Source organism: Spirosoma profusum (assembly GCF_014699005.1).
GTDB classification, from domain to species: Bacteria; Bacteroidota; Bacteroidia; order Cytophagales; family Spirosomataceae; genus Spirosoma; species Spirosoma profusum.
In genome coordinates this window covers 115,344-168,711 of sequence record NZ_JACWZY010000018.1, presented here as the reverse complement: position 1 = coordinate 168,711, position 53,368 = coordinate 115,344, and the positions used below count along the sequence as shown (strand labels likewise).

The window sequence follows — 53,368 nt, the reverse complement described above, 5'->3', positions numbered from 1 at the left end:
ATCTTAAAGTATCTCAATGAGCTAATCAGGGAACCTTAAGATGCTTCGTTCCCGCTCCGGCGGCCCGGTCAGCATGACAAAAACGCTCATTATGACACTAGTCTCAAAAGTTTGAACAGCTTCATTATCAACCGATTCTACAACCTTCATATTCATCAAGAAAACTCATGAATTTCAACCGTCGTAATTGGCTAAAAAGCAGCCTGATGATAAGCGCCGGAGCCGTAACAGCTCCATCACTTCTATCGCATAATGCATATTGTGAGCCCTGGCTCGACGCTCCCGAACTGGCCCCGGCAATGCCACCAAAAGGGGGGGTACTCAAAGCCCGGCTGTCGGCGAATGAGAACCCATACGGCCCATCACCCAAGGCGTTGAAAGCTATTTCAGAAGCGGCAACCGACGGGTATCTGTATCCATTCAACTATGCCGCTCAATTGCGGAAAATGATTTCTGAGCAGGAAGGCGTATCGGAAGAGCAAATTCTACTGGCGCCGGGTTCGGGTTCATTGCTGGTAGCGGCAGCGATGTACTACAGCTACAAAAAACCAGGCGGTAGCATCATCTCGGCCGACCCTACCTATGAACAATTAATGAAAGCTGCTGTACAACATGGTTCGAAATGGGAAAAAGTACCTTTGACGGCTGGCAACTACGATCATAATCTGGCTGAGATGGAAAAGCGTGTGGGCGACAACACCAGCCTGATGTACATCAACAACCCCAACAACCCAACCGGCGTTACCATCGACCCCGTCGCGTTACGTGCCTTTGTGGACCGCGTATCGGCTAAGAAACCGGTGTTTGTCGATGAAGCGTACATTCATTACACCAGCGATCCGAAGAAGTTTTCGGTTATTGAAAATGTAAAAAAAGGACAGGACGTACTGGTTGCGCGTACGTTCTCAAAAATCTACGGCATGGCCGGTCTGCGATTGGGTTATCTGGTTGGTCAGCCTGATACGTTGGCGGCCATCAGCAAATGGGGCGGTGGCCCCGGCGGTCTGACCATGACGACGCTACGTGCCGGTCTGGCCTGTTATACAGATGAAGATTTCATCAAATTCTCGTTGAGTAAAGGATTGGAAGCCAGAGAATTTTTATACAATACGTTAAAAACCAACGGCTATACGTATCTGCCATCGGGCACAAATTTCGTACTCTTCCCAATTCGGATGAAGGGTGAAGATTTCGTGAGCCGGATGATGAATCAGAGTGTAAGTATCCGCCAGTGGAAATTTGATGGCCAATACTGGTGCCGTGTGAGCCTCGGAACTATGCCACAGATGCAGGCATTTGCTGACGCATTGAAAGTGGTTTCGTAAGTAATGCGGCCGGACTGGCGTGCCACAAAACAAGGTAGCGGAAGATAGGCAACGGCTTATTTTCCGCTACCTTGTTTTTGCGTCGATACGTTAGCGACTATTCATTAACTTTCCGGCTAGTTATCGCCTAACACTTTCCTGTATGTTTCTAAAGTCTACGCTACGTTCCGGGCTGTTTATTATAGCCACTACGTTGTCGGTGTATGCGCAAACCGCAACCAAACAGAATCCTCCAATTTTATCCCAGGCTGCTCCCGAAACCGCCGGGTTCTCCGCCGAACGACTCAATAAACTCGACGGTCTTATTCAATCGTACATCGACAAAGGGGCGTTTCCGGGTGTTGGCGCCATTGTGGTACGTAACGGCAAAATTGTGTATTACAAATCCTTTGGTAAAGCCGATCTTGATTCGGATAAACCGCTCGCCAAAGATGGTATTTACCGAATTGCATCGATGACCAAAGCCATTACGTCGCTGGCCGTGATGATGCTGCATGAAGAAAGTAAAATCATGCTCGACGACCCCATCAGCAAATACATTCCTGAGTTCGCCAAACCCGTTGTGCTCGATAAATTCAATGAGAAAGACAGTACGTATACAACCGTTCCGGCCAAGCGTGAAATCACGGTACGTCACCTGCTCACGCACATGTCGGGCATCAACTACAACGTGATTGCCAGCGACCCAAGGATGCGGGGCATTTATACAAAGGCTGGTGGTATTATCGATGCGTTTACGACCGAGAACGTCAAAATTGGGGATATGGTGAAGAAACTGGCCAAACTGCCGCTTAACCACCAGCCGGGCGAAAAATGGACATATGGAATGAGTATCGACGTACTGGGTTATCTGGTTGAGGTAGTTTCGGGTATGCCGCTAGACCAGTTTTTCCAGACACGCATTTTCGAGCCGCTGGGCATGAAAGACACGTATTTTTATCTACCCGATTCCAAAAAAGACCGACTCATACCGCTGTATTCGGATAATAATGAGCAGAAAAAATTAGTTAAACTAGCCCCCAATCGTGGGTTGGCGGCTGATCCAGATTATCCTATTAACGGAGCGAAATCGTATTTTTCGGGCGGTGGCGGCTTATCAAGCACGGCTTATGACTACGCCATTTTCCTGCAAATGTTACTCAACAATGGCGTGTATAATGGCAAGCGACTTTTGAGTCGTAAAGGAGTCGAACTGTTTACCCAAAGTGATCAAAGCGGTACACTGTTTCCGGAAGCTGGCAACTATTTCAGTTTGGGTTTTCGCGTTATCGGCGAAAAGGGTCACGCCAATGACCTGAACAGTGTCGGTACGTTCGCGTGGGGTGGGGCTTTCAGTACGCACTACATCGCAGACCCGAAAGAGAAAATTGCCATAGTCCTGATGAAACAAATGTGGGGAACTACGTATGGCGGGGAACTCGACCGCAAATTCGACGTACTAGTGTATCAGGCGCTGGACGATTAGAACGTAACAACAGAACCGTACGGGTGGCCCGTACGGTTCTGTTGTTACGTAGCAAAACTCAACGTATTGTTACCGTGCGAGTAGGATCAATACGTAGCCAGAGCAGGGCGCTGACTAACAGGCAACCAGCAATCATAAAGAGCGGATAATTGAAGTTACCGGTGTTTTTGACAATCATTCCGAACAGGATGGTGATGAAAAAACCACCGAGTTGTCCAGCAAAGTTCATTGAACCCGCCACTGTTCCGGCGTTACGTTGCCCAATATCTACACAGACGGCAAACGCTACGGGCAAGGCCAAATCTTTCAGCAATACGCACACTGCCAGCAGATAACCCGCCATCTCATTATCTGGGGTTAGTCCAGCGAGTAGAAAAAACAGGCTCGACAGCCCCAGCCCGCCAACGCCAACCGCCCGACGACCAATTTTGAGGCCATAGCGCTTGGTCAATACGTCGCTGAGGAATCCGCCCGTCAGGCAGCCGATGGCACCAAGAAAATAGGAGAGCGAAATAAAATTCTTCGTCTGGTCTTCGGTCAGGCCGCGTCCTTCCTGGAAATATACCGACGACCAGTTTGTGAAAAAATAGGAGCCGTAGAAAAACAGGTGACACATCAGCATCAGTGCCCACAAATCAGGGTTGCGGATGATGGTCGTCCAGGGAATGCGGTGGTCGGTATGTTTTAGGCTACGTGTCGCTTCAATCGTCTGGACCTCTACCTCACTTATACCATTTTTTTCGGAGGGTTCATCCCGAAACCAGACGTACCAGCCAATAGCCCACAAAACACCCATTATTCCCAGTACGCCAAATGCCCATCGCCAGCCCGCCCAATGCACGAGCGGAATCACGAGCAGAGGTGTCAAAGCGCCACCCAGCCGTCCGGCGGCCCAAATCACCGACTGCGCCCGACCAACTTCAACCGCCGGAAACCAGCGGGCAATTACTATCGACGCGTTTGGGTAAGCCCCCGCTTCGCCTGCGCCAAACAGAAAACGTACTACCAGTAGGTACAGAAAATTAAAAGCCGTGCCTGTCAGCGCGGTAAATCCCGACCACCATAAGACAACACGTGTTAACACACGCCGGGGACCGATTTTATCGCCAAGTGAACCGGTTGGTATTTCGAAAAGTGCGTAAGCGAGCGAAAACGATCCCAGAATCCAGCCAAATTCCTCGTTATCAAGGTCAAGGTCGGCTTTTACGTATTTACTCACTACGTTCATACAGACGCGGTCGAGGTACGTAATGGTTGAGAGAAGAAATAAACCGGAGAGAACCTGGTAGCGGACTTTCATGTAACAGGGAGAACAAGTTTTTGGGGCAAAACAAAAATACTTACGCCGTTATCGTCTTCCCAACGGGTAGCAAACGTAATTTTACACCATGTCTACTGTAACCATCGCCCCACTTACCGAAAGCCTGCCCGCTTTTCTGGACGCTCACGACTTTTCTGACATCGCTGTTATTGTCGACAGCCATACCGCGCGGTTTTGTTATCCTGAGCTAAAACCTTTATTATCAAAGCATACGCTCATTCGTATTAAAGCTGGAGAAGAACAAAAGCACATCGCTACGTGCGAATTGATCTGGGATGGCCTCACACGCGCCAACTTCGACCGGCACGCACTCGTGCTGAATCTGGGCGGGGGAGTTATTGGCGATATGGGTGGTTTTTGTGCTGCTACGTATAAGCGTGGAATCGCCTTTGCGCAGTTGCCCACTACGTTGCTGGCGCAGGTAGACGCAAGTGTGGGTGGAAAGCTAGGCATTGATTTTCGGGGGTTAAAGAATCACATTGGCGTATTTCAACAGCCTACAACTGTTCTGATTGACCCACAATTTCTTACTACGTTGCCTGAGCGGGAGCTACGCTCGGGTTTTGCTGAAATTGTCAAACACTGCCTTATAGCCGATGCCCAGATGTGGGACGAAATTCGTCGACGCGATCTTGCCGAACAGGATTGGGCGGTACTGGTGGCCCATTCGGTTGAGGTCAAGAAAAAAGTAGTCGCACGAGACCCAACCGAAAAGGGATTGCGGAAAATCCTGAACTTCGGCCATACGCTGGGCCATGCGGTAGAAACGTACTTTCTGAATCAGCCAAGAAAGCGGTTGCTACATGGTGAAGCTATCGCCGTGGGTATGGTGGCTGAGGCTTATATTGCCTTCCAGAAAAAAATGATCGATCAATCGCTGTTGACGCAAATCGAAGAATACCTGTTTTCCGTATATGGAACGGTACGTCTGCTCGACACCGATATCGACCCGGTTCTGGCACTAACCTTGCAGGATAAAAAAAATCGGGGCAGTCAGGTTCGGATGTCGCTGCTCAGTGGTCCCGGCGAATGCGCCTTTGATATTACTGTTACGGCGAGTGAAATGCGTCGTGGTCTGGAGTTTTACCGGGGCCTAAATAAGGAGTAAAATATTTGGCCTATACCATTGTTTGCCAAACATTTACTTCTATATTTGGGTTGAGCGCTAAGTTACCTCTGATAACTAAACTAAGTTTCTTAATCATTGATCGAAAACTTTTACAATCGCGAGTATGAAAAAGTGCATTGGAATTCTGTTTACGCTGGCCGTTGTAGCGATGGCAGGCTGTTCGCCGACTCGCTTATTTGTGGAAAACGACTATAGCTACGAAGGCCATTTCAAAAACTACGAATCATTCAATTTCCTGGAGTGCGAATTTGTCGATTCGACCCTTCTATGCTCCGATATTCAGGATGCCATCCGCCACCAGATGGAGGCTCGTGGGTATCGGGTAAGCAACCGGAATCCCAATCTGCTGATCTCGTATAATATTTTCCGTTCAGACCTGCGTTTCCGGGGCTATCAGCAGCCGGTTATGAAAGACTGGGTTGTTCGTGAAGACGACGATGCTACGTATAAACGTATCGATTACAACCTTGACGAAGGCACGCTGATGATTTCGCTGATCGATGCCGAGTCGTATCAGGTTATCTGGAAAGGCTACGCATCGAAAATGATGCGCAATCAGAATTTCAAGAACAATTACTTTAAGGGTATCGTCCGGTCCATCTTCGATCAGTACCCGCTTATGGCATCGGCTAAGTAGCGTTTTTACTATAAAATGAATAATGGATAATGCAGAATGGGCCTCGCAAACCCGTTTTACATTATCCATTATTCATTTTACCTTTTTCATTAAATCCTACTTCGTCAATTCCTTAAAAATACCCTCCAGCGAATTTTCCTGCTGACGTAGTCCAACGAGCGTCAGTTGCTGATCGGCAGCGAGCCGAAAAATAGCGGCCCGCAAATCGGTGGTGGCACCGGCTGAAATTCGGTACTTTCCTCCGCCCAACGATTCAATACGTTCGACACCCGGCACCGATACCAGTACGTCAGGGTTTGTTAAATCGCTTTCAAATTCAGCCACTACGTTCACCTGATCGCCGGTAGATGCGCTACGTAGTTCGTTCAACGAACCATCGGCAACAATCTGCCCCCGATTGATTATCACCACCCGGTCGCAGATGGCCTCTACTTCCTGCATGATGTGTGTTGAAAACATGACAGTTTTATCGCGCCCAACATCCCGAATAACCTGTCGAATTTCGGTAAGCTGATTGGGGTCCAGGCCAGTTGTGGGTTCGTCCAGAATCAGGACGGGTGGATTATGAAGCAATGCCTGAGCAAGCCCCACCCGCTGCCGATACCCTTTCGATAATTGGCCGATACGTTTGTGCTGCTCACGAGTTAAGCCAACCAGTTCAATCATGTCAGCAATACGATTACGTAACGTAGTACCACTCAGGCCGTGGAGCGAGCCCGCAAATCGCAAATATTCCTTTACGTATAAATCCAGATAAAGTGGGTTGTGTTCGGGCAAGTAGCCGACACTTCGGCGAACGTCCATCGGATTCGTCCGCACGTCGAATCCATTAACTTCTACCGTGCCATCGGTTGGCGGTAGATAGCCCGTTGCAATCTTCATGGTGGTGGATTTACCGGCTCCATTTGGGCCTAGAAAACCAACTATTTCACCCGGATTTACGGTCAGCGAAATCTGATCGACGGCCCGTTGATTTTTATATTCTTTCGTAAGGTTCTTGACCTGTATCGACATAAGTTCGAGTACTTCTTAAACTAGGAACGATAACCAATTGCTAACTGGCATACAGCGAAAGTAAATAGCAGCGATTAAAATTTCCACGAGCAGTGTGCATCTGTAGATTATGCATAAAGTAATTCCTGAATATAAAACCGTAGCGTGCGAAACCAATTGAGAAAATTGAGTCTAATCGCGAATGGAGGTAATATCAGGAAATTATGCCCAAAATCGCCATTTATGAGTTCTTGACGTTCTACGCTTACATGTATGATATCATAGGAACTGAACCTTCACACCTGCACGTTTACAAAACAAAGACTAAAGGCAAGGTTGCTAAAATTTGGATTGATTCGCTTACGTTTGCCGAAGTAGGAGATTTAAAAGAGAAAGAGCAAAATCCTGTTGTGCGGTTGGTAGAAGCAAATCAGGAGGTCTTGCTAGCTCAGTATAATCGTGTTCGGCAAGGCGAAAAAGTAAAAGCCATAACCCTAAAACTGAAAAAAAACATGGAAGGATTTGGCCGCGTAACGCCACGAATCAAAAAGGTTAGTTTTCCCAAAGTGGGGAAATTTCAGGTTGACCTAGAGGACGGGCGTGAAATCATTTTACCTATCTCTCGTTTTCCTTCCCTAAAGAAAGTACCCACTTCTGATCGACGCCACCCGATTATATTGAATGGCGACAGTATTACATGGGAAAAATGTAACGAGGTTTATCACATTCAGGATATATTAGGTTTCCCTGAAAACTACATTTACAAGGGGTGATTGTAAATGCTCAGCCTATATCGAAGCCCGGTCAGCAATGACGGGCTTTTTTTAGGCTCAATAAACTGTACTCATAGTAAATTGAAGAACCGGAAAGAATGTCTATTTTTAGCGTTTAAGCCTAATAAACACCCTTTCTGCCCTTCGCTACATGTCCATTTTTCGTAAAAAATCCGTAACGCAAGCTATCGGCGATGCCAAAAAAGGAGATACGTCGCACTTAATGAAAGTATTGGGCGTCCGCGATTTGACCTCGCTCGGGATTGCCGCTATTATTGGAGCCGGTATTTTCAGCACTATTGGTCGGGCCAGTTTCAACGGTGGACCGGCGGTGTCGCTGCTGTTTGTATTTACGGCCATTGCCTGCGTTTTCACGGCTCTGAGTTACGCTCAGTTTGCCAGTACGGTTCCGGTGAGCGGCAGCGCCTATACGTACGCATACGTATCGTTCGGTGAAATTTTCGCGTGGGTGATTGGCTGGGCGCTGATTCTCGAATATGCCGTTTCGAACATGGTTGTTGCCATTTCGTGGTCGGAATATTTCACGTCGATGCTGTCGGGATTTGGTATAAAATTTCCCGGTTGGCTCGCTACTGATTATGGGTCGGCGCACCGAGCGTTCGAACAGGTACAGGCCGCTCGTCCAGCAGCTACGGCACTCCCTCAGAACGTATTGGCCCTCGCTACGGCCTACGAAAATGCGCCTAACCTGGGGGGCCTGAAAATTATCATGGATTTACCGGCGGGCTTGATTACTGTCCTGATAACAGCATTGGTGTATGTGGGTATCAAAGAATCACGTAACGCCAGCAACCTGCTGGTGGTACTGAAGCTGTGCGTGATTGTGCTCGTGATTGCTGTGGGCGTTTTCTACATAAAACCCGACAACTGGTCACCGTTTGCCCCGAATGGCGTGAGTGGCGTGTTGAGTGGTGTAGCGTCCGTGTTTTTTGCGTTTATCGGTTTCGACTCTATTTCGACTACAGCAGAAGAATGTCAAAATCCTCAACGCGATCTGCCCCGTGCCATGATTTACTGCCTCGTCATCTGCACGATTCTCTATGTATTGATTACACTGGTACTGACCGGCATGGTCAATTTTAAGGAGTTAGGTGTCGATGATCCGCTGGCTTACGTATTTCAGAAACTGAATCTGAATTTCATGGCGGGCATCATCTCGGTGAGCGCCGTGGTTGCCATTACCAGCGCCCTGCTGGCGTATCAGTTGGGGCAGCCACGTATCTGGATGACGATGAGCCGTGATGGGCTGCTTTGGCCCAAGTTCTCTGAAATTCACCCGAAATTCAAAACACCAGCATTCGCTACAATTATCACGGGTCTGGTAGTCGCCATTCCGTCGTTATTTCTCGACATGCAATTCTTTATCGATCTCACCAGCGTTGGTACGTTCTTCGCCTTTATTCTGGTGTGCGGTGGCATTCTGTACCTCGACGCCAAAGGTATATCTGAATACTCTAAATTTCGGGTGCCCTACGTAAATGGCAAATTCCTGGTTGGAATTGGGTTCATTCTGGCGTTTGGCTACATTCTGTACGCTGGCGACTGGCTGGCAACGATGGAAGAGAAACCATTGCTGTTTGTTTTCTGGGCTACGTGGGCCGTGTTATCTGTGCTGGCTTTCCAGAATAATTTCTCGCTGCTGCCAATTCTGGGCATTCTGACCAATCTTTATCTAATGACCGAATTGGGCATCACCAACTGGGCCATCTTCCTGATCTGGCTGGTGATCGGTCTGGTCATTTATTTCTCCTACGGCTTCCGGAAAAGCAAGCTGGCAGGTCAATAGTATGTCAACTCAGTCACTACGTTGTTAAAATGAATCCGGGCTGGGTAGCCTTTAGTTGTATACTCATACGTCGTGCCGGGTGATGACTGTATGTTTCGGCTAACGAAATAAGGAGAAACGTAGTGAATTGTGCCGATATACGGGTTTAGGGCTTTATCGTAAGTGTACTGATACGTTCGATCGGCAAGATCAGGCGTTGTGTTCGTGTTGATTTCCCGCATTTTGATAATGTTGCCCTCACCATCGTACGTAAATTCCTGCGTTGAAGCCAGTTTTCGGTCGGCGGAATAACGTAGCAATTTCGTGGGCCGTCCATTCTGATCATAAACGTGATTGGTTATGCTACGTAGTTCCCACTGGCCCGACTTGTTCAAAAACGTGCGGCTTTCCAGAATATGGTTGGCATTGTCTACGTCTACCTCGTCGTAACTACTCCATTTTACGGGAGCTGAACACAGATAAGTACTCGCATATACGCAGGGACTTTCAAAATGTTGAATAAAGCGTAATAGGCCGGTTGCGTCATAATAATACTGGTCAGCTGACATCAGTTCGCCCGAACGAAATCGCCGTCCTTCCAGCAAATTTCCCTGTTGGTTGTAGCGCCATTCGCCACTCAATTGCCCGATATGAATTTCACTTTTTAATCGACCGGTTATGGCGCTACCGTTTTGAATAGGTTTGTACTCGGTTGGTAAATCCGAAAGCGAGTATACAGGTGCAGGAACTACCAAATCGCCATCATCTTTTTTACAGCCAAATAGTACGACGATAACACCGATAAGAAGGTAGAATGAGCGCATATGAGTTGTCCGAACAATTTCCCTGAAGATTCCGATAAACTCAAAAAGGTTGTAATACTATTTTTTTAACCGCAGAGAATGAAAGCGTTGTAGGCTGGCCTGGCTGGCTACAACGCTGCCGCTATAGGTTCGAAATGCTACGTTCGTTTTTCACTTCCCAAAAAACATAATGTGTTGCTGCGGGAGCCGGTTGTCAGTTTTTAGCAGGCGAAGTCCGGCAGCTTTCATTTCTTTGGTAGCCTGCGCTACGCTCAGCTTATGAAGCGGTTTAATCGGTACAGAAGGATCTTCAGCGCGATATTCAACCAGTACGATACGTCCACCTGGTTTCAGGGCTGATGCGATATGCGCCGTCATTTCGCGGGGGTATGAAAATTCGTGGTAAGCGTCGATCATTATAGCTAAATCGATGCTGTTGGCAGGTAGTTTCGGATCAGATTCTGTACCGAGGATTGGTGTTACGTTGGTAATGTTACGTTTGGCTTTGCCTTCGTTCAGATACGTAATCATTTCGGGCTGGATATCTACAGCCAAAACTTTCCCTTTCGGTACTTCGGGCGCCATCTGAAACGAAAAGAACCCCGTACCAGCGCCAATGTCGGCCACTACGTCGGTAGGTTTCAGGTTGAGCGCTTTGAGTAGCAGATCAGTACGTTCCTCCTGCTCGCGCTCCGGCCGTTCGAGCCAGGCCGCGCCGAGGTGGCCCATCACCTGCGCAATTTCGCGTCCCCGGTAAATTTTGCCAATGCCATCGCGGCTGGCTTCACCAAATCGGTACACTTTTGAGGAATCGGTCGGAACAGACGCCGTCGATTGTTGTTGTGATGAACCCCGTTCGCAGGCCATCAGCAACACGAACAGCAAAACCCAGAGACGTATCATAGCCATTTTGTTTATCTATAATCCTAAACCATCCTGAGCCTAAAGCGGTTGTTCAGAAAAACAATTCTCCCCATTTTATGAATCTCATCCTACACTTACTGCTCGATGCGGCCGTTATTTTCGGTTTAGCGTACATCATGCCTCAGGTCGAGGTAAAAAGTTTCGGAACAGCCTTGCTGATTGCATTGATACTCGCTTTGCTCAATTTTCTGGTGGGCTGGCTCATTCGCTTTCCACTCAATTTAGTCACGCTCTTTCTGCTGACGGGTATAGTACGTATAATAGTTACGGCATTGCTGCTGAAACTCATTGACAATTTTATGGATAGTTTTACGATTGTCGGATTCTGGCCTGCGCTCGTTATTGCACTGGCCGTCGCTGTTGCAGGAATGTTAATTGACCGATCAGCACCGACACCTGAGATGAACCAAGCAACCGGACAGGAAGCGCTACTGTATATTAGCCAGCGACTTTTTGTCTGATAGAACCGAACGTAACAAAAGAACGGGAACGTAGCAAAGTAAAACGTTCACTACGTTCCCGTTTTTATTTTATAGCTCGTTTATAGCGCTACGTTAGTCGCTACGTCGACCACCCAGTAATAGGCTGGCGTAGTAAAGCAACGTAGCAAGCGAACCCAGGGCTGCCACTACATAGGTCATAGCTGCCCACCAAAGGGCGTCTTTTGCAAAACCATATTCGCGGGAATTGACTACGCCATTGTTCTGAATCCAGGCCAATGCCCGACGGCTCGCGTCGAACTCTACCGGCAACGTAACAAAGCTAAACAACGTAGTGAGGGCGAACAGCACTACGCCAATCGCCAGTGGAATAGGCGTCGTCTGCAACAGGAAAATACCTGCCAGCAGAATCCATTGCAAATACTGCGACGAAACCGTCAGTACAGGCACCATCGCCGAACGCAACTTCAACGGTCCATAAGCCACTTTATGCTGAACAGCGTGACCGCACTCGTGCGAGGCCACAGCAGCCGCTGCTACGCTTCGTCCGTAATAGACGTCGGCGCTTAGGTTCACGGTTTTATCCTGTGGGTTATAATGGTCCGTTAACATACCTTCCACCGATAACACACGGACGTCGGATATGCCATTTTCACGTAGCATTTTCTGAGCTATTTCGGCGCCACTCAGCCCGTTACTCAGACCAATTTGCGAGTATTCATTGAATTTACTTCGTAACCGCCAGCTCACAAGCGCGCTGAGGCCGAAGATAAGAATCATTATTATCCAGGGTGAAATCATTGTTTGTTAGTCAGGTTTTTGGTTTTCTCATAGACAGGCCATCAAATTGCCCGTCAATAGTAAAACAACTATTCTCACGAAAAAGTATCCCCAACAAATTCCATTTATCACGGCCAGCGTCCATTCAACCAGCCGAAAAACAAACGGGCGTCACCCAGTTATGCGTGACGCCCTTATCTATAAAAGAGAGGAAGATTCAAACTTTTGTGGGCCGGGTCAGCACAAATTCTTTATGAAGCCAGCGGTAACCTTTGTACACCGTTGCCGTCATCGTCTGTGCATCAACCATTTTCAGCTCGACGCCAAAATGATGACCGGTTTTTGGGTGAATCAGTTCACCACCTGTCCAGCCTTTTCCGTCGAAAACCAGATCGCGCATCAACAACTGGTCTTTTTCCAGACCAAACACCTGGCTTCCCGTAGTGCTTACATCAGCGATGCGCGCAAAATAGCGATCACCATTCCGATACACTTCAACACTCGACCCTTTTGCCGGAAACAACCAACGCCCCAGAATCTGATCGGCGGTATGATCGTTGGACGATTTGCTGGTTACGGGCAGCAGACTTAGCAACAAAAGGCTGAAAATGTACCAGTTGCGATAGTTAAAGTTACGGAAGAATGTCATGAAGTGTCTTGTCGGTTTACGAGCTGACTATTGCAAAAAAATCATCGGGTAATCCGGCTACGGCATTGGCATATTTTGCGTAACGGGAATATAAAATTAAGCATGAATTTTCTTATTCCACAAATATTATAGATTAAATATTTTTAAAGAATCCATTCTATATCAATTGGATACATAAACAGATTAAATTCGTATAAAGGCTTACATGATTTTGCACCTGTTTGCGTTACTAGTACGTAGCACCTCCGTTGCCCCAACTAAATCGGTTAAGAAACACCATGATACGTACTACTACGTTTAGCTGGCTGATTTGCAGTTGCCTCGCCCTGGCTTTTGCTGCCTGCGATACGCCTGATACGGCGTTTTCTGACCAATCTGGCAAGTTGCGGCTGGTTTTCGATAACGTAGTAGGAACATCAGATTTAAAACTGACGAACAACAATTACCAGAATGCTTCAGGCGAATCGTTTACTATTACTAAATTTAATTACTACGTTAGTAACATTCGGCTTCGGAAAAGCGATGGCACCGACTACGTAGTGCCGCAGGACAGTAGTTATTTTCTGGTCGAGGAAAGTCGGCCCGCTTCACAAACCGTTACGTTGAACAATCTGCCAGTTGGTAATTATACCGGCATAAGCTTTATGATTGGCGTAGATAGCCTACGTAGCCTGGCCGACATCAGCAAACGAACGGGCGTCCTCGATCCAGGAATTGCCACCCACGATCCTATGTATTGGGACTGGAATTCTGGGTATATTTTTGTGAAGCTGGAAGGAATTTCGAAAGCCGTACCCGATACCCAGAATAATCAGTTTTTCTACCACATTGGCGGTTTCGGCGGGGGCTATAACGGCAAGAAAACCATCAATAATTTACGTACTGTTACGTTGCCGTTCCGCTCGGATGTTATCAGCGTTGGGTCGGCTTCTACACCCACGGTACAGTTAACGACTGATGTGCTGAAGTTATTCGATGGCTCTACAAAGCTCAGTATTGCCAGGTATCCGTCAGTGATGTTCGAAACGTATTCGACGAGCATTGCTGATAATTATGCGCAAATGATACGTTACGAGCGAATGCAGGCTAACTAATGATGCGATTGGATATTCAACTGACGAAACGTATCGGAATGGCCGTCGGCCTGGGTCTGTTTGGGTTATCGATTGCCTGTCAGACGCAGAAAACGGTTGATCCGACACCAGACCCCGATCCGCCGACCGGTGGTGGTACTGTTTATCAGACAACGCCTGTTACGTTACGTCAACCTGCCAACTTCCCCAAACCCGTTTATGCGTTAAGCCAAAATCCGCTGACCGTCGAAGGTATAGCTCTGGGAAAGACGCTATTCTACGATCCTCAGCTCTCACGCGACAGCACCATCAGCTGCGGGTTCTGTCACCAGCAGTTTGCCGGTTTCGCCCACTCCGACCATCCGCTGAGCCACGGCATTGATAGTAAAACGGGAACACGGAACGTACCGGGACTGCAAAATCTGGCCTGGGATCAGGAGTTTTTCTGGGATGGTGGTGTTACCAATCTGGACGTATTGCCCATGTCGCCGATCCAAAATCCGGTGGAAATGGATTTGTTGTTTTCTACGGCGCTGAGTCGCGTTCAGAAAATTCCTAAATACAAGTCATTGTTTAAAACTGCTTTTGGTTCCGATACGATCACCAGCGCGCGTTTTCTGAAAGCGCTCTCGCAGTTCATGCTAACGCTGGTTTCAGCAGATAGCCGTTATGATAAGTACGTTCGCAACGAAGTGGGTGGCGAATTAACGCCCGATGAACTGGCAGGCTTAAATCTGTTTCAGCAGAAATGCTCTGGTTGCCACGCCACGGATTTGTTTACCGACAAAAGTTATCGGAACAACGGGCTACCGATGGGCCCAATCAAAGACCAGGGACGTTATACCATTACGTTGAACGAAGCCGACCGATTGAAATTTAAAGTCCCTAGCCTTCGAAACGTCGATCGAACGCTTCCGTATATGCACGACGGGCGTTTCATTAGGTTGGAAGATGTCGTTGAACACTACCGAACGGGCGTTACCGACAGCCCTACCCTCGACCCACTACTCAAAAAGGAAGCAAAGCCCGGCATCGCCATCACCGATACTGAAAAAAGGCAACTCGTCGCCTTCCTGAAAACGTTATCTGACGATACGTTTATTAGTAATCGGGCATTCGCGCCGAATTGACCTGAACCGGGATTTAGCAGATTTAGGGATTATCTGGATTTTGTTTCGCTTCAAAGAAGCGTTTGATCAATTAACAAAATCCAGATAATCCCTAAATCTGCTAAATCCTGGTTTAGACTAGTGCACGTGATTCAATCGGTGCTGACGAATATTCAGAAGATGTGTAACAACAAGGCCGGCTGAGGCAGCGTAGCCGAGATATTCGAAGATTTCGTTCACATCTTCCAGAACGATGGCGAAGGCAAACAAGATCAGAAAGCCCCAAAGTGCCCGTTTAATGCCCAACGGAGCGTAATGCCGGGTAGCGAAGTAAACGGCGATGATATTGACAATGATGAAGACGTAATCAAGGCTGAGGAAACCAATACGTAGCTGGTCATCCTGAAAAAAAGATGTCGTCATTAACAGCATGGGCGTAATGAGACAGTGGATAATGCACAGTACGGAACCGGTGATGCCAATGTAATCGGCTTTGCGCTCTAGGATATCTGCTTTCATAGATAAGGCAAAAATACGATGCTTTTCGCGAACGTACTTCCCTTCAACTCACTTTTTTGCAACAAAGTTGCGCAAAGAGAAAAAAAGTTAGGGTGTAGGATGTATAAAGTATGAAATGTGAGTTATGGCTGGAATGGTCAGATGCTATCTAATCATAGCTCATACATCATACTTCATATATTATTGGGCTTTCGTCAACAACGTATAGCCCATTAGTTTGCCGTTTTTGTTATATGTCTCAGCCTTTACGTCCAGAATCTGGTTTTCAGCTCGATACGAAACCGTCTTCATCGAATTACGGATGGGTATACCCATCACCCGGCTCTCAAAACTCGTGTCTGACGTGATTTTGTACGTACTGAACGTACCAGCAGGTGTAGTCAGCGACTCCTGGCCTTCAACCTGCCGATTGGTCATGACCATATTCATCGTCATCATGGTTGATCCGCTGCTTACCATTTCGACTTCCATCTGCCCATCGCTCAGTTTTTGCCCTACGCTGAATTTACCCGGGTAGACAAGTTTATTCGCCTTCATTTTCATTTCTGCATCCTTCATCGCCGTAGTCTGCATGGCCTGCATCATGCCCGACATATCGGCAATCAATTCGTTACCAGTACACGTGTAGCGAATGTTGAAAGGCGGTCGTTGATTCCCTTTATCATCCTGAAAGACAGCCATCATGTCGATGATGGTTGAAGGTCCTTCTTTCTTCACGTCTTTCACTTCATACTGGATTTTGCCCGTAGGTTTATCCTTGGCACTGAAGGTACTCATTTCAAAACTGGCTCCTTTTTTGAACGTAAAACCCAGACAATCCTGAGCCAGACCATTACGTAGTACGGCCACCGTCAGCAGTAGCGCAACAAAAAGCGTTCTCATAAATGATGCGAATTTAATTGATGTAGCAAAGCTAGCCTAAGTCGCTATTGATTACCGAAACGATTGAGTTAACGGCATTTAGGCCCATATCATACTCACTACGCCAAGCAGCATAATGAGTTTGCAGAGATTGCTCAGGTAGCCAAAATCACGGCGTTTATCAGCCAATACAAGCTTATAAACAAGCCATGACAACGGCATAAGCAACAGTAGGAAGATGGCGTTTAGCCGGAAGTTATGGAGTGAAAGAGCGATAAATAAGAGACTGATAATGAAGGCGCTAATCAATACGTAAAGCAGATATTTAGTACGTCGAAGGCCCCATACGATGGGCAATGTCCGGCAACCAAAACGAGCGTCGCCCCGGATATCCTGCATATCTTTTATGATTTCGCGAATGAGCGAAATTCCAAACGAAAACAGAGCGTAAATCAGCAGCATATCCGTATTCTGCCGGTAATAAACAGCCACTACAATCAACGAGAGCGCTGTTAGCAGCGAAACAATAATATTACCAACCAGCGGTTGCCGTTTGAACTGCGCTGAATAAAACCACAACAGCGTCACCGACAACACGTCGGCCAGAAACACCCATTTACTCAGATAAAGTCCTATCACACAACCTAATACGTTGAATACCTGATGAACACCCATCGCGATCCGCCGTTTGAGGTAGCGCCCAATGACAACCCGCTCCGGTTTATTAATGAGGTCGATCTTAATATCGAAGTAATCGTTGATAATATAACCAGCCGCAGCAATACAAACCGTTGAGAGGGATAGCAGCCAGAGCGTTGGGTCGATCAGCAGTCGCAGATGGCTGGTATAAAGGGCATCCGGTCGGGGGCCAACCAGAAAAACGCGCGCCAGAACCTGCGTCAACGTCACAATCAGCAAATTCTGCACCCGAATGAGCCGCAGAAAGCCAAATGTAAACGCTGAAAAAGGTACAGGATGACGCACTAACATGATCGTCTTAAAAAGCAATTGAATTTATATCGAAAGCGCTACGTCGTTAGCAGCCAGGCCAACTAAAGCAATAACTAAACCTGAATCGAAATTAATATCACCAAATAAAGGTTACAAAACATTCATAAATAGGTTTCTTCTACAAGAAACCGTAAAATCAATTATTACATTCTAGGTTAAGAAAGAACTATATAGTTTCGTCAGCGACGATTTAGAACAGCGCCTAAAATCTGTTATTTATTGTCAAAAATACGGATTTTAAAGCAGGGAGAAAAGGCTACTGGATGAGAGTAGCACGAAAGGGTCAAAAAAATATACGTATACCTTCTTTTGCCGCACTTATCGGCTTCTGCTTACGAAAAAGGAATCCTTTTACACTAGTTTGTTGTTGAGAAACCAAACTCGTTCTCTCACCCATGAAAATTGGCATTGTGTGTTACCCAACCTTTGGCGGCAGTGGCGTCGTTGCCACCGAACTGGGTAAAGGATTGGCCAAAAATGGTCACCAGATTCACTTCATTACGTATCAGCAACCACCCCGACTCGATTTTTTCAATGAAAATGTTTTCTACCATGAAGTAAATATACCGTCCTACCCTCTCTTTCAGTACGCCCCCTACGAATCGGCGCTGGCCAGCGAGATGGTCAACGTAGTAACGAACGAAAACGTTGATTTACTGCACGTTCACTACGCTATTCCGCACGCTTCGGCGGCTTATATGGCCAAAATGATACTACGCTCTCAGGGGCGTTACGTACCGGTAGTCACTACGTTGCACGGCACCGATATTACGTTAGTAGGCAAAGATGCCTCCTATGAACCCGTCGTTACGTTCAGCATCAACGAATCGGACGGTGTTACGTCGGTATCAGAAAATCTGCGGCAGGATACGTATAAACATTTCAATGTTCACCGCGACATTGAAGTGATTCCAAATTTCGTCGATCTGAGCCGATTTAATCGGCAACAGAAAGAGCATTTCAAAAAAGCCATCTGCCCCAACGGCGAGAAGCTGATTGTCCACACCTCCAATTTCCGCCGGGTAAAACGTATCGACGATGCAGTGATGACGTTTTACCACGTTCAGGCACAGATGCCGGCCAAACTGTTGCTGGTTGGCGACGGCCCCGAACGGGCACGTATCGAGCGGCTCGTGCGCGACCTTGGCATTTATGAGCAAGTCCGGTTTTTGGGTAAACTTGATGCGGTCGAAGAAGTACTATCTGTAGCCGATTTATTTCTTATGCCTTCCGAAAACGAAAGTTTTGGGCTGGCGGCACTCGAAGCGATGGCTTGTGAAGTACCCCTTATTTCGTCGAATGCCGGCGGATTACCCGAGTTAAACGTTCAAGGCGTAACCGGTTTCATGAGCCCGGTAGGCGATGTTGACGACATGGTCAAAAATGCGTTGTACGTTTTAGATGATGCCCATCTGCCAACTTTTAAAGAAAACGCGCTAACTAGGGCCAAAGAATTCGAGTTATCCCGTATCTTGCCTCTTTACGAAGCTCACTATGAACGAGTCCTACAAGAAGCGAAACCGTTGGTGAGTTAAAATTTTCGGTTTATTCGGTAGGGGTAGACTATTTTGTAAGTGTCATTGATTTAGCGTTAGCCAGTTCACCAGTTGAGGTGGGCTCAACCGGGTACGAATGAATCCAAACATTCCTCAAACAGACCGCAAACGAGTTGTCATTGTCGGAGCCGGCTTCGGAGGTCTGAAACTGGCTCGCAAGTTATCAGGCCGATCTGAGTTTCAGGTAGTGCTGATAAATCGCCAAAATTACCATGAATTTCAACCGCTTTATTATCAGGTAGCTACGGCGGGTCTGGAAGCTAATTCCATTCTGTTTCCGCTACGTGCCGTTTTCGGTAATTGCAACAACATACATATCCGGGTAACCAACGTAACAGGTGTTCGCACCGCCGACAAAACCGTTGATACCGACCTCGGTCCGGTTACCTACGATTATCTGGTGATAGCTACCGGTGCCGATACCAACTTTTTCAATCAGCAGAATATTATTGAAAAAGGGCTGGCAATGAAGTCGGTATCCGAAGCGATTGCGTTACGTAACCGGATGCTTCAAAATTTTGAGGATGCGCTGAGCGTTGAAACACTGGATGAAAAAGAAGGCCTGATGGACGTAGTGGTAGTAGGTGGCGGACCGACCGGCGTTGAACTCTGCGGTACGTTGGCCGAAATGCGAAAAACCGTACTCCCCATCGATTACCCCGAATTGGATTTTAAGATGATGGATATTTACCTCATCGAGTCGGGCGGAGAGCTTTTAGGACCAATGTCGGTGCAGTCGCAGCAGCACTCGTTAAAGTATTTGCAGGATTTGGGTGTTCACGTAAAACTTAATACGCGCGTCAAAGATTTCGACGGACGTACTGTGACAATGAACGACGGATCGACGCTACGTACCAACAACCTCATTTGGGCGGCTGGAGTAAAAGCCAATCCGTTAGCGGGTTTGCCTCCCGAGGTCATTGGGCGGGGAGGGCGTGTAAAAGTGAACAGATATAGTCAGATTCAGGGGTTTACGGACATTTTTGCTATTGGTGACGTAGCATTGATGACCGAAGAAAAATGGCCTGACGGACATCCGCAGGTGGCCCAACCTGCTATTCAGCAGGGACGGCAGCTGGGTAAAAATCTGCTTCACTGGATACGTAACGAGCAACCCGAAGAGTTTACGTACCGAGATTTCGGCACTATGGCAACCATTGGTCGAGGGCTGGCGGTTGTGGATTTGCCTTTTTTAAAATTTCAGGGATTTTTTGCCTGGTTAACGTGGTTATTTGTTCACCTGATGGCAATTGTTGGTGTGAAAAACCGACTGTTCATTTTCCTGAACTGGATGTTTAATTATCTGACGTACAGTAATTCGCTACGTCTGATCATCCGCCCGAAATTACCGAAAGGAGATTTGAAAGCCATGCAGGAAAAACTCTCCGACCAAGTAGTGGTTAATAAGACATAACCAAGATAGTAAACTGATTTTACTATTTAAAAAATGAGCATGAAAGCATTTTCGTTTTACATTTGCGTCATTAATTGAGTACAACTTTATGGAATCGACTACCGAGAAACTACAAACGATGGCGGGTCATGGAAAAACCCGCCCAAAAAATAGCGGCACCAAAAAGTTATTTGATAACCCAATTCTGGAAGCTCTGTCGCGAACGCACATTATGGTGCCCATTTCGATGTGGCTCATTTTGTCGGCGTTTTTGGGTTGGTACGCGTTTACGTATACAGACATGAGTAATGGTACCATCGGGCTTTTGTTCGTAGGTGGTCTGCTTTCTTTTACGTTGTTTGAATACGTGTTGCATCGCTACCTCTATCATCTGGCGCCAACTACTCCCAAACGAGCTAAAATTCAATATACATTTCACGGTGTTCATCACGAATACCCGAAAGATAAAACCCGGCTGGCTATGCCTCCGGCCCTGGCTATCATTATAGCAGCCTTCTTTTTCGGTGTATTTTTTCTGCTGATGGGCGAATCCGCCTATGCGTTTTTCCCCGGCTTCCTGGTGGGTTATTCAGGGTATCTGGCCACACATTTTATCGTGCATGCCTACGCACCACCGAAGAATTTCTTCAAGCAGTTGTGGATAAATCACAGTGTTCACCACTACAAAAATCCGGAAAGCAACTACGGTGTATCATCGCCTTTCTGGGATCACATTTTCGGCTCGTTCCAGAAATAACGAACGTAACATACACTTAAAAATCCCGTCTGATACGTATCAGACGGGATTTTTAAGTTTTATAAACTCATCTATTTCTCTCGCTTTTTTGTGTAACTGATGTTGAGTTCACCACCGTCGGGCATTTTCACCTTGCCGGTATAAATGGTTATCCAGTTTTCTTCATAACTATATCCTGTTTTGAACGGAGCCAGCCAACCCGTAAACGCAACCGAATCTTTCTCCGGAATGTATTTCCAGGTGCCGCCGTGTTTGTCTTCTGTAAATGTATACGTACCGTCGCGATGGAGAATCAAATCGCCAAAGAGCCCTTTAAAAGGCATTGAACCAACACCATAACTTACCTGAGGGCCATACTTTCCTCTACGTGGATCGCCCGGACCATAGGGCGTTGCTGTTAGCCAGGAGGTCATTCGCGACGATTTATACGTACCGGGTTCGGGTCCTTTCGGATGCTGATTATCACTCGCCAACGATTTGAACGCCAATAGGTTCAACAGTGTGTACAGAACGAGTAATCCCAGAAAAACCGCAGTGAAACGGACAGTTATATTAGTCACAAATGCTTTATCCATAGTCGTTTAACGAGAAGTTATTCAATGCTACGTAGCATTCCTTTAACGTATCAGTTTGCGGTTTGTTTAGAACGTAGCGCGGCTGATCATCCGTGCTACGTTGAACAAAAAAGCCGATTCCAAAACAGAATCGGCTTTCCACCTTTAGCCTTCTTTTTATTACCAACCTGGGTTTTGTTTCAAGTTCGGGTTTGCATCCGTTTCGTAGAGCGGTAGCGGGTAAAATTCGCTTTTCCCTTTCTGGAACGTAGTAAAATCAGTATCGAAATCCGATACGTTAGCGGGTTTCTTACCGGCGTCAGGACCGGCCAGACTCGCATCCAGAATACCGTAGCGTTTCATGTCCCAAAACCGCTGCGTTTCGCCCGCCAACTCCAGTACCCGCTCCTGACGAAGTTGCAATCGAAAATCGGTTTGCGTCATCGTCAGAGCCAGATCTTTCATGTTGACCCGCGCCCGCACTTTATTGGCAAACGGAATTGCCTGCGCCGTCTGACCCAGCTCATTGAGGGCTTCGGCGTAGAGCAGATATACGTCGGCCAGACGAATCACGCGGTTATTAATGCCTGAAAAATAACTGTCGGTAGGTTTCCAGTAGTTCGTGTATTTTTTCCAGAAGCGGTCGTCGGCGGTAAAGCCATAGTCTGCCCAGGTTTTGCCGTAATATAACGTATTAGGCGCATCCGTTTTCAGGTACGACAGGGTATAATCCAGCCGGTAATCGACTTTGCCAGCCTTGTCTTTTTCTTTCAGGAACTGATTATAGAGCCATTTTGTGGGTTGGCCATCACACCAGCCGATCACGCGTAAACCAAAAAACTGCGCCCGCTCCGACGATTCAGAGCCGCCTGCTACGTCGTAACTGGGAAAGCCCGACCGGTTTTCATCGTAGTACTGAATTTCGAACAACGATTCTTTATTGTTCTCGAAATCAGTGGTGAAGTTATCTTTAAAATCGGGCATCAAGTCGAACAGCGTGGGTGTTTTGTCGATGATTTGCTTAAATGCAGCAGCCGCTTCCGCCCATTTCCGTTGCTGCATGTACGTTTTACCCAGTAAGGCAATTGCGCTGTACTTATGCAAACGTCCTATATCAAGTCCTGAATAGCTTTCGGGCAAATCGGCAGCCGCTTCCTGACAATCTTTAATTACCTGCCCAAAGACTTCGGCTTGTGTAGCCTGTTTAGGCCGGTCGCCAAGTGTCTGCGAGTTGAGCACCAACGGTACGTTGCCCCAGATGTTGGCCATGCTGTAATAGAAGTATGCCCGAATCAGTTTGGCTTCGGCCAGGATTCGCTTTTGCAACGTAGCATCCATTTTGATATTCGGTACGTTCTCCAGCACCTGATGGCACCGATAAATTCCCTGATACGCTGCTTCAAACGATTCCCGGTTCATTGCTATGTTGTAGTCCGTTACAATGAACTTGCTCAGGTTACCCAAATCAGTCCATGGACTTTGACTATACCCTTCGTCGGAACTCATATCGGTCAGGAAAATAGTCCAGAGGGAGAATCGGCGGTCCTGCATGCCGCTATAGGCAGCATTTAACCCTTTAATGGCGTCGTCTGAAGTTTTCCAGAAAGTAGACGTTGATGCCTGGTTTGGGTTAACCTGGTCGAGCAGTTTACTCTCGCTGCAACTGAACAGGATTCCCCCACTCAGAATGGCCGTCAGCACCAGTGTTTTCGTATTCATATTTTTTATGTTTTTAGACAAATTGTCGAAAGAAGTCATGAATCGTTAGAAACTCAGCTGTAAACCAACGCTGATGACACGCGCCACCGGATAGTTACCCTGGTCAATACCACGTCCAAAATAGTTGCTGCTGTTCTGCCCGCCAGCTCCCACATCACCAATTACGTCCGGATCGTAGCCTGTATAGTTACTGATAGTCAGCAGATTCTGCGCGTTCACATACACTCGCCCCGAATTCATTTTGAGCCGACTTAACATCGTAGTCTGAAAATTATAGGCAATCTGCATGGTACGAATTCGACCATACGCACCACTTTCAACCCAACGGTCGGTGTTAAATGCCGGATTGAGTGTCGGGTCACCTTTAATGGGTTTCGGCGTGGTGGTCGAGGTGTTCGGACCGGTCCAGTACGTTACGTCCGAACGAATGTTCTGCACGTCATCGAAGCGATCGGTCCAGTTGCGGCTACGGTTGAAAAGCAGGTTTCCCGATACGCCCTGAAAGAACATTGTAAACTCGAAGTTCTTGTAACCCAGCGAAATATTAGAGCCATACTCCAGCGTCGGGAAAGGCGTTCCCACAATTTGTCGGTCGTCGTTGTTAATCTGGCCATCGCCATTCGTATCAACGTAGCGAACATCGCCCGGTGTTACGTTCGGTTGCTTAGGAGCGGCATCAATTTCGGCCTGCGACTGGAAAATACCGGCCTGACGTAGCACGTAGAACGAGCCAATGGAACTGCCGACTTCCGTACGGGTAATCTGCCCGTAACCATACAGCGGCTGGTTGCCATTCGTAGGCACCAGTTGCAGCGCCTTGTTTTTGATGCTGGTAATCTGGCCGTTGATGCTGTAGCGGAAATCACCTTTCTTATCCTGATACGTTACGCTCAACTCAATTCCTTTGTTCTCGATCTTACCAAGGTTATCGAATGGGTTATCGCCCTGATTACCAGCCGAAATCGGAATGGGAACACGTAGCAGCAGGTTTTTCGACAACGAGTAAAAATAATCGGCCGACAGTTGCAGTTTCCCATTGAAGAAATTAGCGTCAAGACCGATATCCGTGGTGGTTTTGCTTTCCCACTTCAGGTTCGAATTCTGCAACTGACGGTTAGCCGCACCCGCCACAATCGTGTTGCCCCCACCCAGTACGTAGTTGAGGTTGGGCTGAATGGTCGGATCGAGCGAATACGGAGCAATGGCCTGATTACCAACTGAACCGTAACTAGCCCGCAGTTTCAAATCACTAACGGCGGGCAGGTTTTTCATGAAATTTTCCCGACTGATAGTCCAGGCAGCCGATACCGATGGGAAATAAGCGACCTGATTGCTTTTCGGGAAGTTCGACGACGCATCACGGCGCAGGTTTGCCTGGATGTTGTATTTGTCATCGAATGTATAATTCACCCGACCCAGATACGAAACCAGCCCCTGAATCCGGGAGAAACCGTCTGTTCTTGGGTTCGACGTACCGGCACCCTGCTGATAAAAATCACCGACAATCCCTTCGGTATGCGCAAACACTTCATTCTGGTCGTCGCGTTGCCGCGTGTAGCCGAGTAAAGCGCTGATCTGGTGTTTACCAAAAGCTTTATTGAAATTGAGTGTGTTCTCAACCAACGTATTGAAGTATCGTCCGTTCGTGTTATCCAGAATGGCGTAGGGCGTATTCGGGCTGTTATAGCTCAATGCTCCTGGTCGGCTAAAAAAGCGATTCTGATAGTGGAAAAAGTCGAGCCCGACACTCAGGCGATACGTTAACCAGGGCAGAATGGCGTACTCAGCAAATACGTTGCCCAGCAACTTATAACTATTCGACGTAAAGTCGTCTTTCAGTTGTTGCCCGATTGGGTTCGTGCCGAACGTAGCATTGTTGTCGTTCCCGAACCCATACCCACTCAGGTTGGCGGGGTCATATACGGGTACGGTGGGTGGCATCCGTATTACGTTATCGAACGGCTGCCCGATCACATTCCGACTGTCGATATACGCCAGATAGAGAGATTGACCGATGCTGAACTTGCCCCGTGTAGCCCCCGTATTGACCCGCATCGAATACCGTTTGTAGTTCGGCCCAACAATAGTACCATCCTGATTAAAGTAGCCTGCCGATACGCGGTAGTTCGACTTATTGACGCCATTTTCCATTCCGCCCGATATGCTCAGGTTATGATCGGTAATAGCGCCCGGTTTTATCAGTTCTTCCTGCCAATCAGTATTGTAGCCGCCTTTACCAAAATCTGGCACGGGAAGTTTGCCATTCTGATAAGCAGCCGTCCAGGTTTTAATGTATTGCTCACGAGTGGCAAGAGGCAGTCGTTTGACAATGTTCTGTACACCATAATACCCACTGTACTCGATAGTCGGTTTACCCGCTTTCCCGCGTTTGGTCGTGATCACGATAGCGCCGTTCATCCCGCGTGAACCGTATAGAGCGGTGGCTGCCGCATCTTTCAACACCGTAATACTCTCAATATCATTGGGATTGAAATCGGCGGCCGCACTACCGATAATCACGCCATCGATGATATAAATCGGGTCCTGATTGGAGCCGAACGTACTCGAACCCCGAATTTTAATACTCGCCGTAGCACCGGGCTGTCCACCCGTCGAAGCCACTGTAACGCCAGCCGCCCGGCCCTGAATCTGGTCGACAACGGAGGCTGCCTGCACTTTTTTGGCATCGGCCACATTCACAATACTCACAGCTTCGGTCAGGTTCGACTTTTTCACCGTACCATACGATACCACAACAACCTCATCGAGCGTGCGGTCGTCGGCCAATAGCTGTACGTTAATGGTTGATTGATTGCCAATCGTTACGTCCTGCCGGATGAATCCGACACTCGAAATGGTCAACGTAGTGGCGGCATCACTTACGTTTAAAGCAAAATTTCCGCTGGCGTCCGTTGTCGTGCCATTGTTAGTACCTTTCTCAATGACGTTCGCACCGGGCAAAGCAGCACCTTTTTCGTCGGTTACCTGACCTGTTATTCGTCGGTCAACCACTTCTTCACTAACGCTACTCGACGGGCTTTCGTCGGATACGACCGGAGAACTCGTCGTGACCGGTTCGGGCTTTGGGACAGTCTGAATAACGTAGAGATTGTCTTTAATTTTCCGGTAACGTAATCCCTGTTCCGTCAACAGATTAGTCAGTGCCTGTTCCAGATTGACGCCGTCTGGTTCCGTTTCGGTCAGCCGCCCCGCCACCAGCGATTCTTCATAAGCGAAACTGACTTTGTACTGTCGCTCCAGTTCGTTCAGCACTTTTTTAAGCGAGCGGGCCTTCGTCGGCCGATTTTCCAGCCGAGTCTGCTCTTTCTTAATCTGCGCCCGGGTCAACAACTGAGCAGCCGAGGTATGCGGCAAACTAAACAGCGCCGTTCCTGCTAGCCAGATCGAAAGCGTAAAGGAGATTTTTTTCATTCCGGGTAAGAGTTAAAAAGTAGTTTTATCACAGGTTTTGCAACAATTCAGGGATGACGCAGGTAAATCTGGCTCCCTTTCCGGTCGGCCTCCACGTCGAACGTCGTGGCCAGTGTCGTTATCAATGTCTCTAAATCCTGACTCGATAAATTGCCGGTAAAGCGTCGTTCGGCCAGGGCACTATCTTCAAAAATCAGATTGACACCCCACGTATCATTCAGTTGCTGGGCAATCTCGCGCAAAGATGTATTCTCGAAAGCGAACTGATTTTTTGTCCAGGCCGTGTGCAGCTGGGGTTTTGCTTGCCGAATAGCCACCTGCTCGATACCAGCCTGCGCTGTTGCCAGATCACCGGGTTTCATCAGTACTACACTGGCATTCTGATCATTAGGTTTCGATAGCTGCACTTTCCCCTCGGCCAGCACAACTAACGTATTGCCTCGGCGCGTGTTCACGTTAAACTGCGTACCCAATACGGAGATGTCCAGATTGGGCGTGTGCGTTACGAATTTTAGCCGCCCTGTAGTCGTCATTTTTTTCGTTACGTTGAAAAACGCTTCTCCTTCGAGCCAAACCTCCCGATTATCCTCTGCCTCCCACTTGCCTGAATACATCAGTATTGAGTTTCCATTAAGCCGTACCGACGAGCCATCGGGTAAAGTCACTGTCAATTGCTCGCCGTATTGAGTATGCACTTCCTGCTGGCTCCCATAACGACTCCATACCCAGCCGCCAGCGGCCAGCAGCAATAGCCCCGCCAACGAAGCCGCAACCTGCCAACTACGTAACGGAGAGCCAAAAAACCGTTGCCGGAATGGCCTTATCGATTCAGTTGACGTACTACGTTCCTGTTGTTCATAAGCTGTATCCAGCACCTGCCAGATACGTTCCCGACTGGCGTTGGTCAAATCGTCGTAACGCACCCGCAAGTGGAGCAGAATAGCACTGGCTTCATTTATAACCGTCTGCTGTTCAGGGTGCCGAAGCATGTAACTATGCCAGAACGACATAATTTCTTCGTCAGGCAGTAGCACCCAGCGTCGAAACGACTCGTCCAGCACAAAATCAGGGAGTGAGTACGTACTATAATCAGGCTGATGGGATGGATTCATAGTAAGAAAGCAAGCTGAATTACAAGGCAAAGAGTGATTGGATACAGATTATCCCTCGCTCATGACGTTTTTTTGCAAAATATTATCGAATGAGTGCTACGTTCATTTCTCTCTCACCGCATTAAATTACCCAAACCGAATTTGAACGTTATGCCCACCAGCGGTACGTTCCACTGAATTGATGGCGATGATTTGATACGGCGCGGATTGATACAAACTACTCCGAGCGATTTAGGCCAGGCATCGGCCACGCGCTGCCACGATTGGCCGTAATTGCTGCTCACCGAAATATGGCTACTATTCGACGATACTACCAATCGCCCATCGGACAGAGAAAGCAGAAAAGGTCCGCCCAACTGGTCGGGAATGAGCGTACCTAAACCGACTGGCCAGTTGATTCCGTCAGCGCTAATTTTATAGTGATTCCAGTTTTTTGATTTCGTGTTCCGTGTGTTTTGCGTTTTACCACCCCAACCCCTCCTGTTTTAAGAGGGGTTGGGGTGGTAATCGCTTCTTACCGAATCAGCGCCAAAAAGAGCAAAACGATGTGTATCGGCATTCGTTTTTGCAGCGAGGCAATGGCTTTGTAGATAATTTTGTAGGCCGACGTTTGCTCAATACCCATCACCCCGGCAATTTGTTCGTAGCTAAGGTTATCGAAGTATTTCAGGAACAGGGCTTCTTTCTGACGAGCGGGCAAACTGTTCAGTTCGCGGAGTAACAACGTAGACTGCTCTTCCGAAATCTGAGCATCGAGCCAGGTCGGCTCGTAGTAAAATTCGATGGTGAAATCCAACGTATCGAGGTCGCCGTTGAAGCGTTGTCCGCTGGTGAGTTTGCGCACGATATCGCGCCGGAGCGAGCGCATCAGGTAGAATTTAATCGAATCAGTACGTCCCAGGCGTTCCCGGCTTTCCAGAATAGTCAAAAACAGATCCTGAATACAGTCTTCTACCACCTGACGATTTTGGGCAATTTTATAGCCGTAGTTATAGAGCACCGGCGCGTATTTTTCGTACATGAACGAGTACGCGGCCTTGCTGCCGTGCAGAAAATCGTCCCAGATTTGACCATCTGTCGCCTGATGATAAAGAAACGGGCTATTCACGAAAGTAGGCTCGAAACAAAATTGTTGTTAAAATTACGGATTTCTACTCAGATTAGGCCCCAATATCTATCGTATTTTTACTACTTCATCTTTCTATACTGCTATTTTAGAGGGATAGAAACCATCTATTTTCGCTTATGTAGATAGCTCTGTTTTGCACGCTTTCCTATGCTGTATCGTTTGGTTTTATTAGGTAGTTTCCTAATTGGTTCACAGGCTTGTACGAAGGAATCTTCCTCCGATGCGTTGTTTACGCAGGTTCGTTCCGACGTATCAGGAGTTACATTTAATAACCAGATGCAGCCGTTCGAAAACGATACGTTAAACGCCAATACATACGACCCCATGTACAACGGCGCGGGCGTCGGAGTCGGTGATTTCAACCGCGACGGACTTCAGGATATCTTTTTCGCCGGTAACAACGTTACGAGCAAATTATACCTCAACAAGGGCAAATTCAGTTTCGAAGACGTAACCAAACAAGCGGGCGTCACAACCAAAGCGTGGTGTACAGGCGTATGCGTGGCCGATGTAAATCAGGATGGCTGGCCGGATGTGTACGTAAGCGTAGCCGGACGCGACACAAGCCACGCAATACGTCATAATCTTCTGTTTATCAACGTATCAAAACAAGTTGGAGGCAACCCAACATTTCGCGAAATGGCTGCCGAATACGGCTTGGACGATAGCGGCATGAACACCCAAGCCGCTTTCTTCGACTATGACCGCGATGGCGATCTCGATTGCTACGTATTAAATAACGCCGTTGAACGAACCGGTCGCAACACCATCCGCCCCAAACGCCTACATGGCGAAGGCTTGAGTACGGATAGGTTGTATAGAAATATGACGGTTGAAAGAGTGAAAGAGCATTTTCAAAGAGCGAACCGGCGCGCCGGTTCGCTCTTTGAAAATATCTCCCGCGAGGCTGGAATTCTGGCGGAAGGTTACGGGCTTGGACTGACGATTGCTGATATTAATCAGGACGGTTGGCTGGATGTATACTGCGCCAATGATTTTTTGTCGAACGACGTAGCCTACATCAATAATGGTCGTAAATCGGGGAACGCTACGTTCACCGACCAGTCGTCGGCTTATTTTAAACATACCAGCTACAACAGTATGGGTGTTGATATTCAGGATATTAACAACGATACCCGTCCGGACGTAATAGTGGTCGATATGTTGCCTGAATCGAATGCCCGTCAGAAAATGATGCTCATCAAAACCAATTGGGAGTTTTTTCATCTGGCTCGTCAACAGGGTTATCAGGACGAATACGTCAGAAATACGCTCCAGCTCAATCAAGGAAATGGACCCAATAAACAGCCGGTGTTCAGCGAGATTGGGCAACTAGCGGACGTTTTTCGCACCGACTGGAGTTGGGCACCCTTACTGGCCGACTTCGACAACGATGGTTTCAAAGACCTTTTCGTAACGAACGGTTATCGGCGCGATATCACCAACCTCGACTACGTAGCGTATCTGAATAATCAAGCCGCGAGTTTTGGTACTGCACACACAGCCGGAAGTCGCCAGCAAACGTTGGCGGAGTTATACAAGCTACCGACGATTCAATTGCACAATTACCTGTTTAGAAACAAAGGTGACCTCACTTTCGAAGACAAATCGGAGGAATGGGGTTTTGGAGAACTGAATTACTCAAACGGGGCTGCCTACGCCGATCTGGACAACGATGGCGATTTGGATCTGGTGATTAATAACATGGACAGTGAAGCCGGTTTGTACCGGAACGAAACGATACGTCCTGATAAACCGATTACCAGCCACTTTCTACGTTTGCACCTGCCCGCCGATGCACATGGTTTAGGTGCTACGGTTCAGATAAAAACGTTGGATGGACAAATACAGTCTGTACAGGTTCATCCAATTCGGGGATATGCTTCTTCCGTGGAACCGTTTGTTCATGTAGGACTTGGAAAGCACGTATCAGCAACAATTTCAATACGTTGGGCTGATGGTACGTATCAGGAATTGGGCCAGATCTCGACTGATCGTTTGCATAAAGTTGCCTATAAACCCACTGCTACGTTTCCCCCGACGCAGCCAATCGAGCCAAGCCTGTTTTCTACTGTCGATGCTTCAACCATCGGCCTAACGTTTCGGCATCAGGAAGCGCCCTTGAACGACTTCGAACGAACACCATTGCTGCATCAGGTTTATGGCAAAAATAGCCCGTCGCTGGCCATTGCCGACGCCGACGGAAACGGGCTTGACGACGTATTCGTTGGGGCCGATGCAGGGCAGGTACGTTCGTTGTTTTTACAAATGAAACCTGGTCACTTTGTGGAGCAGAAGCAGGGCGCGAATGACCTCGAAGATATGGGTTCGCTGTTTTTCGATGCCGACGGTGATGGTGATCAGGATTTATACGTAGTGAGTGGCGGCAGTCGGCTGCCCGACAGCAGCGCTATTTATCAGGACAGACTTTATTTGAACGATGGGCGCGGTAAACTAACCCGAGCGCAGGGCGTGCTGCCACCCACAACGTCGTCAGGTTCGTGCTTGGTGGCAGCAGACTTTGACGGCGATGGTGATTTGGATTTGTTCCGGGCGGGGCGGGTAAAAGTCGGGCAATATCCACTAGCTCCAGCTAGCTACCTCCTCCGAAACGACGGTAATAAAACAACGGGGCCGCGTTTTACCGACGTAACAAATCAATCAGCGCCCGGCCTGCAACGTATCGGTATGGTCTGTGCCGCCCTCTGGACCGATTTCGATAACGACAACGACCCCGACTTGCTGGTAGCTGGTGAGTTTATGCCCATTACGTTGTTCACCAACGATAAAGGCCGGTTAACCCCACTAACTTTAAAAACACCGGATGGTCAGGGCACATCTGGTTTATGGAATTCAGTAACAGGCCGTGATTTCGACCTGGACGGTGACATTGATTACATTGTCGGAAATCTGGGCCAGAATACGCGCTACCACGTATCACCCGAAGAACCACTACGTCTGTACGCCAAAGATTTCGACGGCAACGGCCAGCTTGATCCCATCCTCACGCATTATCTGCAAGGTGAACAACACATCGCGCCCATTCGTGATGTACTGAACGATCAAATGCCCACATTCGCCCGAAAACGCTTTACCAGTTTTCAGCAATTTGCCAATTCCAGTTTCGCGAATGCTTTTAATGATAAAGATCTTGATGGTGCCGTTACGTTGACTGCCAACGAGTTACGTAGTTGTTACGTTGAAAATCGAGGAAAGGCCGGCTTTGTGGTGCGTCCATTGCCCACAATGGCGCAGATTTCACCTGTGTTCGGAGTGCAACCTGGTGATTTTAACGGAGACGGTCTGCCAGACGTATTGCTGGTTGGAAATTCGTATGCGTCGGAAACGTATTCAGGCTGGTACGACGCCGGTCGCGGCTGTTTGCTGCTTGGGGATGGACGTGGAAGTTTCCGAACTGTTCCACCGGACGTAGCAGGTATTCATGCCGATGGCGATGCCAAAGCATTAGCGATGTTATCGACAGGCACCGAATGTTGGTACGTCGTTTCGAACAATAACGGACCAATTCAATTGATAAAACCGACTAAACCCGTTAAGCCTCAGCCCGCCAAACCCGGCGAAACGTATCGACTCATCAAACACCCCGATGGACGTACCGAGCGTCGGGAATTTTACTACGGTTCGGGTTATTTGAGCCAATCGAGTCGATGAAGCAGTACACGAACCGTCCGCGCTACTTCAGCTTTTCATTATTCAGATGCCGGGTAGCATCTCGAATGTTTTTCTTGGCCAGATTCTTCTCGAAAGCTTCGGTTAGGTCAACACCGGTCTGGTTGGCGAGGCAGATAAGTACCCATAATACGTCAGCCATTTCGTCGCCGAGATCTTTATTCTTGTCTGATTCTTTCTCTGACTGTTCGCCGTAACGACGGGCGATGATTCGGGCTACTTCGCCGACTTCTTCAGTCAGCATAGCCATGTTGGTGAGTTCGTTGAAATACCGAACCCCGATGGTTTTAATCCAGTCATCGACGGTACGTTGTGCTTCGTTGATAGTCATAAAAGGCGATAGTCAATAGTCATCAGTCGATAGTCATCAGCCTTAGAAACCCCTAAACCCCCTAAAGGGGACTTTGTTCAAGGGTGAGCTAAGTCCCCATTAGGGGATTTAGGGGTTTTCAGACAGTTTTTACTCTTGACTAACGACTCATTTCTCGGGCACAAACGTCAGCGAACTAAACTGATCTTCCTGAAAAGCTTCCTGAGCCAAATCTTGAAGTTGAGCAGACGTAACGGATTTGATGTCGTTGAAGATATCGGTCAGTGCTTCTACCCGGTTAATATCGAGCAGGCTTTTGGCCATCATCAGCATGAAACTGTTGTTACTTTCTTCGGCCATCGCTAATTGCCCGATCAATTGCTCCTTCGTCTGATGCAGTTGCAACGTAGTAAGGGGTTGCTCACGTAAACGCTTCAACTCTTTCATAATGAGCGCATTTGCCTTCTCTACTTTTTTAGGATCAGTCCCAAAATAAATGCCTAGAAAGCCGGTATCCAGATAAGGCGTATAGCTGGCATCGATGGAGTAAACCAGACCGTATTTTTCGCGCAGATTCAGATTCAGCCGGGAGTTCATGCCGGGGCCACCCAGCAGATTAACCAGCATGAAAAACGGCAACCGACGCACATCAGTCAAACCATATGCCGGGCGACCCAATGCACACTGTGCTTGCGTAATAGGCCGTTCTACCTTCGTCTGACGTGGCACGTAATCCGTGGGCGTTTTCCGCTGGCGGGCTGCTTGTTGGGCCGGTACGTCGCGGAAATATTTTTCGGCAATTTTCACGACCTGCGTAAACGGCAACTTGCTCACCGACGCGAAAACAATCCGGCTGGTATCGTAATTCTCGGCAATGAATCGCTGGAGGTCTTCGCGCCGAAAAGAGCCGACAGTTTCCGTTGTACCCAGAATATTACCGCCGAGGGCATGATTCGGGAAAACCAGTTCATCGAAATCGTCCTGAATAGCGTCTTCGGGCGAGTCATAATACATCGCCATCTCTTCCAGAATAACGTCCCGCTCGCGCTCGATTTGCTTTTCAGGAAATACTGAATGGAACGTAATGTCGGCGAGGAGTTCAGTCGCTTTTTCGAAGTGAACTCCCAACACCGACGCATGAAAACAAACTTTTTCTTTGGTGGTATAGGCATTCAATTCACCCCCGACAGTTTCCAGTCGGGTAATGATATGATATGACTTTCGTTTCTCCGTACCTTTGAAGGCCATATGCTCCCAGAAATGGGCCAGTCCCTGCTGGTGTGGCAGTTCGTCGCGGCTCCCAATGTCGAGCATGATGCCACAGTGAGCGATCTGCGTGTGAGGGATTTGTTTATGCGCAATTCGAATGCCGTTAGGCAGAGTATATACTTCGTAATCTTCCATTCTTAACAATTTACGCAGTCGTAACGACCTAGTAAGCGTACTAATGATAACCGCAACCTCTTCGCCCCGGTTCCTGATTGTCCAGACCGCTTTTATCGGCGACGTCATTCTGGCTACAGCGTTGCTCGAACAATTGCACACAGCCTGGCCCGACGCTACGCTCGACGTACTGGTACGTAAAGGAAACGAGGGCTTACTGGCCAATCATCCGTTCCTGAACGACGTATTAATCTGGCACAAAAAGGGCACCAAATATCGGGATTTATGGCGATTGTTACGTATCGTTCGCGCCCGGAATTATGATGCGGTCCTGAATCTACAACGCTACGGAACGATGGGAATGCTGACGGTCTTATCGGGTGCGAAACAGACAATCGGTTTTGATAAAAATCCATTCTCCCGATTTTTTACGCATCGGGTTGCACATCGTTTCGAGCCGGGTGTACATGAAGTAGATCGAAACTTTGGCCTACTGAAAGCGCTTGATGAAAACAGAGCGGCTACAATTCAACAGAAAATTCGACCCAGATTGTATCCGTCGATGGCCGACTACAACGCCGTAAAAACGTATCAGCAGAAACGTTTCGTTTGTATGGCTCCGATGTCGGTCTGGTTCACGAAACAGTACCCTGCCGAACGATGGGTAGAGTTGATTCAGGCACTGCCCGAAGACGTAGCGGTGTATTTATTGGGCGCTCCCACCGATACCACAGCCTGCGAAACCATTCGACAGGCAACCGGACGTAGTGAATCTGTAGTAAATCTGGCGGGGAAGTTAAGTTTGCTGCAATCGGCTGCGCTGCAACAAAATGCTTTAATGAATTACGTCAATGATTCGGCTCCACTGCATTTGTGTTCGTCGATGAACGCGCCAACGACGGCCATTTTTTGCTCAACCGTACCCGAGTTTGGCTTCGGGCCGCTAGCCGACGTATCGCGTGTGGTACAGACACCTGAAAAACTGGATTGTAAGCCTTGTAGTTTACACGGTCGGGCAGCGTGTCCGCTGGGGCATTTTCGGTGCGCGTGGGGAATTCAGGTGGAGGAACTGGCGAAACTGGATTTATAAAATCCCTTTATCACGTAGAATTTGATTTTGATGCATTAGTAATTCGGTCATGGTCCGGTACGCCTTCACTTGCTCAAGTGAACTTTGGTGAATGAATTCTGTGCGCTCCTGGAGGCTTTCAATTGCGATTCCATGATTATCTAAACGCTTCTGTTGCTTCTCCATCATCCTGAGTACCGTCCATATTTGTTCACGTTTTTCATCAATTTGTTCCTGATTATACTCAAGTTGCTCTTGCTGACGGTCAAACTGCTGCTGATGACGATCAAGGCGTTCATTAATCTGTTTTACTTCTGCTTCAAGCCGCTCAAATTGTTCACTATGCCGGTCAATACTACGAAGGGTTTCGGCTATTAACTCTAAAATTCGTTCCTCGTTTTTCATGCGTCAAATCTATTTACTATTCTACAGCAAGCAAAAAACTGGTTACTTTATTCACTGACAAACTTTCAATCGGGTAAGCGTTACGTTGATTTACCTTTCCTAACCATGAGACGTATTTATGTTGTAATCGTTACATGGCTGCTGGCAATTAAGTGTTTCGGGCAAGTTAACTCCTTACCAGTTTATCAACGTAGCGCGTTCAAAGGCGACTGGCTCGTTACGTCGGTGCCGCAGAGAGCGGCTGTTTTTCAGGCCAATGGCGGTAAAGATTTAGTGCTGTCGAATGGATTAATTACGCGCCGGTTTCGGATTGCGCCAAATCTGGCGACGGTCGATTTTCAGCATCTGGTTACGAATGAGCAGTTTGTACGCTCAGTACGTCCTGAAGCCAGGTTGGTGCTGAATAGAAAGACGTATCAGATCGGTGGATTATACGGTCAGAAAGAACACGCTTACCTGCGCGAAGAATGGCTCGATACGTTCACCGCCAATCCGGCAGATTTCCAGTTCAAATCGTTCACCGTTACGTCTCCGAAACCATACATCAACTGGCAACCACGAACCTGGGTTTCGAATCCGAAGCAGCCAACAGGTCAGGAACTTACACTGCTTTTCGCTTCTGGTTTGCCTGAATTACAGGGCGTAGACGTATCGGTTCACTACGTTCTTTACGATGGTATTTCGGCGCTGTGCAAATGGGTAAGTATTGAGAATAAAAGTGGAAAATCACTATCTATCAATCAGGTTGTTAACGAGATTCTGGCGACGCCGGAAGAAGAATCGGCAGTGGTTGGCAAGCCCGATCAGATGAAAAAGCCACAAAAGCTCTACGTTGAAAATAACTTCGCCTTCAACAACGCCATGCGTTACGACCTGTCAGATCAGGCGACGCACTGGAAAACCGATTCGTTATATACGTCGCAGGTCAATTACAACTATGAAACGCCCTGCCTGCTGGAAGTTTACCCCACGCTCGGTGTTGGTACTACGTTAGAATCCAGTCAAACTTATACTTCGATACGTAGCTACGAACTTTTGCTGGACTCCCACGACCGCGAACGTAATGGCCTCGCCCGACGTCGTTTTTACCGAACGGTGGCTCCCTGGACAACACAGAATCCCATTTTTATGCACCTCGTCAGCACCGAACCCAGCACGGTGAAACAGGCTATAGACCAGTGCGTTGAAACAGGTTATGAAATGGTGATTTTAAGCTTTGGGAGTGGATTGAACATGGAAGATGTCAGCGAGGCAAACATTCAGAAATTTAAATCGCTGGCTGATTATGCCCACAGCAAGGGCATTTTACTTGGTGGTTACTCACTCTTCAGCAGTCGACGTATCGATGATGAAACCGACGTAATAGACCCAAAAACCGGACTTCCCGATAAAGGTGCGTTTTTTGGGCAAGCTCCCTGTCTGGCTAGCCAATGGGGGATCAATTACCTGAACAAACTGAAAAAATTCATCACCGAAACTGGCTTCGACCTGCTGGAACATGATGGCCCCTACCCCGGCGACGTTTGCGCATCGACCAAACATGCGGGCCATAAAGGACTCGACGATTCGCAGTGGGTTCAGATGGAAATGCAGAAAGGCTTTTACCACTTTCTGAACGAAAAAGGTGTTTATATCAACGCGCCCGACTGGTATTTCATGGATGGCACGAACAAGATTGCGCTTGGTTATCGGGAAGTCAATTTTTCACTCTCCCGCGATCAGCAGAAACTCCTGAATCGTCAGAATATTTTCGACGCAACCTGGGAGAAAACCCCGGCGATGGGTTGGGGATTCGTGCCGCTTACCAAATATCAGGGCGGTGGTCCCGAAGCCGTTCTGGAACCGCTTAGCGAACATTTATCCGATTATGAGCAGTTAATGATGCAGTACTACGGCGCTGGCGTGCAGGCCTGTTACCGAGGACCGCGTTTATACGATACCGACGTAACGAAACATACTGTGAAGCAGGTTATTGACTGGTACAAAAAATACCGCTCAATCCTCAACGCCGACCTGATTCACCTGCGCCGTCCCGACGGTCGCGACTGGGATGGATTTCTACACGTAGCATCCGGTCAGAAACAGAAAGGGCTGGTCATGCTGTTTAACCCACTGAAAACAAAGATTTCACGTATCATTAGGTTGCCTCTCTACTACACCGGTCTTAGCGAAACGGCGATGATACGGCAGAGTGAAGGGAAGACCAAATCATACCGGTTGAATCGAAATTATGAAGTAGAATTACCGGTTGAAATAGCTCCCGAAAGCTATGGCTGGTGGGTCATTGAGTAACGTACCGAGACTACTTTACCAACTTAGGAAAGTTTGCTCGTACCATAGCGGAGAATAGGCTCATTGATTTACCCCATTCTTTAAAAGCGGCTTTTATTTCATCAGCTTGTTCTCCATTTCTGAGGACGATACATTCTAAGAAACGTAGTTTTTTCAGATGCTCTAAGCGCTCTTTCAATAAAAACTCTCGGTTCAAACCAGTACGCTTTATAGTTTCAGCACCTTTCTGCGAACCATTTTTAGGCTTAATAATTTCAGCATCAAACATTAAATGTTCTACTATTTCATCCAATGCCGGATTTAAGATTAAGCTGTCCTCTAACGCAATGTCGGCCCGATGAGAATTGGCCCGCTTAGTCTCATCGGCTAACGGAAAATAGTTTTTCTTATAAACCTGATTACACACCTGACAGCAAAAAAATAAGTTAGCGAAATCATAGGCCAACCAATAGTAGCCAGGTTTTACTAACTCCTGTTTTTCATCAACTTGATAGCCTGCTTTCGGACGAAAATGCTCAACGTCACCATGTGAAATATGCGTAATGCTAGTTTCACAAAAACAGCATTTATTATGTTGAATTTTCTTTAAGGCTTCTTTAACTGTTGAATGTCCATAAATTTTCTTGTTGAAAACAAAAGACGTATCGCCGTTATCAAATGCTGTTCTTAATTTTTCTATTGCTTTCTCTCCGTTCCCATTCGGGCCTAAAACTGCTGGAATTGGTACGTTGGACTTATCAATTTTAATCACAGCTACTTGCTCAATGCTTTTCCGATTAATTCTAACGCCTTTAGTGCTTCTTTTGATTCAGACGCTGTAAGTTGGCCAAGGTCTTCTTCTAGCTGAGCTAATTCCTGTTCTTCTTTCTTAGTACGTTTATCTTTTAGTAGTAAAGCTCGCCGTCGCTGCATTCTATTTTCCGTTTCTGGGGGACGCGCACTTACTCCTCCAAACAAATCACTGCTCAAAATCTGGTCAATACGCCAGCTATGTACGTCTATACCATCTGCTACGTGGGTTTCATCACCTTCCCGTTTCAGTAAAATAATATTCGCGTCCTCCGCTGATTGTACAATCAATGGACTATGTGCTGTGACAATAAACTGCGTATTCGGGAACGTATCAGTGAGAAATTGAATAATAGTACGTTGAAATTTCGGATGCAAATGCAAATCAATTTCGTCGACTAAACAAACGGCGGGTTCGGCGAGAGGGTTTTCGCTATTGGGGTAGCGATCAAATAACCCTTTAGCAAAATCAACTACCCAAGCCATAAGCGTTTTATACGCAAGACTTAGTTCATGGAAGCGTACATTACCATAATGTGTTTTGAAAAAGACTTTAGGAACTCCAGAAGTGGCATTAGTGGTAATTTGGCTAACTTCCTCACGGAATATTTTAAGTAAAATATTCTTAACTAGGCGAAATCTGAGATCAAACTTCGTTTCTTTTAAAGCCACATATTCAGCTTGTAGAATCCATGCTTCTGCATTAATTAAGTCAGCATCTTCATTGAACAGCGTCTCAAATAGTAGACCATTGTTATCAGTCGTAGGAACGCTACTAATCCTTCTTGCTGCTCCATACCCGAAAACTAATGGTTGGTGAGATTGCGATTTTTCTTTAGTATCATACAAATATGATGGTACAGAAAAACTAATAGTGTCAGATTCAAAGCGACCAGGAAGATCTAAACCTGTAAAAGTTTCCGTGTAGTTTTCTCCTTCTTTTCTTTCTATTACACTAATGAAGCCTGCTGCGGGTAAACTTAAATCTCTTATAAAGTAATCGTATAAACCTATAATTGCATAACCTGCGAGTACAGATTCAGGAAAATCTACTGAGCATACCAGCGCCTTTAGGACCGTAGTCTTTCCTGTCCCGTTATCGCCTAAGATTACATTCCAACGCGCGGCCCGCCCATCTTTATCAGTAAAATTAACCGTCTGTTTAGTGCCAAACGAACGGGTATTTTCAAGTAAAATACTTTTGAACCAGACGCGGGGATTTTCTGTAGCCATATTTTTAATGTTCTCAGCGTTGCGCTGACCCGGACGTGGCCGTCCAGGCTACTAAAAAGGCGAAGATACCAACTATCTTCGCCCAATCGAAAATCGTAATCCGTAAATTATCCTACACCTCCTCCGTCTGTAACTGTTTTTCGTACAGTTCGCGGTAAGCGCCGTTCAGGGCAATGAGTTCGTCGTGGGTGCCTTGTTCGATGATTTCGCCGTCGTCGAGCATGATAATGTGGTCGGCGAGTTTGGCGGAGGAGACGCGGTGCGAAATCACTACCGATGTTCGGTCGGCCATGATACGTTGCAGGTTGTTCAGGATGATGTTTTCGGTGTTGGTATCCACCGCCGAGAGACAGTCGTCGAGAATCAGAATTTTCGGATCACGGGCGATGGCACGAGCAATACTCAACCGCTGCTTCTGCCCACCCGATAACGTAACACCCCGCTCACCTACGCGCGTGTCAAACTGCTCCGGGAAATCCAGTACGTTCTGGTATAGGTCGGCGTCACGTAGCGCCTGTTCCACGCGTTCTTGCGGAAGTTCGGGTTTGCCGAAACGAACGTTGTTGCTGATGGTTTCCGAGAACAGAAAAACGTCCTGTGGTACGTATCCCATCTGCTCACGTAGTGAAGTCAGATTGTAGTCTTTTATAGGAATATCATCAATGCGGATTTCGCCCGACGATACGTCATACATACGGGTCAGCAGGTTCGCGAGGGTGCTTTTACCCGAACCCGTTGTACCCAAAATGGCTACCGATTCGCCCGCCCGAACGTGCATCGAGAAATCTTTAATCGCTACAATTCCAGAATCCGGGTAAACGAATCGAACGTTTTTGAATTTAACCTCGCCTTTGATAACGTGCTGGATATTTTTCTGTGAAACAATGTCGGTTTTGATATTCAGAAACTCGTTGATACGTTGCTGTGAAGCAGCCGCCCGCTGTGTCTGGCTGGTGGTCCAGCCGAGGGCCATCACGGGCCACGTCAGCATATTGACGTAGAGAATGAACTCGGTAATATTGCCTGGCGTCAGTCGGCCAGCTATAATTTCCTGACCACCCACGTAAATTACCAGTACGTTACTCAGCCCGACCAGAATGGCGATAATGGGAAAAAAGAGCGAATCGATACGTGTTAAACCGAGCGATTTAGTCCGGTATTCATCGCTTTCTACCTCGAATTTGGCTGCCGAATTGGATTCCTGCACGAACGCTTTCAGCACCCGTATTCCCGAAAACGCTTCCTGTACGTAAGTCGACAAACGCGATAACGACCGCTGAATTTCTTCAGATCGCTGGATAATGATGTTATTAACCAGATAAATGGCTACTGACAGAATCGGCAGTGGCAGCAGAACATAGAGCGACAGTCGAGCATTGATGCTAACCATGTAGCTGATAACCAGAATAAACAGCACAATCAGGTTCAGACCATACATGATACTCGGTCCAATGTACATCCGCACTTTGCTCACATCTTCCGAAATCCGGGCCATCAAATCACCGGTATTGTGCTGGCGGTAAAAACTGAGTGGAAGGGTCTGATAATGGTCGAAAATCTCATTTTTAAGGTCATACTCTACGTGCCGCGACATCACGATGAGCGTCTGACGTACCAGAAATAGAAAGAAACCCTTCAGCAACGCCATTACCAACGTCATCACGCCAAAAAGCAGAATGCTGAAGGCGAACACCTCGTACAAGCCCGATTGCAGTGCCGTTTGATCGTAGAGATAATACACATCCAGCGTCTCTCGGACCAGGTCAAGGGCGTAGCGGACGAGCTGTGCGGGGAAAATACCAAACAGGTTGGAAATGGCCGTAAAAATGGTTCCCAGTATTAAATACCATTTATACTTGACCAGGTATTTATTAAGATAGGCGAGGGCTTTCACGAGGTAACGTAGCAGGCTTTTTTTCGTAACCACAGGGGGTCGGGAAAAGTTGCAGGCCCTTTACAGAGCGAAAGCGGACCGCCGATGCGGAGTGACTGAGCAAAAGAGCGAATACCATCCGGCAGGCGCTCTTTCATTCTTTCGCTCATTCACGCTTTTTTCTTAAATTTGCACCAAAATCAGTTCTTTTTCATCCCGGTAGTATATCAGATTCAGGCAGATGCTCAACAGGCGACTACTTCGAATAAAGGTCATGCAGGCGCTATATGCGCTCCGACAGGCCGAATTCTCTAATCAACAAATAGCCCTCGATGGCATCAACGACCTCTTCCAGCCCAATCTGAATTCGATGGAGCCCCAGAATAAACGGCAACTCGAAGGCTACCGAAAATTGGCCGAAGTACTCTTTCAGGAAGCCATTAAATCGAATCAGCCCGCTCAGGATAACGACGCGCCCATACAGGTGCTCAAAGCGGCTAATGACGGCTACGTTTTCTATCAGGCACGTACCAAACGAGATCGGACACACCTCGCGCAGATGATGGTGAAACAGGTCAACGGTATTTACGACGATTATTTGCGGGTACTCCTGTTGGTAGTCGATCTGGGACGTGCGGCACGTATCGACCGCGAGCGTACCTATCGCGACCCCGACGAAACCCCATTCCCTTTCGAGTCAGATTTGAACGATAATACGGTTATTCAGGCACTGGCAACGTATCAGCCGCTACGTAACGAAGCGCTACGTCACAACATTACGTGGGCCGACGATGTGTCTTTCGTGCGGAAAGTGGTACGTGAAGTTTTGAAAACCGACGATACGTATCGGGCCTATTGTGAACAGAAAAATCATACCGCCGAAGAAGATCAAACATTGGCACAATACGTGCTTAGAACTTTGATATTCAAGCACGAAACAGTACGTGATCATCTGGCCGAAATTGATCTGAGCTGGGCAGAAAACAGTGAGGTTGTACGGGGGCTGGCTATTCGCACGCTGAAGTCGGTACACAGTGCAACGGGTTTGCAACTCGAACCGCTGACCGACGATTGGGAAGAAGATGAGCTGTTTCTGAATACGTTGTTTCAGAAATCGCTGGAGAACGAGGCCGAATACGAACAATTGCTGACCGACCAGCTCCAGAACTGGGATGTAGAGCGCGTAGCGATGCTTGATAAGATTATTCTGAAACTGGCTGTTTGTGAATTGCTTAGTTTTCCAAACATTCCGGTGAAAGTAACGATTAACGAATATATCGAGCTGGCAAAGGCGTATAGTACGCCCAAAAGCGGTAAATTTGTCAATGGTATCTTAGACAACCTGTCCGAGAAATTACTTGCCTCGGGCCGTTTGCGCAAAAGTGGACGTGGGTTGCTGGACAATAAATAGCGTTATAAAGTCGTAAAGTTGTTGAGTTGTAAAGTTGGTTACGCTACTTAGCCGTGTAATCCTCCTGACTCGAAACTATACAACTCGGTAACCCTATAACTTTACAATTGTAGTAACATGAACAGACTTGGCCGAGATTTAACCTTTTTATTAACGGGTATTGCTGTCGGATCGCTCCTTGGTTTGCTCTATGCACCTGATAAGGGGAAAATTACCCGCGATAGACTTTCGTTCCGGTTGTCGAAATACCGGGAGCAGATAAATCAGTTGCTCGATGATTTAGGGAAGTCCGCCGATTTGCCCGAAAACTCATCGAAAAATGAAGGGCAGCGTGTTGTGAACGACGCCCGCGAAAAAGCCGAACGATTGCTGGAAGATGTAGACCGGCTAATGGCCCAAATCAAACAGCAAAACGCATAATTGGTGAGTTGTAAAACGGTTCGCCGTAGCGGTTATAAGTTGTAGAGTTATAAGGTTGTAGAGTTGATGGGCTTCAAGCCAAACTTTACAACTTTTTATCCTTATAACTTTATAATCGCTACAGCGGACCGTTTTACAACCTTATAACCCAAAAGAAATGTACGTCAAGAATTGGTTGTTCGTAGCAGTTGTTAGTGCCATTGGTATTGGCCAGATGAGTTGCGATAACCGGCAACAGGGAGAAGCTTCGAAGCAGGCAGCTTCCGGGAAAATGCCGAAGATTACTTTTGAGCAAAAAGATATTTACGACTTCGGTACACTCACCGAAGGCGACACCGTGGAGCATGTTTTTGCATTTAAAAATACGGGAGAGTTTCCACTGATCATCAATAACATTACGGCTTCCTGTGGTTGTACAACTCCCGATTGGCCGCATGAGCCCGTTCCACCTGGCGAGAAATCGTCAGTACGTGTGCGGTTCAACAGCCGGGGCAAAAGTGGCGAGCAGAATAAAACCATCACCGTTTTTGCCAATACCGAACCTTCCATGACCGACCTGCATTTTAAGGCTATGGTCAATCCCAAACCGGCATCCAAATAATTAACCCAGGATAGTTTACCGTTTTCTGTAGGTTTGTATTTCCAATTTAAGCTCAACCGAAAATAGTAAACACGTTTAACTCAGGCTCCCATGTATTCCATTCTTTTACAAGCTGCTAGTTCCAATACGTCTATGATTTACAACGTATTGCTATGGATTGGCATCATCGGTATTTTCTACTTTTTTATGATTCGGCCGCAACAGAAAAAGCAGAAAGACCAGAAAAGTTTTGTCGATAACCTTAAGAAGGGCGACAATGTAGTAACCATCGGCGGTCTTCATGGTAAAATTGCTTCTGTTGACGGCACGACCGTTACGCTCGAAGTTGACCGAGGTGTAAAAATGACGTTCGAGAAAACATCCATCTCACGCGAAGCGTCGGCTAAACCAGCCGAAGACGCGAAGTAGTTATCCAGGTTGCTCTCTGTTTCAAGCGCCATGTTTCTGCCCTATAATTGGCTCATGAAACCTGGAACCTGGAACTCGAAACTTGCCCCTTTGTGAACACGCACACGCAAAACGTCCGCAGATTTCAGCCTACCAAAGCCCTGCTTTGTGTGGGAGCGGCTACGTTGTTTTGGTTTTTGAGTGCACTGAACAAACCGGGTTATACCCTCAACGTAGAGTATCCGATTCGGTTTGTTTATAACGATTCGCTGTATATACCGACCTCCCCGTTGCCACGTACCGTCCGTGTAAACGTATCGAGCGATGGCTGGGGACTTCTTCGGCATTCGTGGTTACCTTTTCGGGTCGATCCGATTAACTACGTAGTCGACCATCCATTGCAGACAACGGCTATTAATACAGCATCGCTGGCGGCAGCGATAACCGAATATGTCAAAAAATTGCACGTTAACCACGTCATTGCCGATACGATGGAAATCAGCTTTGACCGTCGCCTGACTAAAACAATTCAACTGAGAGCTGATAGTCTGCACATCAATCTGGCTCCGCGCTACGTTGTGTCGAGCGTTATCAACCTGACGCCCAGAACTATTCAGATAGAAGGCCCGGCCAAACTGGTACGTGGTCTGCCGGATACGATACTGGTCAAAATTCCCCGAAAACGTATTGTGGATAACTATGACGAAGAACTTCCGCTCATATCGCTACGTCACCCCCTCCTCCACGCCAGCGCCGACCGGGTTGCCGTCAGTTTTGAAGTGGGCGAATTGTTATCACCGATAAAATAATGGCGAAAGAGCGAAAGAGTGAAAGCCATCCGGCGGAAAACTGTCCGGTAGGTTCTTTCACTCTTCCGCTCTTTCGCTCTTTCACCTATGAATCTTCCTTTCCAGATTGGCGTAACCGGTGGTATTGGTTCTGGTAAAAGTTTGGTTTGCCAGGTGTTTCGGGCGTTGGGTATTCCAGTTTACGAAGCCGATTCACGCGCCAAATGGCTGACAGAACATGACCCAATCCTGAAAGCGGACATCAGCCGTGTATTGGGTTCTAACGCTTACGATACGTTGGGGCGTTACAATCGGGGTTGGGTGGCTTCGCAGGTGTTCGCCGACCCTGAGTTGCTGAAAGCTCTAAATGGTGTCATCCATCCACGTGTCTTTGCGGATACCGATTTGTGGGTTAGTCAACAAGTGGGCAAGCCTTACGTCATTAAAGAAGCAGCCATAATGAAGGCGGCTGGCGATGGCAATAATCTCGATAAAGTAATTGTCGTACACGCGCCCCTCGACCTACGTATCGAGCGCATTCACAAGCGCGACCCGCACCGTTCGCGGGAAGAAATCCTGCACATCATTGAACGTCAGGTAAGTGATGATGAACGACTACGTATCGCCGACTACGTAGTACAGAACGACGAACAGCAATTACTCTTACCTCAGATTATTCGGCTGCACGAAGAATTTTTACGGATGCAATCGGCTTAATGCCAGCATTCCTGTAATTTGGGCTATCACTTCTGAATAGCCTGAATCATGAAACAATTCTCTCTTTTAATCATTGCCTGCATCGGTAGTTTTCTGCTCGGGGCATTCATCAACAACGACGATACGCAAAAGCCCATTACGTCCAATATGGTCGAAGTGGCGGCTCAGGTGTTTGGCCTGGAATTTACTCCGGCGGAGCGTGATTCGATGCTCGATAATCTGAACAATGCCCGCCAGAATTACGAAGCACTACGTAAAATTGAGTTATCCAACGACGTAGCACCAGCCTTGTATTTCAATCCACTGCCAGCGGGTTTTGTTATGCCTACGGGTCCGTCGTCGTTTAAAGCGTCGGCATCTGAAAAGGTAATGCTACCTAAAAACCGCGACGAACTGGCTTTTTACACCGTTGGACAATTAGGCCAGCTTATTCGGACAAAACAGATCTCGTCGGTCGAATTGACGCAGTTTTTTCTGAATCGGCTTAAAACATATGACGCTAAACTTCACTGCGTTATCTCCTTAACCGACGAATTAGCGCTAAGTCAGGCCAGGCGCGCCGATGCCGAGTTGAAAGCCGGAAAGTACCGAGGGCCATTGCACGGAATACCGTATGGTGCCAAAGATTTGCTGGCAACTAAAGACTACAAAACCACGTGGGGAGCCGAACCTTATAAAGACCAGACCATCCACATGAATGCTACAGTTATTCAGCGATTGGAAGCAGCCGGAGCCGTTTTGTGTGGCAAAATGACATTGGGCGCTTTGGCGATGGGTGACGTTTGGTTTGGGGGGAAAACCCGTAATCCTTGGAATACGGAGAATGGTTCCAGTGGCTCGTCGGCAGGGTCAGCATCGGGCGTATCGGCGGGTTTGTTGCCGTTTGCCATCGGCACCGAAACACTTGGATCAATTGTCTCACCGTCAACCATTTGCGGCACTACGGGGCTACGTCCTACGTTCGGGCGCGTCAGTCGTCATGGCGCGATGGCTTTGAGCTGGAGCATGGATAAAATCGGGCCGATTACCCGCTCGGTGGAGGATTGCGCGCTGGTTTTCAACGCCATCTATGGCCCCGACGGCAACGACCCGACCGTAATGGCAGCACCGTTCCGCTACATTCCCCTCGCTACGTTGAAAGGCGTTCGGATCGGCTACGTTAAGAAAGCGTTCGAGAGCAATTATCCCAATCGGGCAACCGACTCACTTACTCTCCAAACACTACGTAATTTAGGTGCCGAGCTCATGCCTTTTGATTTGCCAACGGGCGTTCCGGCCAGCCGAATTTCGTTTCTGCTCGGAGTAGAAGCGGCTGCATCATTCGATGAGCTCACCCGTTCCGGTCGAGATGATTTATTAGCTCGTCAGACAAAAAATGCCTGGCCGAATTCGTTTCGGTCGTCGCGGTTTGTTCCGGCTGTTGAGTACATTCAGGCCAACCGGGCACGTACCAAACTCATCAACGAAATGGCCGCTCAGCTTAAAGCTGCAAAAATTGACGTATACGTATCACCAACTTATGCCGGTGGCAATCTGGCACTTACGAATTTAACAGGCCATCCATGCGTAGTGCTCCCCAATGGTTTTACCAAGCAGAACCTGCCCACCAGTATTACGTTTATGGGGCAACTGTTTGAAGAAGGGAAAGTGCTGGCCATCGCCAAAGCTTATCAGGACGCTACGTCGTGGCACAAAAAACATCCGGTTCTGCAGTAGCTTGAGTAACACAACGTAGCGAACGTAAAGCTGAACGTATCGCGCAAAGCCGAACCAGATAAGTGTTGGATAGTTTTTTTGTCATTCTGAGGAACGAAGAATCTTGAAGCATGCTTACTCTCAGGTTTAGATACGTGAAGATTCTTCGTTCCTCAGAATGACAAAAAATGCGCATTTTGACCTGTTTTTAGAAATTGAAATAGCTTCGCGAACAAAAAATCTCGCCAAATATCAGCGAGGTTTTTTATTCGTGACTAGACGTATCACTACGTTGTTTACCACAATTTATCGGGATAAGCGCCTTCGTCGTGGAGCTTCTGGAGAGCTGACTGCACGGTGGCTTTATCTTCAGGATACGTAACGCCGAACCAGGCCGACTGGCTCCGAAATACCTTGCAATGACCTGTATCGGTTTCGATCAGGTTGGTCATCACGGTTGGAATGTAAAATTCGGCTTTGGGTGAGTTGATATTAGCCATCGCATAACTCTCGAACTGGTGCTTCACCAAGGGGAAAACGCTTAGTTTGAAACCCCAGAAATTCATCGAAACCGGCGTATCGGGCGAGAGCGACGTAAGATTTTCGCCTTCCTCAAAAACGATACGTTTACTTCCTTCCTGCTCGTAGATTTTTGTTCGCTCAACTACCGATAGCAAATGGTCGTTTGCATCCACCCGACAAACCCCCCGCGACACAGAACCATTTTCCGATAGCGTATTTCTTAATTCATAACCCACCATGGCGTGAAGCTGGTCATCTGTATCATTTTTCAGAAAATCGCCAATTAGCTGAAACGCTTCGAGGCCGTAAAAATCGTCGGCATTGATTACGGCAAAAAGGGTTTGCGTATGATGCCAGGCGCACAACATGGCATGGCCGGTTCCCCAGGGCTTGGTACGTTTCACCTCGCCCGCTTCTTCCGGCACAAAGGAATCAAGAGACTGAATGGCATAATCGACCTCAATCTTTCCGGCCAGTTTTTTACCAAAAACTTCTTCAAAATCCTCCCGAAGTTCTTCGCGGATAATAAACACAACTTTCCCGAAACCAGCCCGGACAGCATCGAAAAGGGAATAATCCATAATGGTTTCGCCGTTCGGACCGAACTGGTCGAGCTGCTTAATACCACCATAACGGCTGCCCATACCGGCGGCCAAAATCAGAAGCGTAGGTTGCATATTGAGGTTACAAAGAAATAGTTTGCCCGGCCAAAATTAGCGATATAGTTATGACACAGAGATACACAGAGGTAAAAAGAGATTTACAGAGGGTTTATTTTTCTCCGCGTATCTCTGTGTCACACCCTTTTCACTCATCGTTAAATAAAATTTTTCCTAAACAATATGCTATTTATTTCGTTGTTAGTATAATTGTACGCTAAACAATAGTTAGTATAGCAATTAATATTATCAACACGTAGCGAAATGCCATTCTATCACGCTCTCGGCCAGTTTCCGCCCAAGCGGCACACGCAGTTTCCGAAACCTGCGGGCAGTAGCGATGCGTTTTATTACGAGCAGTTATTTGGTACGATTGGCTTCGATGGCATGTCGTCGTTGTTGTATCATGTGCACCGACCTACGATGGTCCGCGAAGTGCTGGAAAGCGTCGACGTAGCGCCAAAGCTGGCGGTTGCAAAAAATATGCTGTCGCGGAAACTGATTGGTTTTAACGTTGAACCCGCCGATGATTTTCTGGAAAGTCGGGTTCCGCTACTAGCCAACAATGATTTGATTTTCGGACTGGCGGCTCCACGCCAATCACTTACTACGTATTTCTACAAAAACGCCGACGCCGACGAGTTGCTTTTTGTGCATCGCGGCTCCGGCAAGCTACGGACGTTGCTCGGTAATATTCCGTTTCAACAGGGTGATTATCTGGTGATTCCACGTGGTATGATTTATCAGATTGATTTTGATAATCAGGAGCAAACGCGACTGCTCTACGTAGAATCGCACTCGCCGATATATACGCCGAAACGCTATCGTAATCATTTCGGGCAATTACTCGAACATGCGCCTTTTTGCGAGCGCGACATCGTACGCCCTGGCGAACTAGAGACACACGACGAAACCGGCGATTTTCTGGTAAAAATCAAGAAACAGGGCTCGTTGCATTCGCTGGTTTACGCGTCGCACCCGTTCGACGTAGTGGGTTGGGATGGCTACAATTACCCTTACGCTTTTTCGATTTACAACTTTGAACCTATTACCGGCCGCGTGCACCAGCCGCCACCGGTGCATCAGACGTTCCAGACTGATACGTTCGTAGTGTGTTCATTTGTGCCCCGTTTGTACGACTATCACCCGCTGGCTATTCCTGCCCCTTACAATCATTCCAACATCGACTCCGACGAGGTGATTTACTACGTCGATGGGGATTTCATGAGCCGAAACGACATCGCGCCCGGCCACATTACGTTGCACCCCGGCGGCATTCCGCACGGACCGGCGCCGGGTGCCATGGAACGTAGCATCGGTAAGAAAGAAACCCAGGAATATGCCGTCATGGTCGATACGTTCCGGCCACTGATGGTGACGGAACAGGCATTGAAAATCGACGACGGAAAGTATTATAAATCGTGGCTGGAGTAGTAGCCTGGACGGCCACGTCCGGGTGAATTTGAACCTTTTCATAACCAGACGTGGCCGCCCAGGCTACGTTCTTCGACATCAACAAACATGGAAGCATTAGACCTCTTAGAACCCAAATTAGACGACTTTTTGCCGCTCAACGGCACTGACTATCTGGAGCTTTACGTTGGTAACGCCCGACAGTCGGCTCATTATTTTCAGACAGCTTTTGGTTTTCAGCCGGTCGCACATGCAGGTCTGGCAACGGGCCTGCGCGACCGCGAATCGTACGTAGTGCAACAGGGTAAAATCCGGTTGGTGCTTACGTCACCCCTTCATGGAAATACCGAAATCGGGCGCCACCTTGATCTGCATGGCGACGGTGTTCGGGTGGTAGCGCTTTGGGTTGATAATGCCCGGAAAGCGTTTGACGAAACCGTTCGGCGGGGTGCTAAACCATATCTGAAGCCTACCCATGAACAGGACGATTATGGCTACGTAGTACGTTCGGGCATTCATACTTACGGCGATACAGTACACGTATTTGTCGAACGTAACGATTATTCGGGCGTGTTTCTGCCGGGATACGTAGCGTGGGAGCCAACGTATCAGCCGACAGATGCTGGTCTTAAATACGTCGATCACATGGTCGGTAACGTGGGCTGGCACGAGATGAACCAGTGGATGGCTTTCTACCACGACATAATGGGTTTTCAGCAACTGGTTTCGTTCGATGACAAAGATATTTCGACGGAGTATACAGCCCTGATGAGCAAAGTAATGAGCAACGGCAACGGCCGGGTGAAGTTTCCGATCAATGAACCCGCCGAGGGCAAAAAGAAATCGCAGATTGAAGAGTATCTGGATTTCTATGGTGGACCGGGTGTTCAGCACATTGCCGTTGCGACCGACAATATTGTGGAAACCGTAATCGCTCTCCGCGACCGGGGCGTTGAGTTTCTGAGCGTTCCCGATACGTATTACGATCAGTTGAGCGAACGTATCGGCCACATCGACGAAGAAATCGCTACGTTACGTTCGCTCAATATTCTAGCCGACCGCGACGACGAAGGTTATCTGCTTCAGATTTTCACGAAGCCAGTTTGCCCACGTCCTACGTTGTTTTTCGAAATCATTCAGCGAAAAGGTGCCCGTTCGTTCGGGAAAGGTAATTTCAAAGCCCTCTTCGAAGCCATAGAACGCGAACAAGCGTTGCGGGGAACCTTATAATGAGCGAAAGAGCGTATTTCCAGTTCCAGCACTCTTTCGCTCATTTTCGCTCATTCGCTCTTTCACTCTTTAAACATGGAACAGACCTATTCCAAATATACCCCTGACGATCAGGCCGTTTGGCGGCTATTGTTCGAGCGGCAGCTAGCGCAGTTGCCCGGGAAAGCCAGTCAGGCTTATCTGGATGGCATTGCGGCTACGGGCTTCAGGGCCGACCGTATCCCGAATTTTGAACAGGATTTAAATCCCCGGTTGAAGAAACTGACGGGCTGGCACGTACACGCGGTAACGGGCCTGATTCCGAACCGTGATTTTTTTGAGTTGATGGCCAATCGCAATTTCCCAGCTACAACCTGGCTACGTCGACGGAATCAGTTGGAGTATCTGCCCGAACCTGATATGTTTCATGATACGTTCGGACACGTACCAATGCTGTCGAATCAGGCTTTTTGCGATTTCCTGGCCGCTTTGAGCCAGATCGCGCTACGTCATATCGACAGCGACGAAGCCATCGCCATGATTTCGCGGCTGTACTGGTACACCGTTGAATTTGGCCTGATTCGGGAAGAAGGAGTGCTACGTATTTACGGTGGCGGCATTTTATCGTCGGTGGGCGAAACGGCTTACAGCCTGTATAGTACCATCCCTAACCGGTTACCTTATGACGTGAAAACGTTGCTCAAAACGCCATACATCATCGACCATTTTCAGAAGCATTATTTCGTCATCGAGTCGTTCGAACAACTCTATCATTCGGTCGACGAAATTGAAGCCGAACTGAACAAACTGCTTCCGATGACTAATGTGTAATGGATAATGAATAATTTTGAACAGTCAAGCTGGTCATTGACTGGACATTATTTATCATACATTATTCATTAGCCATTAACTCGTGACGCATCCATCCGATACGCGTGCTTACTTTTTCAAGATTGATACCACGATAAAGAAGATTCGCAACGCTCTGCAAAAGCAGTTCAACGACGCCGGTTTCGACCTGACCGTTGATCAATGGGTTGTGATCGACCATCTTTTCCGAAATCCGGGTATCAGTCAGAATACGATTTCGGAGATGACCACCAAAGATGCACCCACCGTTACGCGAATTATTGACTTATTAAGTCAGAAGGGCTTAAGCGAACGACGGATGGCCGACAGCGACCGACGTAAATTTCTGGTTTACCTGACCGAAGCGGGTGAAGCCAAATACCACGAGGTGTTACCCGTTGTA

48 protein-coding genes (1 of these 48 running past the window's edge) are annotated in these 53,368 nt (G+C 47.7%); 26 read left to right on the top strand and 22 right to left on the bottom strand.

Going from position 1 to position 53,368, the window contains the following annotated elements; all coding sequences use genetic code 11:
• Nucleotides 1–167: 167 nt before the first annotated feature.
• Entirely contained in the window at nt 168–1,325 is a 1,158-nt protein-coding gene (locus IC229_RS20460; RefSeq protein ID WP_190888873.1) for a pyridoxal phosphate-dependent aminotransferase, read from the top strand.
• Nucleotides 1,326–1,467: 142 nt separating this feature from the next.
• Nucleotides 1,468–2,790, top strand: a complete 1,323-nt coding sequence (locus IC229_RS20455) for a serine hydrolase domain-containing protein (RefSeq protein WP_190888872.1) — start codon at nt 1,468–1,470, stop codon at nt 2,788–2,790.
• A 58-nt stretch (nt 2,791–2,848) separates the two neighbouring features.
• On the opposite strand, the gene IC229_RS20450 is transcribed toward IC229_RS20455, so the two are convergent.
• Entirely contained in the window at nt 2,849–4,090 is a 1,242-nt protein-coding gene (locus tag IC229_RS20450; RefSeq protein WP_190888871.1) for an MFS transporter, read from the bottom strand.
• Nucleotides 4,091–4,178: 88 nt separating this feature from the next.
• Between IC229_RS20450 and aroB the strand changes: the two genes are divergently transcribed.
• Together aroB and IC229_RS20440 are read left to right on the top strand one after the other, a co-directional pair.
• Nucleotides 4,179–5,219, top strand: coding sequence for a 3-dehydroquinate synthase (aroB, locus tag IC229_RS20445; RefSeq protein WP_190888870.1), 1,041 nt, complete (start codon nt 4,179–4,181; stop codon nt 5,217–5,219).
• Between the two features lie 124 nt (nt 5,220–5,343).
• Nucleotides 5,344–5,877 carry a DUF4136 domain-containing protein gene (locus tag IC229_RS20440; RefSeq protein WP_190888869.1) on the top strand — a complete coding sequence of 178 codons (534 nt, stop codon included), beginning with the start codon at nt 5,344–5,346 and terminating at the stop codon, nt 5,875–5,877.
• A gap of 96 nt (nt 5,878–5,973) precedes the next feature.
• On the opposite strand, the gene gldA is transcribed toward IC229_RS20440, so the two are convergent.
• Nucleotides 5,974–6,891 carry a gliding motility-associated ABC transporter ATP-binding subunit GldA gene (gldA, locus tag IC229_RS20435; protein ID WP_190888868.1) on the bottom strand — a complete coding sequence of 306 codons (918 nt, stop codon included), beginning with the start codon at nt 6,889–6,891 and terminating at the stop codon, nt 5,974–5,976.
• A gap of 203 nt (nt 6,892–7,094) precedes the next feature.
• Between gldA and IC229_RS20430 the strand changes: the two genes are divergently transcribed.
• Together IC229_RS20430 and IC229_RS20425 are read left to right on the top strand one after the other, a co-directional pair.
• A complete protein-coding gene (locus IC229_RS20430) occupies nt 7,095–7,643 on the top strand; it encodes a DUF4160 domain-containing protein (RefSeq protein ID WP_190888867.1) in 549 nt (182 codons plus the stop codon).
• Between the two features lie 151 nt (nt 7,644–7,794).
• Nucleotides 7,795–9,450 (top strand): amino acid permease, encoded by a 1,656-nt coding sequence (locus IC229_RS20425; protein ID WP_190888866.1) that lies wholly within the window; start codon nt 7,795–7,797, stop codon nt 9,448–9,450.
• On the opposite strand, the gene IC229_RS20420 is transcribed toward IC229_RS20425, so the two are convergent.
• A complete protein-coding gene (locus tag IC229_RS20420) occupies nt 9,444–10,253 on the bottom strand; it encodes a hypothetical protein (RefSeq protein ID WP_190888865.1) in 810 nt (269 codons plus the stop codon). The genes IC229_RS20425 and IC229_RS20420 overlap by 7 nt on opposite strands.
• Before the next feature lie 150 nt (nt 10,254–10,403).
• A complete protein-coding gene (locus IC229_RS20415; RefSeq protein WP_190888864.1) occupies nt 10,404–11,135 on the bottom strand; it encodes a class I SAM-dependent methyltransferase in 732 nt (243 codons plus the stop codon).
• Nucleotides 11,136–11,212: 77 nt separating this feature from the next.
• Here IC229_RS20415 and IC229_RS20410 point away from each other — a divergent pair, with 77 nt between their 5' ends.
• Nucleotides 11,213–11,617 carry a phage holin family protein gene (locus IC229_RS20410; RefSeq protein WP_190888863.1) on the top strand — a complete coding sequence of 135 codons (405 nt, stop codon included), beginning with the start codon at nt 11,213–11,215 and terminating at the stop codon, nt 11,615–11,617.
• Nucleotides 11,618–11,710: 93 nt separating this feature from the next.
• Here the strand turns inward: IC229_RS20410 and IC229_RS20405 are convergent, their stop codons facing one another.
• Nucleotides 11,711–12,376: a zinc metallopeptidase gene (locus tag IC229_RS20405; RefSeq protein WP_190888862.1), complete on the bottom strand. Its 666-nt coding sequence runs from the start codon at nt 12,374–12,376 to the stop codon at nt 11,711–11,713.
• Between the two features lie 217 nt (nt 12,377–12,593).
• On the bottom strand, nt 12,594–13,025 hold the full coding sequence (locus IC229_RS20400) for a DUF2147 domain-containing protein (RefSeq protein WP_190888861.1): 432 nt from the start codon (nt 13,023–13,025) through the stop codon (nt 12,594–12,596).
• Nucleotides 13,026–13,303: 278 nt separating this feature from the next.
• Here IC229_RS20400 and IC229_RS20395 point away from each other — a divergent pair, with 278 nt between their 5' ends.
• Together IC229_RS20395 and IC229_RS20390 are read left to right on the top strand one after the other, a co-directional pair.
• Entirely contained in the window at nt 13,304–14,119 is an 816-nt protein-coding gene (locus IC229_RS20395) for an MbnP family protein (protein ID WP_190888860.1), read from the top strand.
• The gene (locus tag IC229_RS20390; protein ID WP_223834095.1) at nt 14,119–15,228 is read left to right on the top strand and encodes a cytochrome-c peroxidase; all 1,110 of its coding nucleotides are present in this window, start codon (nt 14,119–14,121) and stop codon (nt 15,226–15,228) included. The genes IC229_RS20395 and IC229_RS20390 overlap by 1 nt, the downstream gene beginning before the upstream one ends.
• Before the next feature lie 117 nt (nt 15,229–15,345).
• Here the strand turns inward: IC229_RS20390 and IC229_RS20385 are convergent, their stop codons facing one another.
• The 3 genes from IC229_RS20385 to IC229_RS20375 all read right to left on the bottom strand — a co-directional run bounded on the left by IC229_RS20385 (nt 15,346) and on the right by IC229_RS20375 (nt 17,577).
• Nucleotides 15,346–15,726 carry a MerC domain-containing protein gene (locus IC229_RS20385; RefSeq protein WP_190888859.1) on the bottom strand — a complete coding sequence of 127 codons (381 nt, stop codon included), beginning with the start codon at nt 15,724–15,726 and terminating at the stop codon, nt 15,346–15,348.
• Between the two features lie 180 nt (nt 15,727–15,906).
• Nucleotides 15,907–16,608: a TapB family protein gene (locus IC229_RS20380; RefSeq protein WP_190888858.1), complete on the bottom strand. Its 702-nt coding sequence runs from the start codon at nt 16,606–16,608 to the stop codon at nt 15,907–15,909.
• 78 nt (nt 16,609–16,686) lie between these two features.
• Entirely contained in the window at nt 16,687–17,577 is an 891-nt protein-coding gene (locus IC229_RS20375; RefSeq protein ID WP_190888857.1) for a geranylgeranylglycerol-phosphate geranylgeranyltransferase, read from the bottom strand.
• A gap of 416 nt (nt 17,578–17,993) precedes the next feature.
• Between IC229_RS20375 and bshA the strand changes: the two genes are divergently transcribed.
• The 3 genes from bshA to IC229_RS20360 all read left to right on the top strand — a co-directional run bounded on the left by bshA (nt 17,994) and on the right by IC229_RS20360 (nt 21,304).
• The gene (gene bshA, locus IC229_RS20370) at nt 17,994–19,133 is read left to right on the top strand and encodes an N-acetyl-alpha-D-glucosaminyl L-malate synthase BshA (RefSeq protein WP_190888856.1); all 1,140 of its coding nucleotides are present in this window, start codon (nt 17,994–17,996) and stop codon (nt 19,131–19,133) included.
• Nucleotides 19,134–19,230: 97 nt separating this feature from the next.
• A complete protein-coding gene (locus tag IC229_RS20365; protein ID WP_190888855.1) occupies nt 19,231–20,568 on the top strand; it encodes an NAD(P)/FAD-dependent oxidoreductase in 1,338 nt (445 codons plus the stop codon).
• Nucleotides 20,569–20,656: 88 nt separating this feature from the next.
• On the top strand, nt 20,657–21,304 hold the full coding sequence (locus IC229_RS20360; protein ID WP_190888854.1) for a sterol desaturase family protein: 648 nt from the start codon (nt 20,657–20,659) through the stop codon (nt 21,302–21,304).
• A 71-nt stretch (nt 21,305–21,375) separates the two neighbouring features.
• Here the strand turns inward: IC229_RS20360 and IC229_RS20355 are convergent, their stop codons facing one another.
• The 6 genes from IC229_RS20355 to IC229_RS20330 form a co-directional block, all read right to left on the bottom strand.
• Nucleotides 21,376–21,879 (bottom strand): hypothetical protein, encoded by a 504-nt coding sequence (locus IC229_RS20355; RefSeq protein ID WP_190888853.1) that lies wholly within the window; start codon nt 21,877–21,879, stop codon nt 21,376–21,378.
• A 159-nt stretch (nt 21,880–22,038) separates the two neighbouring features.
• The gene (locus IC229_RS20350; protein ID WP_190888852.1) at nt 22,039–23,577 is read right to left on the bottom strand and encodes a RagB/SusD family nutrient uptake outer membrane protein; all 1,539 of its coding nucleotides are present in this window, start codon (nt 23,575–23,577) and stop codon (nt 22,039–22,041) included.
• A gap of 45 nt (nt 23,578–23,622) precedes the next feature.
• Entirely contained in the window at nt 23,623–27,009 is a 3,387-nt protein-coding gene (locus tag IC229_RS20345; protein WP_190888851.1) for a SusC/RagA family TonB-linked outer membrane protein, read from the bottom strand.
• Between the two features lie 47 nt (nt 27,010–27,056).
• The gene (locus IC229_RS20340; RefSeq protein WP_190888850.1) at nt 27,057–28,121 is read right to left on the bottom strand and encodes a FecR family protein; all 1,065 of its coding nucleotides are present in this window, start codon (nt 28,119–28,121) and stop codon (nt 27,057–27,059) included.
• 113 nt (nt 28,122–28,234) lie between these two features.
• Nucleotides 28,235–28,477: a hypothetical protein gene (locus tag IC229_RS20335; protein WP_190888849.1), complete on the bottom strand. Its 243-nt coding sequence runs from the start codon at nt 28,475–28,477 to the stop codon at nt 28,235–28,237.
• Nucleotides 28,478–28,635: 158 nt separating this feature from the next.
• Complete coding sequence (locus tag IC229_RS20330) at nt 28,636–29,229, bottom strand: RNA polymerase sigma factor (RefSeq protein ID WP_190888848.1); 594 nt, start codon at nt 29,227–29,229, stop codon at nt 28,636–28,638.
• Between the two features lie 168 nt (nt 29,230–29,397).
• Here IC229_RS20330 and IC229_RS20325 point away from each other — a divergent pair, with 168 nt between their 5' ends.
• Complete coding sequence (locus IC229_RS20325) at nt 29,398–32,922, top strand: VCBS repeat-containing protein (protein WP_190888847.1); 3,525 nt, start codon at nt 29,398–29,400, stop codon at nt 32,920–32,922.
• Between the two features lie 22 nt (nt 32,923–32,944).
• Here IC229_RS20325 and IC229_RS20320 read toward each other — a convergent pair whose 3' ends face one another.
• Both IC229_RS20320 and IC229_RS20315 read right to left on the bottom strand, forming a co-directional pair.
• Nucleotides 32,945–33,271, bottom strand: coding sequence for a nucleotide pyrophosphohydrolase (locus IC229_RS20320; protein ID WP_190888846.1), 327 nt, complete (start codon nt 33,269–33,271; stop codon nt 32,945–32,947).
• Between the two features lie 147 nt (nt 33,272–33,418).
• Nucleotides 33,419–34,654: a M16 family metallopeptidase gene (locus tag IC229_RS20315; protein ID WP_190888845.1), complete on the bottom strand. Its 1,236-nt coding sequence runs from the start codon at nt 34,652–34,654 to the stop codon at nt 33,419–33,421.
• A 43-nt stretch (nt 34,655–34,697) separates the two neighbouring features.
• Between IC229_RS20315 and IC229_RS20310 the strand changes: the two genes are divergently transcribed.
• On the top strand, nt 34,698–35,723 hold the full coding sequence (locus IC229_RS20310) for a glycosyltransferase family 9 protein (protein ID WP_190888844.1): 1,026 nt from the start codon (nt 34,698–34,700) through the stop codon (nt 35,721–35,723).
• Here the strand turns inward: IC229_RS20310 and IC229_RS20305 are convergent.
• Nucleotides 35,718–36,107 (bottom strand): hypothetical protein, encoded by a 390-nt coding sequence (locus tag IC229_RS20305; protein ID WP_190888843.1) that lies wholly within the window; start codon nt 36,105–36,107, stop codon nt 35,718–35,720. The two genes, IC229_RS20310 and IC229_RS20305, sit on opposite strands and share 6 nt — an antisense overlap.
• Nucleotides 36,108–36,212: 105 nt before the next feature.
• On the opposite strand from IC229_RS20305, the gene IC229_RS20300 reads away from it, so the two are divergent.
• Nucleotides 36,213–38,399 carry an alpha-galactosidase gene (locus IC229_RS20300; protein WP_190888842.1) on the top strand — a complete coding sequence of 729 codons (2,187 nt, stop codon included), beginning with the start codon at nt 36,213–36,215 and terminating at the stop codon, nt 38,397–38,399.
• A 10-nt stretch (nt 38,400–38,409) separates the two neighbouring features.
• On the opposite strand, the gene IC229_RS20295 is transcribed toward IC229_RS20300, so the two are convergent.
• From IC229_RS20295 to IC229_RS20285, 3 genes are all read right to left on the bottom strand, one after another.
• Nucleotides 38,410–39,150, bottom strand: coding sequence for an HNH endonuclease family protein (locus IC229_RS20295; protein WP_190888841.1), 741 nt, complete (start codon nt 39,148–39,150; stop codon nt 38,410–38,412).
• 2 nt (nt 39,151–39,152) lie between these two features.
• Complete coding sequence (locus IC229_RS20290) at nt 39,153–40,421, bottom strand: AAA family ATPase (RefSeq protein ID WP_190888840.1); 1,269 nt, start codon at nt 40,419–40,421, stop codon at nt 39,153–39,155.
• A gap of 112 nt (nt 40,422–40,533) precedes the next feature.
• Nucleotides 40,534–42,315: an ABC transporter ATP-binding protein gene (locus IC229_RS20285; RefSeq protein WP_190888879.1), complete on the bottom strand. Its 1,782-nt coding sequence runs from the start codon at nt 42,313–42,315 to the stop codon at nt 40,534–40,536.
• A gap of 253 nt (nt 42,316–42,568) precedes the next feature.
• Between IC229_RS20285 and nusB the strand changes: the two genes are divergently transcribed.
• The 7 genes from nusB to IC229_RS20250 all read left to right on the top strand — a co-directional run bounded on the left by nusB (nt 42,569) and on the right by IC229_RS20250 (nt 48,334).
• Nucleotides 42,569–43,705 (top strand): transcription antitermination factor NusB, encoded by a 1,137-nt coding sequence (nusB, locus tag IC229_RS20280; RefSeq protein WP_190888839.1) that lies wholly within the window; start codon nt 42,569–42,571, stop codon nt 43,703–43,705.
• A gap of 117 nt (nt 43,706–43,822) precedes the next feature.
• Complete coding sequence (locus tag IC229_RS20275; RefSeq protein WP_190888838.1) at nt 43,823–44,125, top strand: YtxH domain-containing protein; 303 nt, start codon at nt 43,823–43,825, stop codon at nt 44,123–44,125.
• A gap of 157 nt (nt 44,126–44,282) precedes the next feature.
• Nucleotides 44,283–44,726, top strand: coding sequence for a DUF1573 domain-containing protein (locus tag IC229_RS20270; RefSeq protein ID WP_190888837.1), 444 nt, complete (start codon nt 44,283–44,285; stop codon nt 44,724–44,726).
• 90 nt (nt 44,727–44,816) lie between these two features.
• On the top strand, nt 44,817–45,134 hold the full coding sequence (yajC, locus tag IC229_RS20265; protein WP_190888836.1) for a preprotein translocase subunit YajC: 318 nt from the start codon (nt 44,817–44,819) through the stop codon (nt 45,132–45,134).
• A 92-nt stretch (nt 45,135–45,226) separates the two neighbouring features.
• On the top strand, nt 45,227–45,922 hold the full coding sequence (locus IC229_RS20260) for a YbbR-like domain-containing protein (RefSeq protein WP_190888835.1): 696 nt from the start codon (nt 45,227–45,229) through the stop codon (nt 45,920–45,922).
• Nucleotides 45,923–46,009: 87 nt separating this feature from the next.
• Nucleotides 46,010–46,618 carry a dephospho-CoA kinase gene (gene coaE, locus IC229_RS20255; protein ID WP_190888834.1) on the top strand — a complete coding sequence of 203 codons (609 nt, stop codon included), beginning with the start codon at nt 46,010–46,012 and terminating at the stop codon, nt 46,616–46,618.
• Nucleotides 46,619–46,666: 48 nt separating this feature from the next.
• A complete protein-coding gene (locus IC229_RS20250) occupies nt 46,667–48,334 on the top strand; it encodes an amidase (RefSeq protein ID WP_190888833.1) in 1,668 nt (555 codons plus the stop codon).
• Between the two features lie 275 nt (nt 48,335–48,609).
• Here IC229_RS20250 and IC229_RS20245 read toward each other — a convergent pair whose 3' ends face one another.
• Nucleotides 48,610–49,512, bottom strand: a complete 903-nt coding sequence (locus IC229_RS20245; RefSeq protein WP_190888832.1) for a nucleotidyltransferase family protein — start codon at nt 49,510–49,512, stop codon at nt 48,610–48,612.
• Between the two features lie 246 nt (nt 49,513–49,758).
• On the opposite strand from IC229_RS20245, the gene IC229_RS20240 reads away from it, so the two are divergent.
• The 4 genes from IC229_RS20240 to IC229_RS20225 all read left to right on the top strand — a co-directional run.
• Nucleotides 49,759–50,928, top strand: coding sequence for a homogentisate 1,2-dioxygenase (locus IC229_RS20240; protein WP_190888831.1), 1,170 nt, complete (start codon nt 49,759–49,761; stop codon nt 50,926–50,928).
• Between the two features lie 87 nt (nt 50,929–51,015).
• Entirely contained in the window at nt 51,016–52,137 is a 1,122-nt protein-coding gene (gene hppD, locus IC229_RS20235; protein ID WP_190888830.1) for a 4-hydroxyphenylpyruvate dioxygenase, read from the top strand.
• Nucleotides 52,138–52,212: 75 nt separating this feature from the next.
• On the top strand, nt 52,213–52,947 hold the full coding sequence (phhA, locus tag IC229_RS20230) for a phenylalanine 4-monooxygenase (RefSeq protein WP_190888829.1): 735 nt from the start codon (nt 52,213–52,215) through the stop codon (nt 52,945–52,947).
• A gap of 82 nt (nt 52,948–53,029) precedes the next feature.
• On the top strand, nt 53,030–53,368 hold the 5' portion of the coding sequence (locus tag IC229_RS20225; protein WP_190888828.1) for a MarR family winged helix-turn-helix transcriptional regulator. The gene runs 102 nt beyond the window's last position; the window shows 339 of its 441 coding nt (coding positions 1–339); it begins with the start codon at nt 53,030–53,032; its stop codon lies beyond the right edge, outside the window.

What these genes read in the sequence shown, in the direction of transcription:
- IC229_RS20310 (WP_190888844.1), top strand. Translation starts at nt 34,698, where the DNA reads ATGATAACCGCAACCTCTTCGCCCCGGTTCCTGATTGTCCAGACCGCT.
- IC229_RS20340 (WP_190888850.1), bottom strand. Translation starts at nt 28,121, where the DNA reads ATGAATCCATCCCATCAGCCTGATTATAGTACGTACTCACTCCCTGAT.
- IC229_RS20410 (WP_190888863.1), top strand. Translation starts at nt 11,213, where the DNA reads ATGAATCTCATCCTACACTTACTGCTCGATGCGGCCGTTATTTTCGGT.
- hppD (WP_190888830.1), top strand. Translation starts at nt 51,016, where the DNA reads ATGGAAGCATTAGACCTCTTAGAACCCAAATTAGACGACTTTTTGCCG.
- IC229_RS20395 (WP_190888860.1), top strand. Translation starts at nt 13,304, where the DNA reads ATGATACGTACTACTACGTTTAGCTGGCTGATTTGCAGTTGCCTCGCC.
- IC229_RS20350 (WP_190888852.1), bottom strand. Translation starts at nt 23,577, where the DNA reads ATGAATACGAAAACACTGGTGCTGACGGCCATTCTGAGTGGGGGAATC.
- gldA (WP_190888868.1), bottom strand. Translation starts at nt 6,891, where the DNA reads ATGTCGATACAGGTCAAGAACCTTACGAAAGAATATAAAAATCAACGG.
- IC229_RS20325 (WP_190888847.1), top strand. Translation starts at nt 29,398, where the DNA reads ATGCTGTATCGTTTGGTTTTATTAGGTAGTTTCCTAATTGGTTCACAG.
- IC229_RS20415 (WP_190888864.1), bottom strand. Translation starts at nt 11,135, where the DNA reads ATGATACGTCTCTGGGTTTTGCTGTTCGTGTTGCTGATGGCCTGCGAA.
- IC229_RS20355 (WP_190888853.1), bottom strand. Translation starts at nt 21,879, where the DNA reads ATGGATAAAGCATTTGTGACTAATATAACTGTCCGTTTCACTGCGGTT.
- IC229_RS20250 (WP_190888833.1), top strand. Translation starts at nt 46,667, where the DNA reads ATGAAACAATTCTCTCTTTTAATCATTGCCTGCATCGGTAGTTTTCTG.
- IC229_RS20275 (WP_190888838.1), top strand. Translation starts at nt 43,823, where the DNA reads ATGAACAGACTTGGCCGAGATTTAACCTTTTTATTAACGGGTATTGCT.
- IC229_RS20455 (WP_190888872.1), top strand. Translation starts at nt 1,468, where the DNA reads ATGTTTCTAAAGTCTACGCTACGTTCCGGGCTGTTTATTATAGCCACT.
- IC229_RS20375 (WP_190888857.1), bottom strand. Translation starts at nt 17,577, where the DNA reads ATGTTAGTGCGTCATCCTGTACCTTTTTCAGCGTTTACATTTGGCTTT.
- IC229_RS20440 (WP_190888869.1), top strand. Translation starts at nt 5,344, where the DNA reads ATGAAAAAGTGCATTGGAATTCTGTTTACGCTGGCCGTTGTAGCGATG.
- IC229_RS20390 (WP_223834095.1), top strand. Translation starts at nt 14,119, where the DNA reads ATGATGCGATTGGATATTCAACTGACGAAACGTATCGGAATGGCCGTC.
- IC229_RS20290 (WP_190888840.1), bottom strand. Translation starts at nt 40,421, where the DNA reads ATGGCTACAGAAAATCCCCGCGTCTGGTTCAAAAGTATTTTACTTGAA.
- IC229_RS20380 (WP_190888858.1), bottom strand. Translation starts at nt 16,608, where the DNA reads ATGAGAACGCTTTTTGTTGCGCTACTGCTGACGGTGGCCGTACTACGT.
- aroB (WP_190888870.1), top strand. Translation starts at nt 4,179, where the DNA reads ATGTCTACTGTAACCATCGCCCCACTTACCGAAAGCCTGCCCGCTTTT.
- yajC (WP_190888836.1), top strand. Translation starts at nt 44,817, where the DNA reads ATGTATTCCATTCTTTTACAAGCTGCTAGTTCCAATACGTCTATGATT.
- IC229_RS20420 (WP_190888865.1), bottom strand. Translation starts at nt 10,253, where the DNA reads ATGCGCTCATTCTACCTTCTTATCGGTGTTATCGTCGTACTATTTGGC.
- IC229_RS20385 (WP_190888859.1), bottom strand. Translation starts at nt 15,726, where the DNA reads ATGAAAGCAGATATCCTAGAGCGCAAAGCCGATTACATTGGCATCACC.
- IC229_RS20430 (WP_190888867.1), top strand. Translation starts at nt 7,095, where the DNA reads ATGCCCAAAATCGCCATTTATGAGTTCTTGACGTTCTACGCTTACATG.
- IC229_RS20245 (WP_190888832.1), bottom strand. Translation starts at nt 49,512, where the DNA reads ATGCAACCTACGCTTCTGATTTTGGCCGCCGGTATGGGCAGCCGTTAT.
- IC229_RS20365 (WP_190888855.1), top strand. Translation starts at nt 19,231, where the DNA reads ATGAATCCAAACATTCCTCAAACAGACCGCAAACGAGTTGTCATTGTC.
- IC229_RS20345 (WP_190888851.1), bottom strand. Translation starts at nt 27,009, where the DNA reads ATGAAAAAAATCTCCTTTACGCTTTCGATCTGGCTAGCAGGAACGGCG.
- IC229_RS20360 (WP_190888854.1), top strand. Translation starts at nt 20,657, where the DNA reads ATGGAATCGACTACCGAGAAACTACAAACGATGGCGGGTCATGGAAAA.
- phhA (WP_190888829.1), top strand. Translation starts at nt 52,213, where the DNA reads ATGGAACAGACCTATTCCAAATATACCCCTGACGATCAGGCCGTTTGG.
- IC229_RS20450 (WP_190888871.1), bottom strand. Translation starts at nt 4,090, where the DNA reads ATGAAAGTCCGCTACCAGGTTCTCTCCGGTTTATTTCTTCTCTCAACC.
- IC229_RS20460 (WP_190888873.1), top strand. Translation starts at nt 168, where the DNA reads ATGAATTTCAACCGTCGTAATTGGCTAAAAAGCAGCCTGATGATAAGC.
- IC229_RS20315 (WP_190888845.1), bottom strand. Translation starts at nt 34,654, where the DNA reads ATGGAAGATTACGAAGTATATACTCTGCCTAACGGCATTCGAATTGCG.
- coaE (WP_190888834.1), top strand. Translation starts at nt 46,010, where the DNA reads ATGAATCTTCCTTTCCAGATTGGCGTAACCGGTGGTATTGGTTCTGGT.
- IC229_RS20425 (WP_190888866.1), top strand. Translation starts at nt 7,795, where the DNA reads ATGTCCATTTTTCGTAAAAAATCCGTAACGCAAGCTATCGGCGATGCC.
- IC229_RS20400 (WP_190888861.1), bottom strand. Translation starts at nt 13,025, where the DNA reads ATGACATTCTTCCGTAACTTTAACTATCGCAACTGGTACATTTTCAGC.
- IC229_RS20270 (WP_190888837.1), top strand. Translation starts at nt 44,283, where the DNA reads ATGTACGTCAAGAATTGGTTGTTCGTAGCAGTTGTTAGTGCCATTGGT.
- IC229_RS20320 (WP_190888846.1), bottom strand. Translation starts at nt 33,271, where the DNA reads ATGACTATCAACGAAGCACAACGTACCGTCGATGACTGGATTAAAACC.
- bshA (WP_190888856.1), top strand. Translation starts at nt 17,994, where the DNA reads ATGAAAATTGGCATTGTGTGTTACCCAACCTTTGGCGGCAGTGGCGTC.
- IC229_RS20405 (WP_190888862.1), bottom strand. Translation starts at nt 12,376, where the DNA reads ATGATTCTTATCTTCGGCCTCAGCGCGCTTGTGAGCTGGCGGTTACGA.
- IC229_RS20305 (WP_190888843.1), bottom strand. Translation starts at nt 36,107, where the DNA reads ATGAAAAACGAGGAACGAATTTTAGAGTTAATAGCCGAAACCCTTCGT.
- IC229_RS20300 (WP_190888842.1), top strand. Translation starts at nt 36,213, where the DNA reads ATGAGACGTATTTATGTTGTAATCGTTACATGGCTGCTGGCAATTAAG.
- IC229_RS20240 (WP_190888831.1), top strand. Translation starts at nt 49,759, where the DNA reads ATGCCATTCTATCACGCTCTCGGCCAGTTTCCGCCCAAGCGGCACACG.
- nusB (WP_190888839.1), top strand. Translation starts at nt 42,569, where the DNA reads ATGCAGGCGCTATATGCGCTCCGACAGGCCGAATTCTCTAATCAACAA.